Consider the following 57,671-nt stretch of genomic DNA (forward strand, 5'->3'; position numbering starts at 1 on the left):
CTGAAACTCAGCATGTTGTTTAAGAACTGCTCAACATGGGGCTGCCATGTCTTCCAACCGAATTAAGCAACAAAGCCCATACGCATTGATGCACAAGTGAAACTAATCTAATATTGTTAGCCAAATCACATTTATAATATATACAACGTTATTTGGCATATGGCTTTACCTAAATTCTTAATCCGCATTCTGCGGCCTTACCTGCTATTACTCGCAGGCTTCATGGTCTATCTGGCTTACGCTCAGTTAGTCGATTCCGAGTCGATGGTCTATCGGCAATCACAGACCAATATCATCACTGCAGAACGGCTGATACACTCCCAAATCGAAGCGGCTTTCAGCAAATTCTATCTTCTAGAAACCGCATTAAAAGCAAGTAAACAAGACCTCAATGATCCTGACTTCCGTGAACTAAGCCAAGGCATCATCGACTATTCTCCGCAATACTCCAATATCCTCTATACCAAATCCAACAACAGCATCGCTTATGGCCTATCTGGTCAAATAAAACAACCAGACACCAGCGCAATTCAATGGCACAAACTGGATACTGTCAGCGATAAATTCTCTATCTCTTCGCTGTACCAAAACCCACAGCAACGCTGGGTATTCGCCATCAAGCACGCCAACCCAAATCTGAAATACCAACTTTGGCTTGAGTTCGATCTTCTTCATACCACTCAACAATTGCGTGGTCTTAAAACATTGAATAAAGGTTATGTGTTTGTCGTAGACAGAGATACAGAACGCTTGGTATTCCATCCAGATCCAAGCCGCATCGGTGACTATTCAGTGAGTTATCATGGCGGTATCAGCGATAAAGTCGCATCGGGCTTACTGTTTGGTAAGCACGAATACTATTACCAAGATAACTTCAAAATTTCGGTCTTCGATGCAGACAACGGCTTAAACTGGGTGTTTGTCGCAGGGACAGACCGTGCCGACATCCTCAACAGCAGTTATCCGTTCACGCTAACCGCCGGTGTCATTGCCTCTCTACTCGCACTCGCCATTGGAATCAACTACCTCACTTACCAACTGCATTTGTCTTTAGCCAGCCTAAATGGCACGGAGAGCGTTGGTGAGTTCAAAACCCAGCTCAAGCATGTCTTGGATCGTTTTTGCTACCACAGAGGCATACAGTTCTGTGTCTACGACAGCTTGAATTACAGCTTCTACACGCTCGATTATCATGGCAATAAAAAACTGGTGTTAACCAACGCGGAACTCGCAGCGCGTTTTTCTCATAGCGCGCTGACTTACCGAACGAGGAAGTACAGCGACGAGCTGACGAAAAAGCTCAAGATCAACAGTAACCACTACTGCATTCCATTGTTTGATGGACGAGAGCTACTTGGCGTGACTTACGTCAGTTGCCGATTCCCAACCTACAAATGCGTACTGAGCTTGATTCAAAACTACGCCCAAGTAGCGTTGGCAAACCTGAAATTGCATGACCGTTTGCGCCATCAAGATCCAATGACGCAACTCGAAAACAAAGCGTGCTTAGCAGCAAAAGTGTCGAGAGAGCTTCATTCAGAGAACCGTTTTATCGCGATGGTCGACATTGATAATTTTAAATACATCAACGATAAATTCGGTCATCCAGTGGGCGATTTAGTCATCCAAAAGACTGCAGAAGTGATACGCGATTGCTTCCCTAAACCAAAAGGGATTTGTTTAGCGCGTTATGGTGGTGAAGAGTTTGCCATCATGTTCCAAGCAAATGACGAGTTTGATGCCAAACATCAGCTGGATAATTTCCTAACCGCGCTGCAAAGAAGCCATCTCACATTGGGTTGTGGCGATGTGCGATTTACGGCAAGTGTTGGGTTTACGCCATTAGAAACCAGCTATCACCATGTAGTGGAGCAAGCTGACAAAGCACTTTATCAAGCAAAAAGATTGGGCAAGAATCGCGTCTGCCACCTCAAAGCGGCATAACGCTTTTCTTTCCCAAAAACGACAAAGCCAGAGCAGACAGTGCTCTGGCTTTTTTATTTCTATTACAGTTAGTTAAGTCACAAAGCCTGACTCGACATTTCTCTCTTTCCTCCGTCTTTTAAGCGACTCAAATTCTGCTCCCAAATACCCTCTTGTTAATCAGTTCTGAACAGGTGTTTATTTTTCTTTGATTTAACTTAACGGCTCTCATCAATAACCTTAAATGCATCAGGGGATTGCACGAAGCCAATTGAAAATGAAAGAACTGGACGATTACGTAGAGCAGATAAATTTAGACCTGACTAGCGAGATGTTAGAAGAACTAGGTTGGGTCAGCGATAACGTCCATCAGGTTCTTTGTTGGGTTATTGCCGCCATCGTATTCGTTGTATTGATTTGGGGTATTTTCTCATGAAGGCATCCAATCCATCTTATGGTCAGGTTTATTTGGTTGGAGCAGGCACAGGCGATGCGTCGCTGCTTACCATTAAAGCATTTCGTCTGCTTAATCGCGTTGACGTCGTGCTTTATGACCATCTGGTTTCGGAAGAAGTCTTGGACGTCATCCCACGAAAAACCCTAAAAATCTGCGTGGGTAAACACTACGGTAAATGTTCGCAAACTCAGGCAGAAATCAACGAAATGATGAAGGGCTACGCAATCACAGGTCTCACGGTATGTCGCCTAAAAACGGGTGACCCGTTTGTATTTGGTCGAGGCGGTGAGGAAGCGACCTATTTAACACAGCAAGGCATCAACTATGAGGTTGTACCGGGTGTAACTGCGGCACTTGGGTGCTGCGCTTACGCGGGGATACCGGTCACTCATAGACAAGTTTCGAGGGGTGTAACCTTGGTAACGGGACGAAACTGTAATGATGCTAGCGAACCGAATTGGAGCGCACTTGCCGCCATCGACCACACCCTTATTTTCTACATGGGGCTACACAAAGCAGAAGCGATTGCAGACAACCTCATTGCTCACGGTCTCGCGCCAGATACACCTTGCGCCATCGTCAGCAATGGAACACGAGAAAATCAAAACAAGATCGTTACTACCTTAGCCGGACTATATGAAACCTGCAAAACGCAAAAACCACCACTGCCAGCAATCATAGTGGTTGGAGACGTGGTTTCCCTTTCGCAGTCACTGGAATGGTTTGAGTCCACCGCCGAGCCCTGTTTAGAACGCACGATTCATTAGTTTTTAAAAATAACGAGATAGAGCAATGCCTAAGTTTTTAACTACTCAGCGATCGAGGCGTTACGTCAGAGCTATAAGGTGATGGCGCCCGTCTATGAAGAATACGCAGGTCGTTTTGCCCATACCCCAAATTTGGATTACCAAGAATTAGAACGTTACGACCAACTGGAGTGGAAAGAGAAAAGCCACTTTTCACCCAAAGAGATCGTCTTTCCGATCACTGAAACCCTGTTTTGGTTTAACGCTGACGAATTGCGAGAATCCAGTGTCGACGCGCGTCCTGTGTTTCTGTTTCTCAGAGCTTGTGACATCAATGCGCTCAAAAGTCTTGATTACATGTTTTTAGAAAACGGCGGTCACGAAGATTTCTATTACAAACGTCTGCGCCAGAAACTCAAACTCGTGCTGATTGAGTGCAGCGAAAGTTTCGAAAACTGCTTTTGTGTCTCTATGGGCACCAACAAAACCGACAACTTTGCTGCTTCAGTTCAATTTAGCGAGCATGGCGCCATTGTCACTATTAAAGATCCAAAGCTGACACCGTATTTTTCACAAGGCAAAGACGTTGAGCACAGCGTCAGCTTCGGCTTCATCAAGTCCAATCCGGTCAAAGTCCGCACGCCAGATTCAGTTTGCGATGACCCAACGAAAGTACGTGAAGTGTTACTCAGCCATCCAGTGTGGTCAGAATACGATTCACGCTGCATTGGTTGCGGTCGCTGCACTTCTTCATGCCCGACTTGTGCCTGCTTCAACGTGTTTGATGTGGTTTACAACCAAGAAGCCAAAGTGGGTGAACGTCGCCGCCAACACGCCAGTTGTATGATTGATGGCTTCTCGGATATGGCAGGCGGTCACAGCTTCCGTCATAAAACTGGAGAGCGCTTACGCTATCGCGCCTTACACAAGCTCAACGACTTTAAGTCTCGCCAAGGCGAACACCATATGTGTGTTGGATGCGGACGCTGCGACGACCGATGCCCTCACTACATCTCATTTAGCAACATCATCAACAAGATGACATCGATTGTAGAGGAGGCGCTCTAATGTGCGATTGTGAAAACAAAATGCTGCCGCAAAGCTACCCGATTATTCATATCGAAAAGCACACCGAACTGGAATGGAATTTTCGCGTTGCCTGCGACTTTCCGGTGCACTACGGACAATTTGTCGAAGTAGGTTTATCCCTTGTGGGTGAAGCTCCTATTTCCGTCTCCGATTACGGCTTAGGTTACGTCGACTTGCTGATACGTAATGTCGGCAAGTTAACCAGCGAGCTGTTCCAATTAAACGCCAGTGATCGCGTGATGATGCGCGGCGCAATGGGCAACGGCTACCCGATGGAAGCATACCAAGATAAACACCTCATTGTGGTCGCGGGCGGCACTGGCGTTGCTCCGGTTAAAGGGCTGATTAACTACTTTCACAACAACCCAAGTGATGTGAAGAAGATGTCTTTGATCCTCGGATTCAAAAACCAAGATGCCGTGTTGTACAAAAACGACTTGCTGAATTGGTCTTACTCCAATCACGTCATCACCACCTTGGATGACGGTGGCGACGAACACTTCTATGAGAGCGGCCTGGTCACCGAGCACATCAGCAAGCTTGACCTCTCAGACAAAGAGAACATCCGCGTCATCGTAGTGGGCCCACCGATCATGATTAAGTTTGTCGTGCAGGACTTCTTATCCAGAGGCATTCAAGAAGATCAAATTTGGGTCGACTACGAACGCAGAATGGCTTGCTCAGTTGGTAAATGCGGTCACTGCCGAATTGGCGACAAATACGTGTGCTTGGATGGTCCGGTTTTCCGTTATGACCACGCTAGAACCATGATCGATTAGGAGGAAATAACAATGACGATGGACGTAGATATCATCAAAATGCGCGCCAATGGCGATTACCGCCTATCGAAAGTGCGTGGCGAATGCATGATCAGCGTGCGCATTCCGGGCGGCATTATGCCCGCTTACTTACTCGGTGTCGCGCAAGAGATCGCCGAAAAGTGGGGCAATGGTGTCATTCACCTCACAACGCGGCAAAAACTGGCGATGCCCGGCATTCGTTATGAAGACATTCCAGAGGTCAACAAAGCGCTGGAGCCCTTCATCAAAGACATCACCGTCGATACGTGCGGCATTGATGTCGAAGACACACAAGCAGGTTATCAGTCGATTGGTGGGCGTAATATCGTCGCGTGTCAGGGCAGTAGAATCTGCCAGAAAGCTAATACCGATACGACTGGCTTGGCACAGCGAATGGAGCGTCACGTTTACCCTAGCAAATACCATTTAAAAATGGTCATGGCAGGCTGTCCGAACGACTGTGCCAAAGCCAATATGGCGGATTTTGGCATCCTAGGTATCGCCAAGATTAATTTCGAAAGTCATCGCTGTATTGGTTGCGGCGAATGTGTGCTTGCTTGTCCGACACTGGCTTGGCGTCGAGATCCAAAACAATTCTACATGGTCAAACTGGGCGGTCGAACTTCGAAGAAGACCCCTCGCGTTGGCAAGATGTTCCTCAATTGGGTAACGGAAGACGTCCTACACCCTGTCATCGACAATCTGTTCGAATTTGAAAAAGAGATGTTGGGCGGTAAGCCGATTTACCTCCACATGGGACATCTGATTGATAAAGGCGGCTACTTGCGTTTTAGAGAGCGCGTCTTAGATGGCGTTAGCCTAAATCCGGAAGCCAAAGTCGCCGAACGTATGTATTGGGCAGAAGATGAATACGTAGCGAACATGCACGTGAAATAGGCATAGTATGAACAAACTAGAAGAAATGTTTAAAGAGGCGTTAGCCCCTGCAGGTATCACCATCAATGGTTCTAAACCGTGGGATATCCAAGTGTTTAACCCAAAAGTGTATGAGCTTGTGATGCAGTCAGGCTCCTTGGGTTTAGGGGAAGCGTACATGTCCAAGATGTGGGATTGCAGCCGCTTGGATCAGTTCTTTGAGCGCGTACTTTTAAACGATATTGAAGGCAAATTAGGACTGGCTGAAAAGCTCAAGTTCGCCTCTTCCGCTGCGAAGTTAAAACTGAAAAGCTGGGTTAACCCACAAAGCATTGAACGTTGTAAATTCGATGTACCGCACCACTACGACATCGGCAATAAGCTTTACCAAAAAATGCTCGACTCGCACATGACCTATACCTGTGGATACTGGAATCGAGCAGCAACGCTGGACGAAGCGCAAGAGCACAAGATGGATTTGATTTGTCGTAAGCTCGACCTACAACCGGGAATGCGTATCCTCGATATTGGCTGTGGTTGGGGCAGCTTTATGATTTACGCAGCGAAGAAGTATGGCGTGATTTGCGATGGTCTGACTCTATCCAAAGAGCAGAAAAAGCTCGGCAGTAAACTGGCGATAGAAAATGGCGTCGTCGCCAACTTCATTTTGAAGGACTACCGCGAGTTCAAGCCCACCGTGCAATACGATCGCCTAGTGTCGATTGGTATGATTGAACACGTGGGGCCAAAGAACTACGCGGAATACTTCGAGTGCGCGGAGCGCTTCATGAAAGACGATGGAGTGTTCTTGCTACACACCATTGGTTCACACCACAGCACTACCGCATCGGACCCGTGGATCTCGAAATACATCTTCCCAAATGGCGTTATTCCATCGATGAAGAACCTCGCAGAGGCGATGGAAGATCGATTCAATATCGAAGATGTGCACAACTTCGGTGAAGACTACGACAAAACCCTGATGTGCTGGTTTTCTAACTTCCAACACTCTTGGAATCAGATCAAAGGCGATTACAGTGAAGATTTCTACCGCATGTGGAAATACTACTTGCTCAGCTGTGCTGGCGCATTTCGCTCACGAGATTTGAGTTTATGGCAGCTTGCCCTAACTAAGATTGGTCGCCGCCGACCATTGACCGTACGTTCCATGTAAGCAATCTGCCTCCAGATTGTGTTTTGAGCACCTTCGTTTGGCTCCTAGCCAGAATGGGCGGTTTCATTCTGGCTTTTTTTACTGTTTTCTATTTCCTTCCAAAGCACTAAACAACCCATCTAGGGGGCATTTAGTACGACCTTACTTGCAAAACCTAATACTTAGTAACGCCCAGTATTACTTTTAGTCTTGCGCGCTATGACTTGTTTTACATTGATGGTGACGTTCGTTCGACTCAGGCAATCTTCCTCTCAACCAAGGCTCATCCCGATAACCAAAACCAGAGCCAAAATACTATTTTTGAGAGTCACCATTATGAAAACTATCAAATCAATCATCATTGCACTGCTATTTACGTCTACACTTTCTGGCTGCGTTTCCACTCCAAGCCACTATCGCTTGGCTCCCAACGTTCGCCCTACTTTGATGAATGCCAATATCAACGTTCAACCACTGCTAAACACCGCGGTCTCTGTTGGTAAAGTCGTACTGCCTTATGCGATTTCAGCGGGACACGCTTACGTTAATACGCCTTACTTCCTATTGCGATAAACCCACCGAACTCATTCAGTCACACCAAAAAAACAAAGCCGATGCTTATCAGTGCATCGGCTTTTTTCATTCTGGTATCACTTTGAAAAGTATCTCAAACGCCCTTAAATTTTGTAGTCGTAAAGCCTAAACCGCCAAATAACCACCATCTGCATTAAAATATGCACCGTTGATAAAGGTCGCTCGGTCAGAAGCTAGAAACGCGACAAGCTCGCTTATTTCTCTTGGTTGTCCAACTCTACCAACTGGATGTGATTCTATCGTTTTTCTTGCTCTTTCTTGGTCTGCATCTTTCTCTATCATTGATGTAGCAATAACCCCTGGAGCAACCATATTTATCCTGATTTTTTCTGCATAATCGACGGCATACGCCTTGGTTAATCCGACAACAGCATGCTTGGAAGTCACATAAGGTGCGCTGTTTCGCACAGCTATTTTTCCTGCTATCGATGCGGTATTTATGATAACCGGATTTGAATGATTGATACTCAAGAAATGAGCAACCTGAGCATTCATCGCTAGCGCAACCCCACGCACGTTAACTTCATAAACCTTATCAGCAATGGTCATGTCTTGCTCAGCGGCAGGGGTTGAGGTGTCTCCTATAATGCCTGCGTTGTTAAAACAGATATCAAGGCCACCAAACTCCTCTACCGCGGTCTCGATTAACAACGAGTGTGCATTTGGTTCGGTTACATCCGAAAGTTGAAAAGTACAGTTGGGGTTCGAACGGCTGATCTCCAAAATACCTTCTGATGGGGAAATATCACCAGCAACCACCTTGGCTCCCTCTTCAAGAAATAGCTTCACCGTCTCTAATCCAATACCTGATGCAGCCCCGGTGATAATAGCAATTTTATTACTCAACGACATATGCAATTCCTCTAATCCAGTAGATGTTTGAACTTGTTGCGCCCAAATAAATAACAACTCGCTAACAATAGAGTATTTACTCACACCAAAGTAAACAAAGTGGATGAGAGGCGATTTCAATATGCCAATTGAAACCAATCAGAGAGAAGAGTATGGACTCAGAGCCTATTCGCAAGGCGGCGCTAGGTGAATCAAAGCCAATCCACCCAGTGACGTTTCGCGGTATTTCTTGTTCATGTCCTTGCCCGTTTGGTACATGGTTTCAATCACCTTATCCAACGATATCAAACATTTACTATTACGCTTTAATGCCATGCGAGAAGCATTGATCGCTTTCATTGCACCCATTGCATTACGCTCAATACACGGTACTTGCACTAAGCCACCAATTGGGTCACAAGTCATGCCTAGTGAGTGCTCCATGGCGATCTCGGCCGCAATACAAATTTGCTCATTGCTACCGCCACGTAGCGCGGTCAAGCCAGCTGCTGCCATGGAAGAAGACACACCAACTTCGCCCTGACAACCCACTTCGGCCCCCGAAATAGACGCATTGGTTTTGTACAAAATGCCAATCGCACCCGATACAGCAAGGAAGTCTTTAAGCTGTTTGGTATCGAGCTCTTTGATGAAACGATGGTAGTACATCAATACCGCTGGAATCACACCCGCCGCACCATTAGTTGGCGACGTTACGACTTGTCCACCAGCCGCGTTTTCTTCACTTACAGCAAAAGCAAACAGGTTAATCCAATCCATGATTTCCATTGGATCGTTTTCGATTGCTGCATTTGCTTCAAGCTTCTTCAGCAAGTTTGGCGCACGGCGGGTCACGTTCAAGCCACCATCCAAGATACCTTCTGTCTCGAAACCGCGCTCCATGCAACGCGTCATCACACGCCAGATCTGTTCTGCGCGTTGATTGATGGCTTCCATATCCTGAAACGCTTGTTCGTTTTTCAGAATCATGCCACCGAGGCTCATGCCGTTCTTCTCAGCCTGTGCCAACATTTCGTCCGCGCTGGAGAATGGGAACTCAACTTCTACGGGTGAAGTCGCGCTGCCATTTTGCAATTCATCCGCTGTTGCGATGAAACCACCACCGATAGAGTAGTAAGTTTCAAACCCAACCTGATTGCCATGCGCATCGAGCGCAGTAATCGTCATGCCATTCTCATGCAGAGGAAGGTTCTCTTCATGGAACAACATGTCCGTTTTGTAGTTGAATTCGATTTCATGACGGCCATCGACAGACATCATGCCCTCTTCAATCGCCTTGCGCATCGCTTTGTTCGCAGAAGCGATTTTGATGGTATCTGGTTTGTTACCCAACAGACCCAAAATCGTTGCACGGTCTGTATGGTGACCAATCCCCGTTAACGAGAGTGAGCCATATAAATCGACTTGAATACGAACCACTTTTGCCAAGTTCGATTCAATCAAACGAGCGAAGTGGTAACCCGCGATCATTGGACCATTGGTGTGAGAGCTAGAAGGGCCCACACCAATCTTGTAAATATCAAAGATGGACAGCATAAACTTACCTATTACGACAATGCAGCATAAAGCCAATCAGGGAGAACCATACAAGCGGCGATGGTCGCCACAGCGAACACCAATAGCCCGTAATGGCTTGCGGTTGGCTTTGCAAAAAGATGTTTTTGATTATTGATAAAGACTTGTTGCTCGGCAGTCACAGCGCCCCAACGACGGCTCACTAACACACCAAACAAAAGGAAGACAAACGTACCAATTGGCGCGAACCACGGCCAAGCCACGTCGAGATACATCGCAGTAAACACCGCAATCACACTCATGATACTGCCAACGATCACGCCTTTCTCATTAGCTTTCGCCCAGAATAAACCAAGCACGAATGAACCCAAACGGATACCAACAAAGATAGAAGTCAGGCTAGCGATGGTTTTGAGTACCGATTCATTCGATACTGCGAGAAGAGCTGGCACTACCACCATGGCCGCCGCAAGCAAACTCATCTTTCTTGCGACTTTTTCGTAGTGCTCATCATCGGCACTTTTGCGAACGAAACGCTTGTAGATATCGAACGTTGCGACGGTCGCCATCGAGTTGTAGGTCGAATCTAAGGTCGACATTGCGGCCGCTGCCAATGCGGAAATGATCAAACCAACGACGATTGGGTTAGTGTGGTTGAAGACGAAATCCAAAATCACTTCGTTGCTGTTTTCAAACGATTGATCTTGATAGAAAACACTTAGAAGAACACCGAGTACCGCGAAGAACAAATACACAAAAAACGCACCGTAACCACACAACAGCATCGACTTCTGCGCCGTTTTTTCACATCTCGTCGCTAGTGTGCGTTGGATGATCAATTGGTTGGTGCCGTACACACTCAAATGCAAAAAGCTCACGGCAACCACGCCAGCCCAGAGTGTGGTATCCACGCCCAAATCAAAATCTAGGTTGATGATATTCAGATGATCACGAGAAAGGTAATCTGCCGCATTAATCTCTGTCAGTAGAATGGCAAAGATAGCAATGCAGCCTGCAACCAATACTGCAGATTGCAACATATCGGTCCAGATAACCGTGGAAATCCCGCCCGCATAGGTATAGCAAGCGGTGAAAATACTGATGTAGATGATGGCTTCAGAAATACTGATAGGCAGAACTTGCACTAAGATCAGCGCCACAGCATACAAAATCACACCCGCAGAGATACATTGAACCACAATGAACACAATCGAGTTGAAGGTTCTTGCATACACCCCAAAGCGGTGCTCAAGGTATTCATAAATCGAAGTCAGACCCAGCTTATAAAAGACAGGCACAAAGAAAATGACAGTGAAAAAGATAACGATGGGATAGTTAAGGTGAATACTCATCGCTTCCATGCCAGAGCTATAAACCCAACCAGGCATCCCTACAAACGTCATCGCACTAATGTAAGTCGCAAGTATCGAAACACCTGCCGTAAACCAGCCAAATTGCTTTCCTCCCGTGGAAAAGTCGCCACCTTTGCTGTAGCGCTTATTCACTAAATAGCTGATTAGTATGGTAATTGCTACATATAACGCAATCACCACAAAACTTGAGTACGTAACCATTTTAAGGTTTTCCTAATTCTGGGTAGCTAATTATTATGCCCAGATATTACTGTAAAAAGGCATTTTTAAACGACAATCCCACTGTAAGTGTGATTATTATCACCAATATAGGCGAAAATGTATTCAAAATCGCCAAAAACGCCGATTAGTGAGATCCTTGTCACTAAAACCCACAAAATGGGTACGCATTCATTTTAAAATTGATTTTGATCACGGATCTAATAACCTTAAAAAAACTATGATTCACCCCGACACGAAATCGAAGATGATCCAAATAAGATCGTGCTCATTAAGTTTGAATAGCAACAAATCCTAAGTGAAATAGAGGTTTATCGGTCATGAATGCCAAAAGACACATGAGCGAAGTTCCTATGATTCAAAGGGTAGCTGCCTATCTAGCGATACTGGTTGGTTACTTTTTCTATTGTTATAACTTTGTAATTATTGACTACGTACGCCCATACATCGTTGAGGCGTATGATGGTATTAGCCTGTCAGACACTGCCCAGTTCTATACATGGCAGTCGGTTGGTGCACTCATCGGTGCATTGAGCTGTGCTTGGTTCGCAACAAAATTTGGTAAGAAATCCACTCTTATTACCATCACAGCCCTAAACGGTGGCGCAACAATCATCAATATGATGTTCACCGACTACACAACATGGGCAGCAATGCGTTTCATCATTGGTTTGTCACTGGGTGGTTACTTCACCGTGGCAGTAAGCCTAATGATCGGCCTATTTACGCCAACGGTACGTGGTAAGTTGACGGCATTCGCGTCTTCTATGTTCTCTGTAGCACTGATGGTAATGGGTGCGTATGCAGCATTTATTGCAAGCATTGATGCACCATGGGAAAGCCTAATGCTTGTAGGTGGTATCCCACCACTGGTAGCAGCTGTTGTCATGATCTTTGTACTACCTAGCGACAGCAAAGTGATCGCTTACGGTGAAGAAGAGCAAGCAAAAGCAGAAGAATCAAATGCACCAGCGAAAAAAGGCTCTTGGGGCGAAATGCTAAGCAAGCCTTACCGTAAGATCACATTAACGTGTCTATTACTGGCTGGCCTTAACTTCTACGGTTTCCAATTCTTTGGTGGCTTCGTAACCACTTACCTACGTGATGTACGTATGTTCGACGGTGCAACCATCGGTCTCATCTTCTCTATCTCAGCATTTGGTTCACTGTTTGGTGCGTGGTTCTGGGGTTGGGTAGCGGACAAATTCGGTCGTAAGGTGAACGCATTTGGCTTCATCCTAGCGGGCATCATGGTTTCAATCTTCTTTGTTGCACCTGGCGACATGGTGATTGGCGGCCTAAACATGCTGGCTCTACTTGGTCTGATTTACAACTTCGGCCTGTCTTCTTCAGCGGTATGGGGGGGTTACTTCTCAGAACTGTTCCCAGCACACCTACGTAGCTACGGCGCGGCGCTATTCCACGGTGGTCGTATCCTCGGTATGTGGGCACCAATGGTACTTATCTTCATCCAAGAGCGTACCGACCTACAAACCGCAATGTGGGGTTCACCAATCGTATGGATCCTTGCTGGTCTTCTATGGCTATCACTGCCAGAGACACTAAAAGGCGGCGTGTTCGATAAGAACAAAAAAGCCGAAGCAGCAAAAGCGTAACTGAATTTCAAAAACTCCGGCTGGCTCCCCGGCCGGATGAAAAAACTTAATTTCGAGTCCTGTTCCCAAAGCCGACTCGACAGCAAATAAGAGAGTTTATTATGTCTAAATATCAAGAAGCGAAACGCGTTGTACGTGAATACTTCAGCGCAATCGAAAACGCAACTCACGAGAACGTGGCAGAAGTACTAAAAGCACACACTTCAGAAGATTACCTATGGCGTGGTGTTTACCCATTCCGTGAGCAACAAGGCGCTCAAGCAGCGGCTGACGTTTTCTGGGCTCCTTTGATGAAATCAATGACTCGCATGCAGCGTCGTCAAGACATCTTCATCGGTGGTGAGAACGAAGTAACATCAGGTGAAATCTGGGTAATGAGCATGGGTCACTTCATGGGTCTATTCGACGCTGAATACCTAGGCATGCGCCCAACTGGCAAAATCATGAACATCCGTTACGCAGAATTTAACTGTGTTGAAAACGGCAAGATCACTAAGACTGGCCTATTCCTAGACCTTCTAGGCGCGATGGACCAAGCGGGTTGTTACCCACTACCACCATCAACAGGTAAGCACTTCGTATACCCTGGCCCTCGTAACCACGACGGTCTACTGTTCGAAGACGCAGCACCAGAAGAAGGCGTAGCAACACTAGCACTAGTGAACAAGATGGTTGATGACCTATCTGCACTAAACGACAGCGGCGCTATGGGTTGCCCACCAGAAGTTCTTGAGAAGAGCTGGTCTAAAGACATGATCTGGTACGGTCCATGTGGTATCGGTGCGTCTTACACAATTCCTCGTTACCAACAGCAGCACCAATTGCCGTTCCGTAACAACCTGAAAGACAAGAAGTTTAACGGCCACGTATGTCGTTTCGCAGAAGGTAACTTCTCTTGTTTCTTCGGCTGGCCAAACCTATCTAACACGCCAATCGGTGGTTTCCTAGGTATGACAGGTGGTGAAGTACGCGCAGACATGCAAGTGGTTGACGTTTACTACCGTGACGGCGACAAGCTATCTGAGAACTGGGTACTGATCGACCTTCCTTACTGGCTAAAACAGCAAGGTCTAGACGTGTTCGAGCGTACTCAACAGATCCTAAACCCTTCTCTATAAGAAGTCCTAGGGGCGGATTGTCAACCCGCCTTTATGTTGCCTGAATCCCCTCTCGGTTCAGGCGACATGCTCCCAACTCGTGCCTCAAGGATGGGGCACAACCTCAAGATTGAACCCTTATTCAAAACGGGCATGAACGCACGGTGGCTTTCTGCGCCCTGAATAATGAGATTGATGATGAAAAAGTCGACCCTTTCTGCAGTGATTTTAGCAGCGCTTACTTCTAGCTCAGCCTTTGCTGCACACACTTTTGTTAATGACGCTGGCGACAGCCTAACCATCGATGGCCGTTTCGATCTTCGCTACCAAGACCGTGGCGGTGATGACAACGGCGAATGGAACAGCGGCAGCTCACGTTTCGGTTTGAAAGGCCAAATGGGTCTGGATAACGGCTGGACTGGTTTCGGTCACGCGGAATGGGGCTACAACTCTGGCGCGAACGGCGACAACATTTACGACCGCTTGCTATACGCAGGTGTTGATCACGAAAAATACGGCAAGATTGCTGCGGGTACTAAGCAGTGGTCTACCTTCTACGACGTAGCATGGTACACCGATTTAGGTCGTGTATTCGGTACTCGTGGCTCAGGTGTTTACAACCTAGCTGACTGGGGTATCGCATCCGGTGCTGGTCGTGCAGAAAACTCAATCACGTACCGTAATTCAATCAATGAAAAAGTGAGCTACGGCTTTACTTACCAAACCACGCGTGAAGATGTTGCTCTAGCAAGCAATGCGACAGCCTCATTGAAAAACGGCATGGGTGCGTCGATCACTTACAAACCGGTTGATGGCGTAACACTTGGTGCGGCTTACCATCAAAATGAAGTTGCGGATCTAGACGCAAGCGTAGTTGGCGTAGAAAACGGCGACAACATGCGCATCATGCTATTGGGCGCAAACTACAGCAACGGTGGCTTCTACGCAGGTGCGACTTTCCACGTTGGCGAAAACTGGGAAGCAGTGAGCCAAGGCGGTACGGACGTAATGTTCGATACCCTAGGTGGCGAAATCTACACTTACTACCACTTCGACAACGGCCTACGCCCAACGTTGAACTACAACTACATGGAAGATCGCGGTGACGAGACACAAGGCTATGAGCGTAACTTGCTGATCCCTGGTCTTGAATACCACTTCCAGAAGAACAAATTCCTAGTTTGGACTGAATACCAGTTCGACCTAGGTAAAGATCAGTACGATGGCAGCAAATTCGAAAACCGTGATGATCAATTCGCGGCAGGTATTCGCTACTACTTCTGATAACCACGAGATAAGTTATTCCGGTTACGTAACTTATTCGATTTAGTGGAAATGGGAAATAAGAGCAAGCCTTACCTTTTTTGGGTAAGGCTTTTTTCATATGCAAAACATGAAATGTGACTTGGGTACTACCCAAATTGCGCCACCAAAGACAATCTAACCCTTTATTTACTTAAATCTTGCTTATTTCTCTTTATGACTACGTACCTATTTGTGTTAACCTAGTCACAGTTAAACTGACTTATGAATCAACTCACATGAATCCTGCAAAACAAACCGTAACATCGAAGGACGTTGCCAAACTGGCTGGCGTTTCTCAATCTACTGTATCGCGTGTGTTTGTTCTGGGCAGCTCAGTATCTGAAAAGACCAAGCAAAAGGTCTTCGAAGCCGCGAAAGCCCTAAACTACCGTCCAAATGCTTTTGCACGTAGCTTGACCACCAACGAATCTAAGTTGATCGGTTTGGTATTCCCAGATGCGGACTACCCTATCCACATGAAAACACTTCAATTGATTTCAAGTGAATTGCAGAAGCAAGGCTACTCAGCGGTGTTGATTCCATGGCAAGTGGATGATGAAGACAACCACTCAATCCCGAACATCTTCCAATACCGCGTAGATGGTGTTATTGCCGCTTCCGCTACCTTCAACAAATCACTGTATGAAGAGTGTGAAGAGTTCAATATCCCTATCGTTCAGTATGCGCGCGTCGTAGAAGGCACTAAGAGCAGTTACGTTATCAGTGACAACTACGAAGCTGGTCAACAAGCGGCACAACTGCTGCACGAAAGTGGGGTGAAAAACGCGGTTTACCTGACGGGTGAAGTACCAACCTTTACCAACGACGAGCGTCAAAGTGGCTTCAGCGCTGAGTTTGAAGACTTGACGGGTAAAACACCACGCATCATTGAAGCGAGCTACGACTACGCAAGTTCACTGGATAAAGTACGTGCTATGCTGGCCGATAAGGATCGTCCAGAAGCCGTGTTCTGTGCAACCGACAACCTTGCAATGGCGGTAATGGATATTGCACGTATTGAGTGTGGTATTCGCATCCCTCAAGATCTGAAAGTCATCGGCTTCGACAACATTCCACAAACGGAATGGTTGAGCTACCAACTGACCACTTTCCGCCAAGACTTCCGTCGCCTGGCGCGTGAGTGTGTGAAAATTATCGTTGATCAAATCAACAATAAAAACAGCAGCTTGGTGAAGATGATGGTGCCAGTCAAATTGATAGAGCGCAGCACCACCAAAGCCTAGTTCCAGAGAAGCCAACCCAAGCGGTTGGCTTTTTTATTTCCTCATTTCTTCTTTCTCTTACCTCTCATCTTTTACTTATACTTCTAAGATTTCGAGCCAATGGTTCATTTGGTGTTGTGGTTATTAATGAACCCCTGTATATTTATGGACCATTACAGTATATGAACCAATTTCAAGAGACGCATTGCACCCATGGCTACCTTTCTCTATACGCGGCACTCCCCCAAAAACCGGGCTTACCCTGAGCAGCTCAACGCTTTGAAAGCCTTTGCTCCAGAAGCAGTTCACCTTGAGGACAAGGTACGCGGCTGCACGCCACCAGCCGAGCGACAAGCTTTTCAACAACTCTTAGCTACGGTGCAATCTGGAGACACCGTTGTACTTTGGTGGCTAACCGCCTTTGGCCGAGACTTCAGCCAAGCCCTAAGCACTATTCAAACTCTGCTTAATAAAGGTGTCACCCTAAAAACCGTTTGTGAGCCACTGATTTTTGAACCTGGTTCCGTACAAACGCAAACCTTGCTTTCGCTGCTTTCTGGCTACGGGCAAGTACAAACGCAACATCGCTTGTTCGCCGCAGAACAAGGCCGAAAAGCACTAAAAGACGACCCACAGATGTGGAAGCAAAAATTCCGAGGTCGCCCTGCAGACAAAGCGAAGCATCAGCACATTGCGACTTTGCTTCTGGAAGGCAATACGCTACAAAGCGTCGCAGAACAATGCGAAGTCAGCTTATCAACCGTCAAACGTGTGAAAGCCAAACTGAATGAATTTGATGAAGAAGGAAGCCTGCGCCGCCGTGGCGATGGTGAAAAATCATGAGCCGACCGATTGAATTTAAAACCATCTTGCTGGCGTGTCTAATCATCAGTGTTGGTCAGCTCAGCATGGGCTTGGTGTTCCCATCCCTGCCTTGGATCGCCAAAGATTTCGATATTTCCCTCGACCAAGCTCAGCTACTAGTCAGTGTTTACTTACTTGGTTTTGGCCCGTCTCAGTTTATCTATGGCCCGGTATCCGATGCATTAGGCCGCAAAAAGGTGCTGTTAGCTGGCTTGTTGATTGCCATGCTCGGCCTATTGATGATCATCTTCCTAAGCCACACTTTCACTGGCATGGTAGCAGGTCGTTTTCTGCAAGGTTTAGGCACAGGTTGTTGCGCGGTGTTAGCCCGAGCGTCTACTCGCGACCGCTTTAATGGCCCTGAGCTCCCTGTCGCTTTGTCCTACATTGCGATGGCGGCCTCTATCACACCGTTAGTTGCTCCTGTTATTGGTGGTTTCATTAACGCCCACTTCGGCTGGACTATGGTGTTTATCTCGTTGTTGGGTTATGTATTGTTGGCTTGGACTGTGATCGTATTTCGCTTCCAAGAAACCATCACACAAACCTCTGCGTTGCCATCACCGAAGAAGATGCTGCTGCAATATCGTGACCTACTGACTTCTCGTTACTTTATGAGCTTTGCCAGTATCGGTTGGCTTAACTTCAGCTTGATGATCACGACCGTTTCGGTGATGCCTTTCATCATGCAAAACCAAATCGGCATGACATCCGATCAATACGCGATGTGGGCACTGATTCCGGCGTTCGGCATGATTTGCGGCACCAGTATCTGTAACCGTGTGCGCCCAATCATCGGCACGAAGAAGATGCTATTAGTCACGCCAATCCTGCATGTAAGTTCCGCAGCGTGGCTGTTCTTCTGCCCTGTAGAGCCGCTGTATTTAATGCTTGGCCAACTGCTGATGATTTTAGGCAATGCCATCGCTCTACCTTGTGCTCAAGCCATGGTAATGCAACCCTATAAGAAACAAGCAGGTGCAGCTGCGGCGATGTCGGGCGGTGGCCAAATGGTGGTGTCATCGATTGTGAGTATGGCATTGGTGCAACTCGGATTAAGCCAAGCGTGGCATCTGTCATTGGTGATTGTGGTCTTTGCGACCATCACACTGACCAACGTTCTGCGAGGCTTTGCCACTGAGCAACCTTCCGAGCAATAGAGTCCGGGCAAAATAAAGTAACAAGGAATACAAATAACGACATGAAATCACTCAATCTTGCTCAAGCACAAAAATTGGCTCTGCTCTCTCAAGGGTTGCCGCTAACAAGCAACAAAGGCAGCGCCAAAGCGAAGACCTTAGCCGTCTTTGAACAACTGGGCTATGTGCAGATTGATACGATTTCTGTCGTTCAGCGCGCTCACCATCATACTTTGTGGAGCCGAAACCCAAGCTACCAACTTGAGCACCTAGACCAACTGGTGGCAGAAAAGAAAGTCTTCGAATACTGGTCTCACGCGGCAGCGTATTTACCTATGTCGCAATACCGTCATAGCTTACCTCGCAAAGCGGCGATCAAATCCGATCAGCAAAAGCATTGGTACAAAAAAGACCACGACTTGATGGCGTCTATCTTGAAGAGAATTGAGCAAGAAGGCCCATTGATGGCAAAGGATTTCGAATCCGCCAACCATAAGACCGATGGCTGGAATACTAAGCCAACCAAACGTGCCCTAGAGAACTTATACATGCAGGGCGATTTGATGATAAGCGAACGTCGTGGGTTCCAGAAAGTGTACGACCTAACCTCACATGTTCTGCCTCAAGACGTTGATACATCGATGCCAACCGAGCAAGAACACGCGCGATTCTTAGTCCTCAACTATCTGAAATCTCATGGGTTCGGTACTTTGCCTGAAATGGTTTACCTACTGAAAGGGGTTAAAAAGCCTGTACAACAAGCTCTGTCCGAATTGGTCGATTTGGGTGAGATTGAAGCCATTAGCATCAACAATTCAGCTTACTATGCCTGTAGCGATGCGCTGAGCTTGCTCGACAAACGGCTCAACCGCAAACGCGCTAAAATCCTTTCCCCATTTGATAACCTGCTTATCCAACGAAAACGCGCCAACGCAATTTTCAACTTTGATTACTTGTTAGAGTGTTATGTTCCAGAGCCAAAACGCCAGTTTGGTTACTTTTGTTTGCCAATTTTGTGGGATGGGAAGCTGGTCGCGCGCGCCGACTGCAAAGTGGATAAAACCAGTTCAACGCTGAACGTTCTTAACCTAGTCACCGAGCCTTCGCTAAAAGACAGAGAAGCGTTTTTCGTCGCCTTAGAAGAGGAGTTATACGCTTTCGCTCAGTTTAATCAGTGCCAAGCGTTTGTGATTCAGAAAGTAGCGCAAAGGGCGTAATGAAAAGAACAGTGCTCGAAGAATCGAAGAGCAAAGTGCTGAGAAACCAAACTGTTCTCTTGAACCCCGTGCACTCTGCATATCGATTCTGAATTACATCCGTCTCTCGCTATTCCAAGAGACAAGATATTTAGGTGACAATGATCTTTAAGAACTTTGTAGGCTCACCAAAATCACGCCAACGGTGATCAAGCCAATCCCCATCCAGTTGACCATGCTGAGCTTCTCTCCCAGTAAAACTACACTGAATATGGCCACCAGCACCACGCTTAGTTTGTCGATCGGCGCAACTTGAGAGGCTTGCCCCAATGACATTGCACGGAAGTAACACAGCCACGATGCACCTGTCGCCAAACCCGAAAGCACCAAGAACACCATGCCTTTGGTCGAGATCTCTCCAATGGCACTGAACTGCTTGGTCGCGTAAGCAATCAAACCAACCAAAACAAGAATCACGCAAGTGCGAATAAAGGTCGCCAAGTCAGAGTTGATGTTCGCCACACCAAGTTTGGTCAACACTGCGGTCATCGCCGCAAATACCGCCGACATGAGCGCCCAAAATAACCAAGAAGTTTGAAGCATTGTCTTTTCCTATTCATCCCTAAAAGCAAAAAAGGCGTTACAGAGTGTACTGCAACGCCATGTCTTGCTTCGATTAAATTCGACTTAAATCCAATCGAATCAGTCTGTAACTAGAGCTTAAAAGTCTGCTGTCATACCAACATAGTAAGTACGCGGTGCTTCAACATAACCGATGTTTTCTAGCTCTCTTGATACACTTTCATCGGTTAGGTTGGTGATACCAGCACGAATACGTAGTGCGTCATTCACATGGTAAACCGTACCTAAATCCATCGTGGTGTAAGCGTCTTGCGTTAGCTGAGAGTCAATCTTACGGTCACCACGGTAGCGTGCGCTCGCAAACAGGTTCAAATCTTGAGTTGGGTACCAGTTTAGGCGTGCAAATGCAGAGTGCTTGTAACGCTCGTTCAGCTCTTCACCTGTCGACTTATCTTCGGTGTCTAAGTAAGTGTAGTTACCAGACATCGCCCATTGCTCATTGAACTGAATGCTACCGGTTAGCTCCACACCTTGGATAACGGCTTTCGATACGTTTTGGTAAGACTTGTACGGGTTAGACAGTTCACGATCGATTGGGTCGCCATTGTCATCAATACAGCTCATCACTGCACTCGACCACGTACCGACTTCACAGAAGATGTCCGTCTGTTCGATTAGGTTTTCGATTTCGTTACGGAATACCGCGCCTTCAAGGTTCCAGTTACGACCGCTGTATAGCGCCGAGAACTCGTAGTTCACGCTGGTTTCCGCTTCCAGATCTTCGTTACCTACGATGTTACAGTTACCTTTACAGCTGCTCATCGAGAAATCTGGGTGGTTTTGCGTCATGGTTGGTGCCTTAAACGCTTTACCCACACCACCTTTCAGTACCAAGTCGTCCGTTGTTTGGTGTACTAGGTACACACGCGGGCTGAACTCTTCACCGTAGTGCTCGTGCTTATCTAAACGACCACCAATGGTTGCCATCAGCGTATCGGTCATTTCCCATTGGTCTTGGATAAATACCGCACCTTGGTAAGCTTCTGCTTTGTTACCCACGATGTGCTCTGGGTTGGTCAGCTCGCTAGTTTGGTAGTCCACACCAAACGTCACAGTGTGGCTTTCACCTAGGTAAGTCGTAGCTGATGCTTCAAAAATTTGTGTTAGTTCTTCAATTGAATCAGCACCATCGTTTGCCGCTTCAATGTTCTCTACGTTTTCACGTGAGTAACGAACTTGCGTATCACCCCAAGACCAAAAACCAGTATGCGATAGCGCTTGGCTATTACGTTTAACGCGAGACTCCGAGAACAGAACCGTAGTACCACTTTCGGCAGCGGTATCACGCTCGTCGTCGCTGTAACCAAGGTCAAGATCGATAAATTGATTGTCCGCTAAATGCCATGAAAGCGTACCGAACATCGCTAAACTATCGCGATCTTCAAGTGCAGTGACCTCTTCACGATCAATGCTGCCTTTCTCGCCAGAGTATGGCTGCCACGCATTACGACTCGTTTGAGAAACAGAGAAGCGAGCAAAGAGTGTGTCTTCAATCAAAGCGCCCGACGTCGTTAGACCCACTGTGTACTCTTGACCACCATTGCCATCGTTTGGCGTGGTGTTGTCTAAGCTGAGCTGAGAGCTCCAATCGTTACTTGGTGACTTAGTGATGATGTTGATCGTACCGCCCATACCGTCAGAGCCGTAAAGCGCCGACATAGGACCACGGATGATCTCTACTCGCTCAATTGAATCCATTGGGATCGCAGAAAGATCGAAGTCGTTACCACGTACGATCGCACTTGCCGAACTCATGCGACGGCCATTTACCATGATCAGTGTGTATTTCGAATCCATACCACGAATCGAGATTTGCTGACGACCTGCACGTGTGCTGTCGAAATCTGACTCCACGCTGGTTGCGTTAGACACGATGTCCGCCAGCGTGATGCCTGGATCGTTTTCGATGTCTTCAGCGGTGATCACCGACATAGAAGCTGGAGCGTCTTTCAGCTCCATCTGGGTACGAGTTGCTGTTACAACAAGCTGCTCATCGGTTTCGATTGGCGTTGTATCAGCAAAGACGGAAAAAGAGGTACATAGCGCACCGATCACCACTGCTAATGGTTTTGGCGCAAACGGAGTCGTCTTCGACATGGTAAAAACCTATAAATTTTAATGGAACTTATAATGATAATGGTTCGCATTAAATAACCTTTATTTGACGAAGACAAGCAACCGAGCATTTGTAGGATTAATTACCACTATGTCGAAAATGAATAATAATATTCTTTACCATTCAGCCTCAGTTGAGCCATATATTTCCTTGAACAATGACTTAACCCAATTACACATCGGGTCGTTATGATAGCGCTTATGCCAGTATAAATAGACCGATTCACTGTCCATTCGAATCGCTTTTGGTACGGTTTTGGTGATCAATTTTCTGCCCTGACAAGCGTCTTGTGCAAACGGCGTTGGCAAGTGGAAAATCACATCCGTTTGCTCGGCAATCGCTGGCGCAGCGTTGAAGTTTGAAAGCTGAACAGGAATCGATAATTGGCGCTTTTTATCCACCACACCAAGCTCAACAAAACGGTGATAAATCGACAGGGTTTTGCCACCTTGAAGTGAGATTTGACCGAAGTTGCAATCGAGCAGCATCTCCACCGTCAGTTCCTCAACATGGGCAAGTGGATGAGTTTCGCTCATTAGGAATCGGTAGTCGCGATTGGCGATTTTCATGCGATACAAATTTTGCTCAGAGCTAGGTGGCTCGGCGGTTGAGAGCACAAAATGCACATCCCCTGCGATCAGCGAATCGAAATGGCGTTTCGGGATGGAATCGATATCGACAATCATGTTCGGCGCTTCTTCGCGGATACGCGAAACAATCGGTGGCAGTAAGAAAATCACCTGCGGAACCAAGCCGTAAAAACGGATCGTACCGTTGCTCTTTTCTGGCACAAATGACTGGCCGTACATCAGCTTTTCTAGCCCAGTTAACACCGTGTTCAAATCTTGCTTGATCACTTCCGCTTTTGGGGTCAATTCATAGCCGTGTGCAGTACGTACTAACAGCTCATCGTTGAACAAGTTTCTGAGTTTCTGTAAAGAGCGGCTCACCGATGGTTGGCTCATATTGAGCGATACCGCGGTGTTGGAAACATGCTTCTCTTCAAGTAGGTGTTTGAGAATAAACAATAAGTTCAAGTCGACTTGAGCTAAATTCATTTTTTGAATACTCACTATTCCGCTAATTCTGTTGCTGCATATAGACTATCTGCTAATGTGTCTGCAATCAATAATCATTCTTATTTGATTTTAATCAAATAAGTTATACCGCTTTACGACTAATCTCGCGCTCTATTTTTTAAAGCATTATTTGTTTTTAAGGCACTCTTGCGAGATTGCATCGCACCTTTTGGAAATCATTATGTTTGGTAAAACTTCTCTTCGCGTAGCAACGGGAGCTTTGCTGCTTGCATTGGCTCCTATGGGGGCAATGGCTAAAACCTACCAACACAGCTTGGGCACTGTAGACATTGATGGCGTACCACAACGCGTCGTTGTATTGGGCTACGGCAGTTTAGACTACATTGATGCTTTGGGCGTAACACCCGTCGGCATGCCAAAGACGCTGCTGCCAAAGTCACTAGAAAAATTCCAAATCGACTCGTTCGCAAACACGGGCAGCGTGAAAGAAGTGAACTTCGAGACGCTGTTTATGCTTAAACCAGACTTAATCATCGCGGAAGGTCGCATGGCAGATATCTACAAGGATCTGAGCGACATCGCGCCAACTTACATGTTCCGTATCGACACTACCGACTACTGGAAAACAACCCAAGAACACTGGCGTACGCTGGGTGACATCTTCGACAAAGAAGAGCAGGCAGAGCTGTTGATTGAAGGCGTTCAAGAACAAATTAATCATCTGCACGCAAAAGTAGAAGCTCAGCCACCACGCACACTGACCGTCTCAAACAGCGGTAACAGCTTGGCGATGTTTGGCACTAACAGCCGTTTCTCATTCGTGTATGAAGAAGCAGGTTTTGCAACGTCGACTTCTGAGAACGTGAAATCTGTACCACGCACTCACGGTAACCTGATTTCATTCGAATACATTGCTGATGCGCAACCTGAGGTACTGCTTATCCTTGACCGCGAACAAGCTATCGGTCAGAGCAGTGGTAAAGCAAAACAGCTGTTCGACAACGATCTTGTCAAGTCCACACCGGCGGCGAAAAACAACCGCGTGCTGTTTATGGACCCAGCAGCTTGGTACTTAACCGCAGGTGGCTACCAATCGACGCAAACCATGATTAAAGAGCTGAACCAAGTCATTGCAAACTAACAGACTCGGTTCAGTCTCACTCTAAAAGATGACCTTTCCCACTTCACGGTGCGAAAGGGCATTGTTGTTTTTATCACCCTATAAATACACCATGAAATTACATCATATCTTGGCTTTTTTATTACTCGTCGTACTCGCCTGCGCCTCTTTGCTGGTTGGGGTGGCGAACGTTTCTCTCTCGCAGATTTTGGCCGGTGACAGCCACAGTTTGAACATCTTGCTGGTTAGCCGATTACCCCGCTTGTTGGCCATCGTCTTAGCTGGCGCAGGCTTAAGTATCGCAGGTTTGATCATGCAGCAGATCGTACTAAACCGCTTTGCTGCCCCGTCCACCACGGGTACGGTCGATTGGGCAATGTTCGGCTATATCGTCGCGCTGATTCTGTTTGCAGACATGAGCAGTTGGGTACACCTGATCACCATCTTCGCGTTCTCTGTGATTGGTACGGTGATCTTCGTGCGCTTCTTGCAACGATTGAAGTTTAAGAACACCGTGCTCGTCCCACTGATAGGCATCATGTACGGCAACGTGGTTTCGTCCATGACCACCTTTATTGCCTACAAATACGATCTAGTACAGACCCTTGGTTCTTGGACGGTGGCTAACTTCGCATCGGTATTGCGCGGTAACTACGAGTTCTTGTATCTCGCTCTGCCAGTCTCGGTTCTGGCTTACGCTTACGCCAACCGCTTTAGTGCGGCGAGTGTGGGCGAGAGCTTCGCAAAAAACATTGGTTTGAACTACCAACGCATCGTATTGGTCGGTGTCATTCTTGTGGCTGTGCTGTCGTCATCGGTGGTGATGATCGTTGGTATGATTCCGTTTCTTGGGCTTATCGTACCAAACCTAGTATCGCTGTTCATTGGTGACAACATGCGTCGCAACTTACCTTGGACGGCATATGCAGGTGTGATTTTGGTGCTTACTTGCGACATCCTCGGTCGCCTCATTATCTTCCCTTACGAGATTCCAATTTCGATGATCATCAGCATCTTGGGTGGCTCAATCTTCATTTACCTAGTTCTGAGAGACAAATCAAATGCGTGATTCAATGAAAGTAACGCTGCTGGCAATCGCGGCGGTTTTGATTTGTGCGGTGTTCATCGGTAAAGGCTTAACGCCAGATAACTACCAGTTCTTCTTGTCACGCCGCATCCCGAAAGTACTGGCGATTGTCTTGGCAGCAATGGCGATTGCATCTTCGTCATTGATTTTCCAGACCATCACCAACAACCGAATCCTCACCCCTTCGATTCTGGGTTTTGACTCTTTGTACGTGATGATTCAAGTGCTGCTTGTGGTGATGTTTGGTGGCTTGAGTGCTTTGGTTATCAACAGCAAACTCAACTTCGTACTGTCGACCGGCATCATGATTGTGTGTGCGATGACTTTGTTCAGCTTCTATTTCCGTGGTCGTCAGCGCAACATCTTCACCTTGTTGTTGATTGGTATCGTACTGAGCAGCTTGTTCAATAGCGTCACCGGCTTCTTCACCATGATCACCGACCCAGATGAGTTCACCTTCATCCAAAGTTCGATGTTCGCGAGCTTCAACAACATCAACAGTGAATTGGTGTACTGGTGTGTGGTTCCGATGCTGCTGTGTGGTGCGTACCTAATGCGTATTGCCCATAAATTAGACGTAATGTGGCTTGGTGTCGATAACGCGAAAAGCCTAGGTGTGGATACCCACAAACTGACCATGCAAGTCATGTTCATCATCACTTTGATGGTGTCTATCTCGACCGCTTTGATTGGTCCAATTCTGTTCTTTGGTCTGATTGTTGTGGCTCTGGCTCGCCAAATTTTCACTGGCTATCAGCATCGCTTATTGATTGTGGCGAGCTCAGTCTTGTCGGTTGTGCTGCTGTCCGGCGGTCAATGGGTGGTCGAAAACCTGTTCGATTTCGACACCACCATCAGCGTTATTATCAACTTTATCGGCGGGGGCTACTTCTTGCTTCTGCTTATGAAAAACAAATTCGATTAAGGGTTTATCACATGATCCGTATTCAAGGTCTTAGCAAAAAATACAACGAAAAATACGTGGTAAAAAACGCCGATGCCCTTTTTCCACTTGGCAAAGTAACCAGCATTATTGGTCCGAACGGCGCGGGTAAAAGTACCTTGCTATCTATGGCGAGCCGACTAACAGAAAGCGATGCTGGTAGCGTCGTGATTGGTGATAAGCCGCTTGACCAATGGAACACCGAAGACTTGGCAAAGCGCCTATCAGTGCTGCGTCAGTCAAACAACATCAACATGCGCTTTACGGTACGTGATTTAGTGGCGTTTGGTCGCTTCCCTTACTCGCAAGGTCGTCTGACAGAAGAAGATCACCGCATCATTGATGAATCGATGCAGCATCTGGAAATCGACCATTTGAAAGATCGCTTTATCGACCAACTATCGGGCGGTCAGCGTCAAATGGCGTTTATTGCTATGGTGGTAGCGCAAGATACCGACTACATCTTCTTGGACGAGCCGCTGAATAACCTCGACATCAAACACTCCGTCGACATCATGAGTACGCTTCGCAAGCTAGCGGAAATGAAGAACAAAGCCGTAGTAATCGTAATTCACGACATCAACTTTGCGTCTTGTTACTCTGACCACATCGTAGCGATGAAACTTGGTGAAGTCATCAAAGCAGGCTTGGTTGAAGAAGTGATTGATGCCGAAGTGCTGAGCGATATTTACGAGATTCCATTTATCGTGCAAGAGATTAACGGCAACCGCATTTCGTTGTACTACCGACGTTAACGTAACCCAATCTGATTCCAAAGGCGGCCTCGTGTCGCCTTTTTTAATTTTGGTCAATGAAGAAGCGGTAAACACGGAAAATCGGTGTGTCTCGACGGCAATAATGATACTGTACTGAACAGTTTTATTTAGGCTGATTTAGTTATGCGCGCATCTACTGAAAAGAAAAGAACTCGAATCATCGAAGTGGCAACCGAGCTGTTTATTGAACAGGGTTACAAGGACACGTCACTCGATCAAATCGTTGCAATTTGTGGTGGTTCAAAACAGACCCTGTATCGTTACTTTTCCAACAAAGAAGGGTTGTTTGTTGAAGTGCTCGCGCATAACACCAAGATCAGCCTAGAGTCCGTTTTCCAGCTTGCTGATAAACAGAATGAACCACTCAGAGAAACCTTAGAAGACTTCGCGAAGAAGTATCTACGCGGCATTTGCTCTAACCCAATCCTATCGCTTTATCGCATCATCTCTGCCGACTTCAACAAACATGACTCGGTTCCAAATCAGTTTTGGCAAACCGGGCCTCAGCGCATTCATCAATACTTAATTGAGTTTTTAAAAACCGACACCATCAGCCAGCAGCTTAACATCGACGATGCCGATTTAGCTTGTGGTCAGCTACTCGCGCTGATCAAAATGGATCACCAGAACATGGCACTGATGGGCTTTGATTTCTTAAGCGATGAAGAATTGGATTCGCACACACAAAAAGCGGTGGCGGCGTTCCTTAAACTTTATCAGCGATAAGAACCTCAAAACTAAAAAACAAAGGGAGCACATTGGCTCCCTTTGTTCTTTTACGGCTTAGTTACCGGGTTGCTTGGCTAGCTATTTGTTCTATTTACATAACCTCAGTGCGCTTCTTGTTTTGCGGCTAGCTTCTTACCAATCAATAAGATTGGCGCAAGCGCAAAAATAGAGACAATAAACATCACCAACGAATTACTCAGAGCTAATGTCGTCGCTTGCTCTTTCACAACCGCACTAATCTGGCTCATGCCGAGTGCCGGATTAGGTAAGCGGCCATGAGTCAGAATCGCGCTGCTCAATGCTTGTTCGTAAGCCGCAAATACATGGTTTGAACCGTCCAGAGTGCGACCGATTTCGCCCGATGCTTGCGCGCTGTGGCTTTGAATCACACGAGAGAAAAACGCCCCGCCAATCACCCCGCCCATGGTTCGGAACAGATAGAAGTTAGCAATGCCTTCTAAACGCTGTCCTACTTGGAAGTACATCAACACCGCAATCGTCACCGACACATTCAACAAGCCAACACCAAAACCACGTAACAGCATTGGGATGGGTAGTGACTCTGTACCAACAAAGCTTGGTAATTGGCTGAACTCGTGCACCGACAATAAGATCATCAGCACGCCAAAAGGTACCACTGCATCCGCCAGCGGACGGCGGAAGTAATACACCAACACACTGACCAGCATGCCAACCAACATGGCGTAAAACGATGGCAACTGTGCATAGCCCGCATTGAGGCTGTTATAGTGCATCGCCATTTTTAGGAAGTTGGCAAACAGCACCGTACTTGCCATCACGGCAAAGCCCGCAAGAAAGGCGTTATACATAAACACGTTGGTCTTTAACTTACCGTGCAATTGCATCGACGCAGTATCCAATTGGCGCGTTTTCACCAACTGATACACCGCCAACAAAACCAGTGCCGCAGCGACAGAAGAAGCCTGTACAAACCAGTTTGAATCCAACCAGTTGTAGTAGCTGCCGCGCATTAGTAGGAACACCACCAAACTCATCGTTAACGCGAGTACGAGGTACACCGAACCTGAAGACTTTGGCTTGGTTTCAATCTCAATCGCCTGAAGTTTGTATACGCCGATCATCACTAGAGCCGAAAAGTACAACCAAGCCGAGGCAACATTCAGAAACGACCAGTCAAACACTTCGACAATCTCAGCCACCAACCACGGATAAGCGCCCATTGGTAACAGTGTTGAGAAGATCAGTGTCAGCGCAATAATTGCAGGCAACCAGCGCTGCTCAAAGGTATTGAGTAGATAAAGGTTCACCACCACCAACAACATGCTCATGAAAAAGCCGCTTACTAACCAAGTTAGCGTGAATAGCAGCGCATGCTGACCAGTCCAATAGAGCGCAAGGTTCGTTCCCAAACCCACCAGCAATGCAGAGTGTAATGGCAGTGACGTACCAAGCTTACGCACCAAGATAGGGGTAAACATAAACCCCAACACTTGAGTGATCATAAAGCCGATTTTCACTAGCTCGACTTCATCTACGGATAAACCGGTTGCGGCTGCCATCTCGTGGGACAACTCAGTAAACATCACCGAATTGATCCCAAAAGCCGCAATGGCAAACAGCGCGAAAATCAGCAATGGTGAACGTGTTTTCATGACGATTAACCTTGCGTTGCGGTCTCAATCGACACTTCAGCCGACAAGCCAGGGTAGATGCGCTGTTTCAGCTCTTGTGGGATATCCAACTCAATACGCACTGGCACGCGCTGTACTACTTTCACAAAATTACCGGTCGCATTTTGCGGTGGCAACAGACTAAACTGCGCGCCTGTTGCAGGGGTAATTGAAGATACACGACCATGCAACGGATGATCAGGGAACATGTCTAACACCACTTCTACATCTTGCCCTTGTGCAACGTTTTCCAATTGAGTCTCTTTGAAGTTTGCCTCTATCCAAACGTAATCCGGCACCATCACGATCAACCCCATACCCGGTTGAACAAACTTACCTACTTGCACTTGTCTGTCTGCCACATAACCATCAAATGGCGCTCGAACGATGGTTCGCTCAAGGGCGATATTTACCAGTCTCAAGTTCGCTTCTGCTTGCTTGCGTTGCGCGGTTAACTGCATCTTTTCTGTTACTAGCGCATCGAGCTGCTTCTGTTCAGCGGCTAGTGCTAGCTTGGCAGTTTCAAGATTGCTGCTTGCTTCAATAGAACGCGTTCTTTGCGCTTCAAATTGGTTCTTACTCACCGACTGTTTTTGTACCAAGCGTGAAAGACGTTTGAACTCCGCCGCTTGATGTTCCGCGTTAGCATTTGCGCTGTGAATGCCCTGTTTCGCCTGCTCGATCTTTACCAGCTGCATTTCGGTTTTGGTTTGGTTTGCCGTCAGTGCAGCCTTTGCGACATCTAACGCTGACTTCGCGATTTCTTGGTTGGCAATGAAATCTTCATCATCAATCGAAAACAGTGGCGCACCTTTGCTGACCCACTGGTTATCTTCGACAAAAAGTTGGCTTACCTGCCCACCGACTTCCGGAGAAATCGCCGTCACATCCGAGTGAACATAAGCGTTATCGGTGGTCACCGTATTAGGTTGGTATAACGCACAACCTGCAGCGACTAACGAACCAATAACAAGCGACAACGCAATGACTTTCTTCTTCATTTTTGAAACCCAACTTAATGATTTTTACAAACTGTACTGTACCGTACAGTTTTAGTAAAGATACATTTGATCATTGATAAGAAGAAAAGATCCATCCCACTGATTTTTTTAGATCTTATTTGAAGGTTACTTTTGAATGAAAGAGAAGACATTGAAGGGCTGTCGCGAGAAAAACAAAAAAGGCGACACTGAAGTCGCCTTTTGATTATGAAGAAATGCTTCGAGATTGAAGCCGGTGAGTCACGCTTATTGCTGCGCTACCTTCACTTGTGGCTTGGTTGAGCTTGTGTAATCGAAGTCAAACGCAATGCCATCTTTGGTTACGTCCAAAGCCATACCACCGATAAGCTCACCTTGTAGGCTCATCTTCACGTCTTCTGGTACTGGCTCACCAGACACTTCCGATGCTGTTTCAATCACTTCCAGTACGCGGTCCGAATCCATAGTGAAGCTCAATAGACCATTTGCCGTTAGCGGCTGAGCCATGACTTTCTCACTCGCTGCTGCTGATGCATCACCGCTGTAAAGCGTCAGGTGGCTACCGTTTAGACGAGCAAACACGTCCATCGGCTTACCTGCGTATGGTTCAATCAGACCACCGATGTTCACCGGTTGGTTGTCCGGTTGGATCTGAATCTGTGCCAACTCAGGAATAAACATTTGTGCCGTTTGCAGCAACATGTTTGGATCATCTGCTGAGATAGAGAAGATCGCATCCAACTGACCTAGCTCAGGTCCGTACTGGCCATTCATGTTCACATCAAGACCGAACATTTCCATGCTTAAACCTTTTAAGCCATTTGCCATACCCGCGCCCATGCTGATCGCCGGAGCTGGGTTTTGGCCACGCATGTCATTTTGCGCTTGCGCTAGGATTGAACATTGGTATTCTGGCGTGGTTAAATCTGTCCAGATCTTACCAATCGCAGGCGCCAACGTAGCAACGTCTAGGCCTAATGCCACACTAAACATGCTTTTTTCACCGTTGGATTCTGCCAGTACGCCACGCATAGATTTCAGCGCCTCAAGGATCACTTGGTTCTTCGATTCAACAACAAAACTACCGTTGAGGCGAGCTTTGTCGTCACCCGCACTGTACTCGGCAAACGCGACCATTTGTGGCCAGTTTTCAGCGATTTGAGTGAACTCAGTGTGACACGCCGGAGAACGCAGTTGCTCTAAAGTCGTGTCAGAATCGACATTCTTAAGTTGGCGTGCCATTCTGTTGCCATCAAGTGTCGTTAGACCTTTAATGATTTCTCGAATGTCGAAAATCCCAAACGAGTTGTTGTTCATTCCGTACTTAGTTTGCACTGCCTCTAGACGGCCAGAATCGACAATGCTGCTCTTTGGAGATTCAAGACCAAAAGCCAATTTAAGTGGGTTCTCAACACCCAGCTCTGGAATGTCGAAAGTCACGGTAAGTACGTTATTAACCACTCCCACCGCAAGACCAATGCCCAGTTGTGGATCTTGCGAATCTGTCAACTCGTAGCGGCGGAACTCCACCGTATCTAGCTTCACAAGTTCATGTTGGATGCCAGCAAGTTGCTCTTGCTCATCCAGTGTTTTCCAAAGCGCTGCAGGGTTCTCCAACTGCACTTTATAAACAGGTACAAGACCTAGGGTGTACATGATTGGGTTGACCATATCACCGGTACCTAAGAAGGCTTTTAAATTCTCAGGGGAAGAGGCTGCTGCCATGTACGCATCTAAGAAATTGACGGCAAACTTGAGACCAGACGTCAGCTCTTCTTCCGCGAACAACTCCGACATAGGTGGCTGCTGTGATGTACCGAAAGCGTTCATGTACTCGAAGTGATTGAAAGGTTCTGTTTGGTAAGTGATCAACAAGGTATCAGCTGGAACTTGAGCAAGTAGCGAGCTTGAAGATTCACCTTGGGCAAGATTGTTTTGGTACACATATGCGGCACCACCGGCTGCTGCGACCACTGCAGTAGCTAATAATAATTTTTTCACGACCAACTCCGTTGTCTTGGTTTTATTTCCTCAAACCAATCAGTAGGTTTGAGTGAGCATTAAGCCTTTAATGAACGCCATAAAGGATGAGAATCACCATTCGGGAACTCAGACGTTAATTTGCGTGCAACGCCATCATAAACCCCCAAACAAAGTTATCAATTTGCTGAATGCCAATTTCTTAAGATATCCAACATTTATAAGATGAACCGTGAAGTCGGTTAAACTGCGAAACCACACTATTAGCAACTTACTCAATAAAATTTCATAAATGCTATACCCTACCGGCCAAAATCCACGCAATATTAAATCCAATTGCCGATTTTTCTCTATTGTCTGAAAACAGCTCACGACCTGACATTTTCGTCGATTCCTCCTCTAGAAGACGGTCGTACTTTTACTTACAGTCAGAGCTATCAATAACGAATGTTGAACATCTATCGCGCCATTAATCACCATGAAAGATCAGCTGACTATCTCTATCTCCAACATCAATGGTTCTAAGCATTGGTACTTCAGCAAAACCATGCAGCGCAACTTTAAAACGGGCTTGGTGGCATTTATTTTGGGATTAACCGCAACCGCTATCTTGATCAATCATCTTTATTCTCAGGTCGATGACGCCGCACTTGAGCAAGCAAAGTTAACCGAGCAATCGCGTAGTATGGGTCAGGAATTAAGTGAGCTAAAGGCTCTGAAATCAGAGCTAGAGAATGACCTCTCGGAGCGAGAAGAGCGCGTTCAATTGGTCTCGGAGCGTTTGGGCGAATTGGAGAAAGTGCTCGGTGTCGCCAACGAATCCAACACTGAGAGTTTGGATGCGCGCTTTGATACCGCCGCTATCACATCCAATGTTCGAATGGTGATGCTCAACCAAATCCCCAACGGCTCTCCAGTCGGTAAAGCACGGCTTTCATCGGGGTTTGGCAAGCGCGTTCATCCGGTTACCAAAAAAACAAAAATGCACCGAGGATTAGATTTTGCGGTTAACACTGGTACCAAAGTGTATGCCTCTGCTGATGGCGTAATAGAGACCACACGCCGAAGTAGTAAAGGGTATGGAAACTTACTGCGTATACAGCATTCCTTTGGCTTTTCGAGCGCTTATGCCCACTTGAAAGAGTTCAAAGTCAAAACCGGTGAGTTCGTCAAAAAAGGCCAGCTCATCGCCATATCTGGTAACACCGGGCTCTCTTCTGGTCCTCACCTTCATTATGAAGTGAGATTTATTGGAAGAGCCGTAAACCCAAGGCCATTCGTGGATTGGAACCTCAATAATTTTGAAGACATCTTTACCAAGGAGCGAAGAATACGATGGGAATCTTTAATCAAAACCGTGGAACAGCGAGTGGCTCATCAGCTTCAACTCTCATCGCCAAAGGCTGTTCTGTTAGCGGAGAACTCAAAGTAGAAAGCGATATTCAGGTTGATGGCATTATCGAAGGCCAATTGCACGTCGAGGGCACATTGGTCGTCGCAGAAAGCGGCCGTGTTAAAGGCGACATCTACGCTAAACAACTGATCGTCAATGGCCTACTTGATGGTAACTGCCATGCAGAACACATCCAGGTGCTAGCAAAAGGCCGTGTCAGTGGCAAAATCTGGAGCAACAACTTGAGTATCGAAGCGGGTGGTAAGTTCTTCGGAGAGGCCGCAGAACTCCCAGAAAAAGAAGTGGTGACGCTGAAAGAAAAGTCCACTGAAACCAATAAAACCGATAAGTCACAAGCTCGCAAAAGCGCATGATTGCAGCAAAATGAAAGGGCACAAATTGGTGCTCTTTAAAACAGGTTCTTTTTTGATCCGACTAAGTTGCGAGGGAAATTAGCCCTTTCCTTAACACAGTTGTTGCTTTCTTCGCCTAAAGTCAGCGAATTGTGAAACTTCATCCACATCAGAAAATATTGCTAGCTGTTTTTCATTCCTCTCGACTATGATTCGCGCTCCTGTGTTTTGGTGATTTTTTAAATGAGAATTTATACCGCTATTATCACGGCAGCATTGGCTGCAACAACACTTATCGCTCCTGCACACGCAGACGATAAATTCACTTTAGGTCGTACTATCTTGCTTGAGCACGGTAACCTAGCTGCAAAAATCCCAATGGTGATTTGCCGCAACACCAACGCGATCAAAGTGAAAGCAGAGAAAGACCTAGAACTAAGAAAGGTCGTTGTGCGATTCCAAAACGGTGACGAGAAAACCATTCGCTTCCACCGTGATCTAAAGAAAGACAAGATGACCGACTGGCGTTACTTCGGTTACCGTCGCTGTGTGAAAAACATCGAAGTGTACGGTAACTCAGAAGGCTCTAAAGCGGGCGTACGCGTTTACGGTAAAGAGAAGAACGATTAATCGTTACTGATCTCGACATTCAAAAGGGATGAGAATTAACCTCCTCTCTACGAATACAAAAATCCCTCGTCGATTGGCGAGGGATTTTTATTTTTGGTCAGAAACGAAGAAAGCTCTTATTCTGGCTCCACCAATTCGGTTCCATTGACCGTAATTTCCACTTTACGCGCGGCTTGCTCGCGATGTTCTTGTTCGATGACTGACGTCTCAAGACGAATGTTGTCCGCTTTCACGCCATGTAAAATCAAGAAATCCGCCACGACTTTTGCTCGCTCTCTCGCTAAGTGATTGTTGTATTCCAGATAAGCTGGCTTACTATCGGCCCCTCCTGTTACCACCACTTCATAGCTTTCCAACTCAGTAATTCGACTGGCCAATTGCATCAATTGAGCTTCCATCTGTGGGTTGAGCGCTGCATCGTCGTAGCTATAAACCGGACTGTTCTCCGCTAGAATCACGGTTTGCTCTTCTGGCGCATCTTCTATGTACTCAATAGGTTGCGGATCGTAACTGCTGCTCGACCACGGATGAAGCACCAAAGACAAGTTAACCTGACGCAACTGTTTGGTGTCTTTTTTGTCGTAGTACTGATCGAGCACACTGACATTAAACAGATTGTCAAATTGCAACGAGACGTCGATGTACTCACTTAAGGCATAGTAGCCACCCAACGACAGATACGGTGCCACGCCGCTAGTTTCTGTCGGTGAATCCAACTGTGGCTTGTCCATGTCGGCGTTGTAGATGTACCCACCCACACCAGCAAACAAACCACCATCGCGCCACAGTGACCATTTGTGTTTGGCGAGAATGTCCAAACCTTTCATGTCAAAACCATTGCCGTCCGATAAGCTGCGATAACCTAACTCATAATCAAAAGGCTGCGTCGAGATACCTAAGCTGTACTTCAAACTGGTAATGTCGTTATCGTGCTTGTAAGGATCGTCTTTAAATTGAGCGAGTCCCCCTCCCACTTGAAAATACAATCCATTGGATACCAAAGTATCGATAACGCCTTTCTCGGGTTCGTCGACTTGCTGAGCCTCTTGTGCCAAAACTGGGGAGAGAGCAAAAACAGAAATCGCGAACAAAATCATTTGTTTGTAATTCACAAGCCTTCTCCTATAAGTAAGAAACGGTGTACACCACCATTCCCTCGAACTTCCCTTTCTTAATGTTGGCAGGGTCGAAAGGCACCAGTTTGGCGAAGTAACGGTCATAGCCGACTTGCTCTACTTCGTAACCATCACCGACAGGCTCATTAAGTTGCACTTCTTCACCACTCGGAGTGTAAAGCTTGATGCCGTAGGATTTGATTTCCGTACCGCTTTCGTCAAAAACAGGGACGTAAGATCGGTTGTTCAGGTCTCGAACATTATCAAAATAGCCACGTAGCTTAACGGATGGACAATCGGCACCGTACTTTAAGTTGCGAACGATAATAGTGAGAGGGCGAGGCTCGGTTTGCACAATATCGTCCACACCAATGCGCCCGTAGTCGATGTTGTTGTTCTTGATCTCCAGCTCAACCAAACATTTAGAAGGCTTAAGAATATCCATGTTCTGAATCACACTGCGATAGTTCGCATACGCCCCGTTGTAGCCCAACTCCCCATCTAACTGGAAAATGTTGACCGGCGCGCTATATCCAGAGAAGTCCCCCGGCCCCGTAACAATGATGGGCTGGTATGTAATGGTTTTGGATGTTTTAGTGCGTGACTCACAAGCGTTGTTGTCTTCACTAGCACTACACTGAGGAACCCTGAAGCCATCAACTGCGGTTTTTACGCCATAAATATCTCGGCCTTCATATCGAAACCCCACCTTAATACCGGGAATATTCGGGACGACGGTATCACCCGTTTTACCGGGCCAAAAGAACACTTGTTCGGGGAAATCCTTCAAGTGAGGGAAATTCGTCGCATCTTTATAGCAAGTAACATTCACCGTTTGAGAGGGACCACGCCATACCACTTGCCCATCAGGCGCATCAATGGGTACCGATGCAGAAGGGTCAATGTAGAAACTGCTTACACCGCCAGGACCACTGCCACCAAAACTACCACCAGCTTCTGTGCTGTAGCAGGCTAATGCCCACGCATTGGGAGCAATTGAAAGCCCCGTAACGAGCAAACAAAGAGTTAGAAATAACGCTCTCATCATTACCCCTCACTTTCGTCTTTGGCAGTGCAAATGTTTTTTGAATTGCAGAAATAGGTGTTGCTCACCGTGGCACCATAATCATTGATGTGGCTTAACGTGTATCGGTCGCTTTTTTCTACTTTCAACGTTCTGCTGGTGAACGGCGCAAGCATCACAGGGGTGAAACCCGTCGCGTCTTTCTTCGCTTTCCCCACCATCAACTCAGAGTAAGTCACGTAAAATGGCGAACCGTTTTCTACCAAGATCTTATTGCTGCCCGTGCGCTTAATTTTGGTCGCACTCGCCACCGCTTTATCGACACGCTTAATCTTGTCCAAACTGGAAGGTCGATAGAAAAATTTGATCACCGATTCAATTGCGATTTGGATAGAACCACTGGCGGTCTCTGCAACAGCATCATCATGCTTGTCATGCTCCGAAGGCGGCACTTCGCGAACATGTAAGAAGTAAGCTGTTTCCCTGTCTTGCGGCAGTTGGGAAGCCGTTGGCAGAGATTTGATGCGCAACATGGCGTAATCTTTACTCTCGATTCTCAACACAGGTGGAACAACGATGAATTTGTCTTCTACATCCTTTCCGTCCATGTCCGTCAACCAAGATTGCGCCAAGAATGGAATGTCAGCGGGATTCTTGATTTTGACGGTCTCTACCTTTGAGTTACCTTCATAAACCACACGAGTTCGGTCTAAAGCCAATGCCGCATTCGCCGATGCCGAGACCATCAAACAACACATGACGGCTAGAATTGATTTTTTCATAACTTCTCAACTACTGATTAATTATCACAATGAACGGAACGGATGACTTCTTTACTGTTTAGAATTGAGTCATCGATGATTAAGTGGCAGCTTTGGTTATCCCCCCAGCTCACACTGATTTTTGAATCGAGATTGACGCCGACCAGATAAGCCGTTGAGTCTTGCCCAACAATGCCAATCTCTTGATTGAGTTCGTCGTCAAACACCAATGCGCCAAACGGAATGTCTTGTTCGCCTTGCAAGCGCGCCATAAAGTTGCTGCCTTGGCGGGCCTTAATTTTTTGATAGCCGATCGCACCTTCGGTCAGCACCATGCTCTTAACGCTGCCGAGCACCTCAACATCATCAGGTAGTGATTTGTAATCGATGGTGTTGTAGCTCTTTTGATAAGGCGTCACGCCATTGATCAGCGCCAAGCCAAACGCATTGGTCTCTTCGTTGTTGCTGCCGTTAATGGTGACGTCTGGTACATTCGAGTCGATAAGAATGCGCGACGTACCCGAGTTAAGTGCGCTGTATGCCAAGCCATGTTTTGAAAGCAGCACTGTCCCCATCGCATTGGCGTTTACTTGGCTGTACGAGTTGGTTTTGTAACTGCCACCCACAGACGTCGACATGAATGAGAAATCACGATTGTAGTTGCCACTTACGCCGTTGGATTCCCCTTCGTAAACATCGTAAGCAACGCGATAGTTAGAACCGTCATCATTGTTGTATCCCGAGTAGGCAAGGTTTTGAGAGTAGTCGCCACTGCGTGAATTAGTTTGAACTGAGACAGTGTTGCTGCCACCGATAGGAATAGAGATCCCCAATGACCAGCCTTTTTCGTCAATGCTTGGCGAGTATTCATTAATGCCCGACTCGTAGTCGTAACTAATGTATGAATCGTTCGACTTGTACAGGTTCATCGTTAAGTAGAGATCGATCCCGTTGATCTTCAACGGATGCGAAATATTGACGTCGTAACGAGAACTGTCGCGGCGATTGTCCCAATAGTTGTTTGAGGTGTAAGACAAATACGCACTGGTCGAGCCAAAGCTCTGGGTTAGTGCAATATATTTTTCATCTTTGCGGTTGTTGTTCGCGGCATAGACGATGGAAGAAGTGCGGTCATCATAAGACTTCAAATACTCATCAAATTCGTAATATTGCTCTTCCGAAAAACGGTAGCCTGCCACACGTAAGCCCAAGCCAAAGTCGGTCAGCGTGTTGTTGTAAGTAAAGCCATAAGACAAGCCAGAGGCATCCGTGTCGTCGCCTAATTTCGCCTGTGCAGAAGAAATATCGAATGAAGCCGCCCCGAAGTAATTCAGGTTAATACCACTACCGAAAGTGTAAGATTGGTAATCTTCAGAGAGCAGCGTTGCAGAGAACAACGACAGGTAGTTGTTGACACCATAGGACGCTTCGGCGGAGAAAAACTCTGGCGTGTGCTCATAAGCATCACTGTCCGGTATGCCCGCTGAAACGCTATAACGCACGTGATTAGGTCGCGTTAGGTACAGCACATCTGCACCGTTCACTTGGTAACGTTGAATCGTCCCGTCAGCTTGTTTGACCTCAACATCCAACGTACCTTGAGACGCTTGTGACAGGTCATCAATCAGATACGGCCCCGCATTCACATTCACTACTTTAAGTACGTTGCCTTGCTGGCGAATGGTGATCACCGCATTGGTATTGACCGTGCCAGAGACCACTGGCGAGTAACCGCGCAAGTTCGATGGCAGCATTTGGTCATCGCTTTGCAGGCGAACACCCGTCATTTGGAACGAATCGTACACGTCCGAGCCAAACTGGGTATTACCGAACGTCAATTTCGATTTAATGCTGCGGATCGGCGCGTAGCCATACAATGAAGTAAAGTCACCCGAGTAGTTGTTAGATGCTTGGTAATTTGCTCGAAAGCGAAACGCTCCGGCATTTAGCCCAACAATGCCATAGGTGGATAGATCGTCATTCCAACCGTTTTCATCGTCTTGTTGGCTAGAAAAATAGTTAACGTTGTAATCCAGATAGAGCGCGGCGATGCCATCGTCCCATAAACGATCAGGCACAAAGCCATATTTGTACTCATTGGCGATGTATTCTTGCGGCGTCGTGATGTCTAAACGTGCTTTACCGAGATCGGACGTGACTTTGGTGTAGCCAACATCGTCAAACTGATAACACACGCCACCATCAACTGAGATCGCGTTTTCTTTGTAGACTTTATAACCACGCTCGCTAAGAGGAAGGCTGTCCATTAATGCATCAGAAATGCAGGGTTTATTGTTATTAAATACAATATTTTCTTTGGTTAAGAACTCCCCATTAATATAAACCTCTAGCTCATATTTACCGTCTTCCACAAAGTTCGCATTCGAGAATTTGCTTAAATCGACACTATTTTTACTTCTTATAAAATAATCATTGAAGCTGGTCGCGTAAGAAAAAGAAGGAAAGGAAAGTACAATTATTAAACCGAGTAAATGACGACGCATTTTATCAACCAGTGTTTTTTATTAGAACGAGAGCTTTGGCTAAATAGCCAAAGCTCTCTCGGCAACTGCTTATGGGTACGTTACGCGTAGTAGCGCCCAAGATTCTGCAACACCCGCTGTAACAGGTGTTGCTGTTACGTCTACGTTTGCTTCATACGCTGCAGAGAAAGACGCGATGTTTGTGCCGTCTACGATTACGTTGCTTGCTGCTACGTCACCGTTGTCGATTGGGTTACCATCGTGAAGGATACGTACGCCAACGCCCGTTGCACCGCCTTCAACGCTGAATAGGTCGCCAGTAGTGTCTGGGTTAGAATCGAATGTGAATTCCGCTTTTGTTGCTACAGTCGTATCACAGTCCGTCAGTTTCACTTGGAAAGGCACTGGTGTAGAGCGGTCACCTTTTGCTTTAAAGATATGCGTTGGCTGTTGACCAAGTTGGATTGTCTGATCGATGCTGTCTGGTGATAGACCACATGCTGATTCTACGATTTCACCTTTGAAGTAAACGTTGGTCGTGTTTTCTGCCAAAGCAGGGGTTGCAGACATCAGTCCAAAAAGAAAAGTAGCTGCGATTGATGAGCGAATGTATTTAGCTTTCATTTTTAAATCCCGTGTATTTTTAGCGAATAAATGCAGACAAGAAGTGATAGCTTCTTATCGTTGCAATTTAGTTTTTAATAAATGCGTGGATGGAATAGTTATATTTCCAACTCGATGTGTTTGTATCGTTTAACAAACGTTGTGATTTTTGGTTAGCGTGAATGTTATTAAGTTCTAAACCATTAATTCTCCCTAAATTATTCGCTCCTTTTCATCAAGAAATAATGCATTCTTGTTATGAGCCTATATATTTGATTACCTGTTCCAATTTACATTCATCCAATTAAACGTTTTTCCGAAGATAACGATGACTCGACGTACAATTCGTGAAAATTAAGTGTTATTTGAGGAGCTCCAAGAGCGAATAGTCAACAACTCGCCTAATACATAATCTGACGTTCCAGAATATATATTCGAACACAAGCCAACCTCTTCAAGCTGAAGGACTCGAGCTTTCTTTGCCGCTTTTCTTTCAGCCGCGACGATCCAAAAAAATTTTGCCTTACTTTCGTACAATAGCTCAATCAAACGCTCAATCGTCGACAGCAACGCACTGTAAGTTAAGCTTTCAGAGTGGAGAAGAATGAAAGTATCGCCTTCGATTCGATATGTGACTGATGCTAAATAGCACCCAGTGACAGACCACTGCTCCGTTCGCTCCCTACCTGTCACAAACGGCTCATACTCCTCAACGGAACAGAGACTTCTAAGAAACTTATAACCACTGCCTTTTTCTTTTAAACGCCGCCACCTCCCCTGCCTTTGGGGAAGTTCAATCAGTCCAAAATTTCCTCTTCGAAAGCGCTCAAATCTCTTCATCAGTTGAGGTTTTTTCGGAAAGCCACAAACCTTAAGTTCATCTACACTGATTCTGAGAGCTCTAAATATTTGAACCATTCGTTCAGGTGTCGGTTGTATCTTCTCGCTTTCCCAACGAGAAAGTGCATTCACATCAAGCCCAGAAAACAAAGAGAAGGAAAGATCGTGCAAGCGCTCAACTAACTCTCTTTGAGACCAACCTCTTCTCTTTCGTGTCATTCGAAGGTGATGAGAAAAGTTCGATTTCATCTTCTGTTCTCCTGCACTGCTTAATTGACTTATGAATCAAGAGGTTAAATAGGCATAAAAAAGTTAAGCAATACGGACATGCTCTGTATGTTTGAGGAGGATAGGTTGTAGAATTTGTCTCGAGTTATTTGATGCTATGCCATTAAAAAATAAAGAGAAATGTACAAAAACGGCATTTTGATTCAATGGTAAAGAACAACTACGTTGATATCGATAGATTCAGCCTTTACCTGAGCAACCCTATCAAGAAACCGATGACTCACCGTGCGTTTCAGCCACAAATGGATGCAGAAAAAAGACGCAAATAATCAGCGCTAGGAATTCAAGACATTAGAAAACATGAGGTCGCGGTCGCTTCCTCAGTCATTGAGAATATGAACTGTGTTGTTATTGGCTATGCGAAAAAGTAGTCAAACAGCCGCAATTGCGCCCTTCTTGTATCTTCATCAGATATGCCAATGTACCTCAATGTTGTCGCAACAGATTGATGACCGATGATAGTAGCAACAAGGCCAATATCCATATCACTTGAATGATAAAGGTGACGTGCAAAGATTTTACGCAGGCTGTGACAACCAATCTTGTGTTGGCGAAGCTCATCGATACAACAAGATAAGCATGAGAATACCCGCCAGCACGCTTGTCGAGAAATGACACCTCGCTGCCTTTTTGCACGATTACTGCCCAGTGTCGCTCTTGAAAAGATGAATCCGCTGTCTCGACCTTGCCATACTCTTTGTCGCTTTTTTAATGCCGTTAATGTTCGCGGACTGAGATAAGCCACTCTTTTTTTCACTGGCGCACTTTTGGTTGCTTCTTCTAATCGTGTTTGGACGCTATCTTTCCAGCAGCGAGGAACAAGATCAGTGATGTGTCGATAGTCACATACGTAAACAGAAAGCAGTTTTGTGTGATCACGCTTGTAGTAGTTAAGTAACTCATTTTTGACACTTTTTAAGACTTTATGCCTCGCTCTGGCTTGTCGGGCTAGCGTGCCTTTACTCTCAATCACAACCACTTCTCCGGATTCGAAATTGATATTATCGTAACCCAACTTGGTGATATCGGTAATTCGTAGCCCTGTTTCAATACCTATTCTCCAAATTAGCCAATACACTTCATCATGATGACTCTTGAGGTATTTCTCTGCTTTTTTTACAAGGCGCTTGTCACTGATTGCCTGTACGGTACTCATAAACATACCTTCCATTGCGTTATAATTATTAATAATTAAAATATAGTTCAAACAACCATGAGTAATAAGGATGAGTGTTCGTCAGTTATTACCCAATGCTTATTAACCCGTGTTTGAGCGTATTTTTCTCATGCTATGGTGCAGGGCAGGCAATGATTGGTTGAGCCCAATCCCCTGCACAAAATCCTCTGGACTATATCAAGCTGAATTGGCCTTCCGACAGTGCTGATCTGTTCGGTAAATACATCTCTTAACTTGATAATTTATCTAGACTTATAGCTATATTGACTTTTTACTCAGAAAGATGGCGGTTTGCTTGGTGATAAGAACGGTGCTCACCCGTTAGATAAGCCTTCGTTTTGTGATCTAGTTATCATTAGGATTTTTTACTGAACCAAGATCACAATAAGTCTCATTAAATTTGTTACGTTTTGATGACCTTAAAGCACCGCTCATAACCGTTAATTTAAGGAATGGGAAAGGTCCCTTTCATTTTTGAATGACAAGAAAAAAGACACCTATTAATCAGGTGTCTTTTTAATCAATTAGACAATTAAAATCGTTCGATTACTGAGCTTGCTGCTTCATCGATTCAAACTTTTTAATTTGTTCTTGTTGGCGCTTTTCTAACGTCGACTTCTGCTCATCAGTCAGAACGTTGTAAATGTCGTTTTGTGCTTTTAGTTTTGCAAGCTGGACATCGATTTGTGTCTTGTTAGCTCGTTCAAGCAGCGCTTTTGCTTTTGCTTCGTCAAACGATGACGCTTTTACTAACTTCTCAAACTGCTTCGCACTTTCTTGGATATCTTGTGGCGATTGCTCCTGAGTCAGCGTACTGCTTAAGTTAAGCTGAATTTCTTCAATCTTAGCTTGCTGATCAGCAGTAATGCTTTCTAAACCAAATGGTTTTGGCGCTACAGGTTGAGTGGGTGCCGCTTCTGCAAATACATTGGCACTGCTTAGGAGTAAAATTGTCGACAATAAGTAGCGTTTCATTGGGGGAACCTTTATTTACTTCAATCAGGAGTAAGGTCAGACTCAAGCGATACCATATGGTTTCCTGCCTATTATTAATGTGCGACTTTCCTTCACAAAAACAGCATTAGAAGTGCATCGCAAGGAACCGAACAAAAAATAAGGAAATGCGTCGTCTTTTTTCGGCCTCTGTCGTCTTAGTTATTGTTTTACTGAATTTTAAGAGATTATGTTTACCTTCAAACCTGCAATCATAGAGATTGATAACCATCAAATCGCGATTTCACCAGATGATCAGAACTTGGTAGAAACAGCCCGCAAGGTCAAAGTGAATATCGCTGCGCCCTGCCTAAAGAACAAGCGTAAACACGGTTGCTGCCATGCTTGCAAAGTAGAAGTTAATGGCACACCTCTTTACGCGTGTAAGGTAAAGCCTCAATCAGGCATGAAAGTGATTGTGCGCCGCGCAGATTTAGACGAAGAACGTAAACAAGCGATAAAAACTTACAAACAACAAATAAAGAAGGGCGAAACAAAACCCTGCCAATGTGGCTAAATCGAGCAAGGAATTGGCAAAGCGAGATAGAAAAAGGGCGACTCACACGTCGCCCTTGTAGATGATTACGATTTTGGATTTAGAATAATCGTTGTTCGCTTAGCTTTGATGCCAAATGCCTCTTTCGCTTTGGCTTTTACTTCTTCTAACGTCACACTCTGAGCCGCTTTATCTACATCAAGCAATGTGTTTAAACCATATCCATGAACAAGATAGCGTGTGTAAGCCCAGCTACGTTGGCCCGGATTATCATCCAAATCCTTCATTGCAACCGCAAGTTGTTTAGCTGCGGTATCAACCTCTTTTTGAGTGATATTTTTAGCCAGTTCATCAAAAACCTTATCTAACTGCGCATCCATTTTGCTAACGTCTTTAGGATCGATTTGAGATTCCAAGAACCAGTCGGACACCATTTCACGATCTTGTGTGATTGGATAAATACTCGGGCTGTAATCCAAGCTTGCATCTTCACGTAATTGCTCTGTAACACGCGCAGCCGCAATACGTTGAAGCATGTCTTCCACAATCATGTCATGCCCAGTTCTTGGCGACTCGTGCTGATTGGTTAGACGTAATAAATACATCGATGACGGTTCGTTACCTTCTTCCATCACCGTTCGGCTTAATGCATTCGGGTTGAACTCAATCGAGTAATCCACCGGTTCCCCTACCTGCATATCAATAGAGGCGACGTATTTACGCAACAATGGGGTAATTTGTTCTGGTTCAACATCCGCCACAATGACCATTTTAAAACCGCGATTGTAGTTGAACAAAGCATCATGTACCGCTTGAACCTGCTCAGGTGTCACATCCTTTACACCATCACTTGGTAACAAACGATGGCGACTGTTTGGTAAGTACGAGTTTTCGTTCGCCGCTTTAATCCATTTCCCCATCGACGACTCAAAAAAGGCACGGCGCTGCTGAAGAAACTCTCGTTTCACCGCTTCTAGTTGGCGTTCATCCACTTTGATATCAGTGGCAATGTTGTACAAACCATTTAACGCACTCGCCAAATGCGCTTTCGGAGTAATGACCTCTATGCCATGGTTAGTTGGTCCTAAAATAGGGAACAACGAGATATCGTTTTTACGTAAATAACTGTCGAGTTCAGAACCAGAAAAATCACCCAAACCACTACGAGCTGCTGCCATCGTTGCCACGTCAAACGCAGGATACAGTGGCTTATCTAACGCGGCTTTACCACCTTGGCTGACGAAGTAAACATAAGCTCGATTGGCCGCTTTATCATCCTTTTGGAACCAAACATCCACACCGTTTGACAAGGTATACACTTGGAAACCACCCGCATCTTCACGAGTACTTACAATAGTGCCTTCTTTCTTTGGCTGAACAAAACCATCGGCTTTCGCGTACATGTTCAAAGGCTTTTCCCCCGCTTGTGCGTAAGCGGCACTCAACAGGGCAAATTCTCCAGCGAACTGAGCTTTATTTTCTGTTTTACCTAAGCCGACAACAAAACTTGCTGGCTGAGAAAGAAGAGCCTCCAACGCTTCATTAGCATGGGTTAGCGTATTGCTCTTAACAAACGTCGACAAGCTCAATTCATAGCCTGCTTTGGATTGGCTCACTGAATCTTGTTCTAGTTGGAATACACGCGCTTCTGCATAGCCTGCAGGTTTGCGTTTCGACCAATCAGAATCGAGATTAGCCAGCTCCCCATACCAACCCGACATGATCCCGTCGAGTTCTTGTTGAGTAACACCATAGTCACGCAAGGACGTCAATGTGTTCATGAAGATTTGCTGGATTTTCTCTCGGCGCTCTGGTGCAAATGAAACACCAGCAGACATCATGCGGTGATAGTTTGAAGAGTATGGTTGTGCGTACGCGTATTGAAATGACTCCGCAGCATCATTCAAAACACTAAGTAGGCGTTGTTGAATAAGTTGAGCACTGATTTCATCTTGCCATGCTTTATGTTGATCTTGCATGGTTTGACGACTCACCGAATCTCGGTCGATAATCAAATGCAAACTCGGCGACTCCATCTGACTACTTGGCAAAATACGGTCTGCATTTTTTGCTCGGATGTCACGACGTTTTTCAACAACAGCATCGGATGTACTATCCCAGTTAGAAAACTTACTCTCAATAATCTTAGTCAGTGATTCTGCATCCACATTACCCGTCACGATAAGCTCTGCGTATTGTGGTTGATACCATTTGTCATAAAACGTTTTGAGTGCAGGCGAAGTTGTGTTTTCTATAGAACTACGTGTACCAATAGGGTCGTGCTCTGCGTAAGGCGTGCCTTCAATTGAAGCTTGGTACGCGTTAAAAGATAGGGATTTATCATCGGGACGAGAACGTCGCCACTCACCTAAAATGACGCCTTTCTCTTTCTCCACTTGTGTTGGAGCAAACTGAATACCATCACTGATGTCGCGCATCCAAGTTAGCGCATCATCAAGCTTGTCAGGGTTCGCCAAATCCAACTTATAGGTCGTCTGTTGATAGGTCGTTGTGGCATTGATATCTGCACCAAAACTGCCACCAGAAGCTTCAAACAACTTCACTACATCATTACCAGAAAAATGGGTACTGCCGTTGAACGCCATGTGCTCAATAAAGTGTGCATAGCCTTTTTGATTGGCTTCTTCTTGGAATGAGCCAACGTTCATCATCAAACGTACCGAAACTTCTTCATCTTGAGTTGGGTAAATGTGGTATTTCATCCCATTGGGAAGTTGGTCAACAACCCAATTAGGGTCAGTTTGAAGAGGTGTAGATTGGGGCGTCAGAGCGCACCCTGACAGCAATAATGCGGGAATTAACAACGTGCTACGCATAACTATCGTCCCTAACAATGATTAATTGAGGCAATATATCGATCACGTCATATGCTTGATATTTAATATGAAATATACGCCCGAATAGTAAGACTTCGATCACACTTTATAAAAATAAGAATCATTTACAAAGACTTAGATAACGCTTTGCTAATTTAAAATTAGGTTTCTTCAGTATGGATGAAGCTGATCGTCATGCACCGATTAAATTCTTGCGCTAGCGCACAAATAAACCGACTCGTTTAGCCCTATTCTATTTTCTCCTTCCTCTACTTTTGTCTTCATTTGACCCGAAAGGGCGAAGAAACCGTACAAAAAGGCATAACAATCATCACCATCACCTGTCAGCGAAAGCAAACTCCACAGAGAGTACGGCAGACTTTTATCTAGGGAAACGGCTCAACATCACCAGTTAAAAACGTTTGAAGGGGTGCGCTTATGAACCTAATGGATCTTCCCAAAAAACGCGGAAAATGGAGTCTCGAACTGTGCAAACAGAGTGCGGCTCATTATCAAACACGAACCCAATGGTGCGAAGGGTGCAAGGCAGCCTACAGCGCCGCTTATCGTAATGGATGGCTAGATCAGTGTTGCGCGCACATGCAGCGAGTCGGCATCAAATGGACATTTGAGAAATGCAAACAAAGCGCTGCGCGATACAACACACGGTCACAATGGAACCGGGGCTGTAAAAGCGCTTATCACGCCGCCCGTAAAAACGGCTGGGTGGAGGACTGCTGCGCACATATGCTCCCTTCTCGAACCGGTAAAAAATGGACCTTCGAAACTTGCGGAGACAACGCCAAACAGTACCAAACACGCTCCGATTGGCAGCGCGGTTGCAGCGGTGCTTATAACGCGGCTAACCGAAACGGCTGGCTAGAAGACTGCTGCCAGCACATGAAACAAATAGAGTTGAAGTGGAATCGAGAGGCCTGTGTCAAAAGCGCAAGCGCCTTCCAGACCCGCACTGAGTGGATTGCCGCTTGCAAAAGCGCTTACCAAGCAGCGAGAAATCGCGGATGGTTAGACGAATGCTGTGAGCACATGGGGGCGCCAAGAACACAGAAAAAATGGACGTTCGAAACATGTAAAGCCAGTGCAGCTAATTATCGAACGCGAACTGCATGGCAAGAAGGGTGCAGTGGCGCGTATTTCGCAGCACACCGCAATGGCTGGACACAAAAGTGCTGTGAACACATGCGTTCTGCTCGCTCAAAGTGGACGCTCAAAATTTGCAAAGGCAGCGCGTCCTACTTCGCAAACAAGCGAGATTGGTTACGCTGCTGTCGCGGGGCATACAACGCCGCTCATCGCAATGGGTGGCTTCCAGAATGCTGCTCACACATGGAAAGACCAAGACCTCAGGCGGCATAATGATCAAGCTCTCAAGGACGTCGAAAGTCTACTTAGCAGCCACCCTTGTGAGCTTACTCAGTACACCACTGACTTTGGTTAACACCTCGTCACACCCTTCAATCTTGTGGCGCTCTTTTAAATACATTGGGTTGTTGTAAGCGAGCCAAGTTTTGCCTTCTGCATCTTCATAAACCAACACTTTTTGCGGCAAATCGATCGCGACTTCTTGTGCGCATTGCATCAGCGGCGTGCCCACTTTGGGATTACCAAACACAATCACTTCGGTTGGACGTAGCGCCATATCGACCTTAGCCGCATTCTCTTGGTGATTAACACGCGCAAACACCTTTAAGCCCTTACTTTGCGCGATTTCAACAAACTTATTCGCAGTATCTTGCACCGAATATTGACTCGCAACTCGTACCACACTTTCTTCTGCCAAAGAGGAAAACGACGCCAACACTGCGACCAATCCTACCGTTATTGCTTTTACCATCTGCTGATTCCTTATGCTTCGATTTCACTACCCAAAAACTATAGAAGCCAAGACCCATACTCGCGACTTGTACGTGTTTGATTTTCGGCTTTCCTTATCAACAATAGACCGACTCAGAGTGAAAATTGATTCAGATTAATAAAGCGTTAATCAGTCCAACATTAAAACCGTGAAGCACATAAAATACGTAACCTATTTTACTGAGTAAGAGATAACTAGTGACACGCGATCAATTTGAGTTATTAGCCCCGGGCGGCGATCTGGATTCCATCAAAGCAGCCATTGCTGCGGGTGCCGATGCTATCTACTGCGGACTAGACCGTTTTAATGCCCGCAATCGAGCGACCAACCTCACTTTAGATAACTTGAATGGCGTGCTGACGCTAGCTCATCAGCACAACTGTAAGATCTTCCTGACTCTGAACGTATTGATTCTGGAAAGCGAAATCCCAGCCATCGTGCGTTTGCTCAGCCAATTAAACACCACCGCAATTGATGGTGTGATCGTGCAAGATCTTGGTTTGGCTTACATTCTCAAGAATCATTTCCCAGATCTAGACTTACACGCTTCAACTCAGCTCAACACGCACAACGAAGGACAGATCTTGTTCCTTAATCAGTTGACGGCGAGCCGTGTGAACCTCTCTCGTGAACTGAACATCAATGAGATCAAACATCTGGCTCAGTTTGGTCGTGAGCATGATGTGATGATGGAAGTGTTTGTGCACGGCTCTTACTGCATTGGTTTCTCTGGCATTTGCTACATCAGTTCTGCGCGAAACGGTGCTTCGGGCAACCGTGGTCGCTGCAGCCAGCCTTGTCGTGAGCAATACGAAACCACCAAAACAGGCAACAGCTACCCTCTCAACATGAAGGACAACTCGGCATTTGGCGATTTAGAAGCGCTTGCCGATGCGGGGGTGTATTCGTTGAAAGTGGAAGGCCGCATTAAGAAATCTCACTACGTGTACACCGTAGTTGATAACTGGCGCAAACAGATTGACCGCTTGTGTGATGGCGTAGAACTGTCAAACGACACCAAAGAGTTGTACACCGTATTTAACCGTGATTTCTCTAACGCGTTTTTGCAAGGCGATTTCGGTAAAGCGATGTACATAGATAACCCTCGCGATCACGCCGTAAAACACTTCTCGAAGATCTACAAATGCGAATCCACCGATGATGTGCAAGGCGTGAAGAAGAAGCTCTACGACGACAAAACCGCAATCATTGAGAAGGTTGCAGAGAAGACTCAAGATTTTGATGTGACTTCAGAGCAAGCCTCTGGCAGCAGCCTAAAAGGCGCGATTGATGTACCGACTTTACCGACGCTGCCTCAACCAGATATGCGCGAAGGCGCTCCGAAGCTATCTGTCTTGATTTCATCAATAGAAGACACCGCACTATGCGAAGACAGCAATGTCGATGTGTATTTCCAGCTACCAATGGGATTGGCGGGTGAACTGAATGCGATGATCGAGTTGTTCCAAGCAACCCCAAGATTGAAACCTTGGTTCCCTGCGATTTTGATTGGTGACGATTACCAAGCCGCACGAGCATTCTTAGAAGCAGTGAAGCCAGAATTGTCGATCACCAATAACTCTGGCGTGGGCATTTTGGCTCAAGAGCTAGGATTAGGTTGGGTTGCAGGCCCGCAAATGAACACGGTGAACTCCTACTCGTTCAAATGTTTGCAAGAAGAGTTCGCCGCAAGCGGTGCGTTTATCTCTAACGAGCTGAACATGAAGCAGATGCGCCACATTAAGCGCCCGCACAACATGCGCAGCTACTACAGTATTTACCACCCAAACACTCTGCTGACCAGTCGCCAGTGTTTGTTCCAACAGACCGAAGGTTGCCGCAAAATTAAGGTTAACAAAGGCTGTTTGAAGCGTTGTGACAAGCGCACATCGATCATCAACCTAAAAGACAACCCGTATGTGGTGCAAAAACAAAAAGGCAGTCACAACTCGATCTACAGCGAGCACAACGTATTGAACCTGCAAGTACTGCAGGATTTGCCGCAGCTTTTCACTGACGTGTTGATCGACCTACGTGGCATCCAGACAGAAACTAAAGTCACGATGACCAAACCTGAATTGATCGATGCCTTTACCGCTCTGTTGAATGAACACAATGAGCAGCATGTTGGGGCACTTAATACCGCGATTCACCCGACGGCAAACGCTCAATACTTGAAAGGCTTGTAACGGAATCTCATCAGATTCAACTGCACAATTTATGGAAGACTTATGCACCCAATGAAGCAAGAAACACTAAGCTACTTTGATGATTTGAACTACAGCGTGATGGCTCAAACGGAAGCGGTTTATGAACTCAAACAAAACCGTACGGGTTTAACCGTTGAGCTTAACTTTTCAGTGCTTGGTAAAGGCGAATTACCCGCAGAAAGCGAACAAAGAACCGATAAGAAGCTGTATTTCATTGATATTGAAGACATCGAACGCATTGGGTTTGAAGCACTCGAACCCTTCGTGGCTGGGCTTGGTGAGCATTGTTCTATGGTGGTGTTTGAAGAAGAGTTCTTTGAACAAAGCATGAAAGAGATTTGGATGTTCCTATCGAACGATCCGCGTGACCGTGACGTCTTCAACGACAGTAAGTTTTATCGCGCTTAGCGGCCGTATCATTCATGAGGGTTTAATTAGAGGCTATTTATTCCCCTCTGTTTTGTGCAGTACAAAACAAGGGCAAAATAGCCTCTACGTTATACTAGTAACTCTTTCAATTAGTGTTTAATGTCAAGTTGATAGAAGCTAACCTGAGTATAATCTCCTGCTTCAATTCCTTCATTTTTACAGCGCACGACTCCCGTATTACATTGGTTGTATGCGCCCGCTTTAAAGAAGAACCATTCGTTTTGATATCCAGCATCGTACTTGTTGCCGAGGTAATGCCCCTTCGCTAGGTCAATCGCAAAAGAACGAGTAATAGGCGCTTTGCTCTCTAAGTTTTTTGTGAACTCAAGATACATGACATCACCATCGACTTGGATGTCGTACGCGAACTTCTCTCCAAGTTTGATGCCATCCATAGGTTCTGGCTCACCAAATCGAATCTTCGCTTTACCAAAGACATTGTGAGAAATATCCAAACGGCGGTGATAATCATCCCCTAATGCGTTATTTTCATAGTTCCAATAAACCGAACCATATTCTTGATCTGGTAATTTTCGGTAAAAGATTTTAAGAGGTTCATTGGTTCCAGCGTGAATCTGTCCAATCACAACAGAGAAAGAGTCATTATGGCGGTGGTCACCACTTTGGCTGACATGGTCGACAGCAAGTGTCGCACTCATTTTTCCACCAATTGCGCCAAACTTGTCAGCATTAGGGTGTGAAGCAAGAACAAAGTTATTCTCAGGTTCATAAGGTCCTATCGATGCCTTATCTGAAATTAAAGCATGAAGTTCTGACCGAGCATTACTCGAATTCGGTGTCGTCATCGCTTTGTTCGGAGCTGCAAACACCATAGCACCGCTCTCTTTATCAGTATAAAACCAAGGTGCATGCTGATAACCTTTATTCAACTCGGCTTTAGAGATTTCCATCACTTTACCTTTACGCTCAGGTTTTGTGTCTTCCATCGGTATCACGATTTTCCATTTGGACAAATCAAAGTTTTCGGATGGCGCTTTGCTTGGATCAAGCTGTGCCATCGCATGAGAAGATATTGCCGAAATGGTCAATGCTAGTAGGGTTTTAGAAGTAATATGCATTTTTGTTTCTCTTTATCGTTATATTAAAAGTCCGCTGCGATAAAAGTGCAGTGGACTTGAGGTATTACTGCGGCTGGAGAATGTGCTCCTTGGTTCCAAGACGAAGAAAAGAGTCATCCCACTGAACAATGGCTCCCTCGTCATCAAGGCGACAACACAACTCGGACTCCTTTGCACAACTCATCACAACACGATGAGTCAAGCGAGCCGGTAACTGCCATTCCAGATGATGAATTTGCTTCTGAGCATCCGATTCCACATCACCATAAAAACCATCAGCGTCATTGATTTCAGGCACTAGCTGAGGGCTGCTCAATGCCTCTCCAGTAAGCTTAAGTTTGTATTCAATGTTCTCCTGAAAAAGGTGAATACTATCTGTACCAAACTCAACTTGGCTCGGAGTATGCAGGCGCCATTGGATCTCTTTCGCTTCAGTTAACTCAATATCATCAAAAACCACTATTCCTTTGTCTGCACATTGAACAAGCGTGCGCCAATAGTGTTTGCAGCCCGTGTAAGCCTCTGTTAGATCAAGAACAACGTAACTTAAGCCCGGGCCATTTTTCTGTTTAATCAGATGAGCAACCCCAGAAGGGCAATCCAGTTTTTGTCCGCCCCCTGCAATTAAAGGTAAGTTGTGCGCTTGAGTGGTTCGTGTCCACAAACTGTGATGTTGGCTACCAAATCGATAACCATAGCTACCACTTGGCGTTAAAATATTTTGTCCATGATCGACGAAAGCAAAGTTGCCTTGATCAGCATGACGGTGTGAGCTATTGCCAAATTGACTCGCTCGGTAATACAAAGCCATCTTGCTTTTCGACAACTTGCCAAGGCCTGCATAGGAATAGTAGATATGGTTTAAGTCACTGGAAGACTCGATGACGCAACTAGTCATCTCTCGATGCTTTAACTGAGGGATGGTCGGCACAACATCTAACAAATGCAGTTTGTAAGATTCAATGTCACTCTCTAGCACGCGGTCCAAATGACGAGCGGTCTGGTCGCCGAACCTTTGCGCATAAATACGTAATGGATTTTGAGCGAAGAATCCTGGCCACTCTTTACCTTCTCGCTGGCACCAAAAGCCGTCACCAAACGGGTGAATACGTTCTTGAGTCGCCACAAAGTCCACCGCAAACTTGACGTAGTTCTTGTAGAACGGATGATTGTAGAAAGAGAATCCGCTTAAACGTTCTACCGCCAGAAAAAATGGATGGTGCCACTTGGTGTATGACGAAGAATAAAAAGGCCCTTCCACCCAACTACCGTCTGCTCCTCCATAAAATGGCAAGACCCCACGATAAATCATCAATGCATAGTTCAACCAACGTTCACATGTCGTGACATCAAACTCTTTGTGCAAAGCAAGAGCGGCAATCCCTAAGTAAGCCGGAAGCCTTGATGTATGAGAATGGCCAGGGAACTGCTTAAACTGATCTTGCTCTAGCCTTTCTTCCATCTGAAACGCTAAACGAACCAGTAACGGTCGAACAAAATCACATTCTTCAGCCGTTAATAAAGGCGACAACCAGTGGTAAGCAAGATATAAATTCCTCGCTAGAGACAAGCCAACCTCATCTCCCCAAGTGCATGGACGAAGTAAAGAGGCTGGTCCCTCTGGGCTCCATTCAGCTAAACGCAATAACAACTGACAAGCTTGGTGACCCGCAGTTTCATCTCCCCAAACTCGGTAGAGCAGAGTTAAGGCCATCAAATCACGGTCAATCCAGTTGCGCACATTCGCAATGGCAGTGCGCTTTCCTTCTTCCAAACCTCTGCGATAGTGATTTGGGTATTGAATGGCTTCAATATCAATACCTTCAACACTCGCAACAAACTTCGGGCGTAACTCTGAAGAAGCATTTTTTACCGCTGAGATATCCTCATCAAAATAGAGCAGGAACTGGTCATGCCCATCACACAAAGCAAACAGTTCTTTAGCCGTAGGAGCTAAATATGCCTCTGTTTCAGCATCAATAGAAAACTCATTCCAGAGAGACAACTCGCCACTTTGTTCACATTTCACTCGCCAACGGTAGCTTCCTGATTCAAGAGAGAAATCCAACTGCATCGGTGATTGAACATGCTCCCAATGCCATGATTGCTTTCCGCCTATAGCCTCTAATTCAATACTATATAAGGCTTCATAACGCTCATGTGGCCAGTTGAAACTTGGCGGATTCACCACGGCCGAGTGCTTTGTTGGTGAAGTAAATAACTGAAAGTCATGCTTTCTTGTTAGAGATAACATTGATTACTTACTCCTTATTAAACCAATGATATTGGCCTGACTCAGGATCAATACGACCAACCTGTTTAGCTGGTGTGCCCGCGACTATCGCATAAGCGGGAACATCTGACGTAACAACTGAATTTGCACAGACAAGCGCACACTCTCCGACTGTCGTTCCAGGAGTAATAACAACACCAGTGGTAAGCCAAACTCCTCTTTGAATAACCACTTTCCCTTCTTCCCAACAACTGCGTCCACTGAAGCAATTTGTAACGGGGTCAAAAACATGGTTGCCCGCAACGATAGAGACATGAGGGCCAATTGCGACATCTTCACCGATGGCGACGTCACCATTGATGTAGCTATACAGGCCAACATAGCTCCGTGGGCCGATCTGATTCTCGCCAATACGCACAATGGCTCCTGGCGCAATACGCACGTTTTCATTCGTGAAACCAAGAATCTGAGCGCGAGCTTCATCATCCTGTTTGTTGTTACTTTGAGTGGTATATAAGGTGAATTTGCGAAACTCTTCATCACTGAGTTCGCCGCCAAACTTTTTTTGTACTGACATAGGAGTTCCTTGGGCTGAACGAATCAGCCCATATTGATTAAGCATTATTCATTGCGGAGACTTGAGTTACTGAGCGGTTAGCTCTTTTAGAAGCGAAGAGAAGTAGCCCCCCAATCCCGCCAATGATTAGAGCAACAATCAAGAACAACATTCGTCCCCACATAGGGTTTGGAATAAGGACTAATAGAGAGAGGAATACAGCAGCAATCAGAAGCATTTTTCCTAACATGTCGCGCTGTTTATTGTCCATTGCGATACTTGTTGCGCTGTCTTCAACCACCACTTCAGTATCAACATTGGTAAAGAAACGATTCACTTCCTCTTCTCGTTCTGGAGCATGTCCTTTATAGAAGAACTGAGAAAGGACAAAGAACGGTAAAGTAATCGACATATGACCAACCACCCCCAGCGTCACTGACTTCATTTCTGCAAACTCACGTGCCGACAGAGGTTGGTCAAGTCCAAGAATGCTTTGCATCATCTCTGGCGTAATAACAAACGCAATAATCGCGGAAACTACCATCCCCACTAAAATCGTTCCCCAACCGGCCCAATCAGGTGTTTTTCTGATGAAGAAACACATGATAGAGGGGATAAGAACCGGGAACCCGACCAAGGTACCAACAAGCATCATGAGATCAAAAAGGCCAAACTGCTTTAAGGAAGTAAGGAACAAAGCAGAAATAATAATGATGATTCCAAATGCGGCAGTAAGCACTCGGCTCGCATTCATCAGCTTCGCTTCTGTTGCGTCTTTACATAAGTAAGGTTCGTACACACTTTTTAAAATGATCCCTGCGTTACGGTTTAATGCAGAATCCATCGATGACATCGTTGCGGCAAACATAGCAGCAAGCATCAACCCAACCATACCTACAGGCATCTCATTCTTAACGAACATGTAGTAAGTTGCATCTGCGACTTTGCTGCCGAGGCCTTCAAGTCCCCAAGTGCTGGTATCAGGATAATTCCCCGCGACAAACCAAGCAGGTAGGAACCACATCAAAGGACCAATGATCATCAAACTGCAAGCTAACAACGCCGCTTTTCGCGCATTCTTAGTATCTTTAGATGCAATAAATCGATAAGAGTCCACCATATTGTTGGTGCTGAAAAACTGCTTAACAAAAATACAGATAAACCAACCAACAAATAGGTAAGAGTAGCTATAT

General features: G+C 46.0%; 49 protein-coding genes and 1 pseudogene (1 of these 50 running past the window's edge). 27 read left to right on the plus strand and 23 right to left on the minus strand.

Translation table 11 applies throughout. From position 1 onward, the window contains the following. The first annotated feature begins 222 nt into the window (after positions 1 to 222). From OQJ86_RS15720 to OQJ86_RS15755, 8 genes and pseudogenes are all read left to right on the plus strand, one after another. Positions 223 to 1,944, plus strand: coding sequence for a diguanylate cyclase domain-containing protein (locus tag OQJ86_RS15720; RefSeq protein ID WP_265988367.1), 1,722 nt, complete (start codon positions 223 to 225; stop codon positions 1,942 to 1,944). A gap of 256 nt (positions 1,945 to 2,200) precedes the next feature. After that, complete coding sequence (locus tag OQJ86_RS15725) at positions 2,201 to 2,359, plus strand: hypothetical protein (RefSeq protein ID WP_265988329.1); 159 nt, start codon at positions 2,201 to 2,203, stop codon at positions 2,357 to 2,359. Beyond that, positions 2,356 to 3,147 carry a uroporphyrinogen-III C-methyltransferase gene (cobA, locus tag OQJ86_RS15730; RefSeq protein ID WP_265988330.1) on the plus strand — a complete coding sequence of 264 codons (792 nt, stop codon included), beginning with the start codon at positions 2,356 to 2,358 and terminating at the stop codon, positions 3,145 to 3,147. Before OQJ86_RS15725 ends, cobA begins: the two co-directional genes overlap by 4 nt. A 25-nt stretch (positions 3,148 to 3,172) precedes the next feature. Further along, positions 3,173 to 4,194 (plus strand): annotated as a pseudogene (gene asrA, locus OQJ86_RS15735) (anaerobic sulfite reductase subunit AsrA). Continuing rightward, positions 4,194 to 4,994, plus strand: coding sequence for an anaerobic sulfite reductase subunit AsrB (gene asrB / locus OQJ86_RS15740; protein WP_265988332.1), 801 nt, complete (start codon positions 4,194 to 4,196; stop codon positions 4,992 to 4,994). The pseudogene asrA and the gene asrB overlap by 1 nt, the downstream one beginning before the upstream one ends. Before the next feature lie 12 nt (positions 4,995 to 5,006). Then, positions 5,007 to 5,912, plus strand: a complete 906-nt coding sequence (locus tag OQJ86_RS15745; protein WP_265988333.1) for a 4Fe-4S binding protein — start codon at positions 5,007 to 5,009, stop codon at positions 5,910 to 5,912. Between the two features lie 7 nt (positions 5,913 to 5,919). Further along, complete coding sequence (gene cfa, locus OQJ86_RS15750; RefSeq protein ID WP_039974041.1) at positions 5,920 to 7,065, plus strand: cyclopropane fatty acyl phospholipid synthase; 1,146 nt, start codon at positions 5,920 to 5,922, stop codon at positions 7,063 to 7,065. A 315-nt stretch (positions 7,066 to 7,380) separates the two neighbouring features. Then, positions 7,381 to 7,617: a hypothetical protein gene (locus tag OQJ86_RS15755; RefSeq protein ID WP_265988334.1), complete on the plus strand. Its 237-nt coding sequence runs from the start codon at positions 7,381 to 7,383 to the stop codon at positions 7,615 to 7,617. A gap of 126 nt (positions 7,618 to 7,743) precedes the next feature. Here the strand turns inward: OQJ86_RS15755 and OQJ86_RS15760 are convergent, their stop codons facing one another. The 3 genes from OQJ86_RS15760 to OQJ86_RS15770 all read right to left on the minus strand — a co-directional run bounded on the left by OQJ86_RS15760 (position 7,744) and on the right by OQJ86_RS15770 (position 11,579). Then, entirely contained in the window at positions 7,744 to 8,574 is an 831-nt protein-coding gene (locus OQJ86_RS15760; protein ID WP_265988335.1) for an SDR family NAD(P)-dependent oxidoreductase, read from the minus strand. A gap of 81 nt (positions 8,575 to 8,655) precedes the next feature. Further along, complete coding sequence (locus OQJ86_RS15765; protein WP_265988336.1) at positions 8,656 to 10,026, minus strand: L-serine ammonia-lyase; 1,371 nt, start codon at positions 10,024 to 10,026, stop codon at positions 8,656 to 8,658. Positions 10,027 to 10,037: 11 nt separating this feature from the next. Continuing rightward, positions 10,038 to 11,579 carry a sodium:solute symporter gene (locus tag OQJ86_RS15770; protein WP_265988337.1) on the minus strand — a complete coding sequence of 514 codons (1,542 nt, stop codon included), beginning with the start codon at positions 11,577 to 11,579 and terminating at the stop codon, positions 10,038 to 10,040. Between the two features lie 338 nt (positions 11,580 to 11,917). Here OQJ86_RS15770 and OQJ86_RS15775 point away from each other — a divergent pair, with 338 nt between their 5' ends. From OQJ86_RS15775 to OQJ86_RS15805, 7 genes are all read left to right on the plus strand, one after another. Continuing rightward, positions 11,918 to 13,213: an MFS transporter gene (locus tag OQJ86_RS15775; RefSeq protein WP_265988338.1), complete on the plus strand. Its 1,296-nt coding sequence runs from the start codon at positions 11,918 to 11,920 to the stop codon at positions 13,211 to 13,213. A gap of 101 nt (positions 13,214 to 13,314) precedes the next feature. Further along, the gene (locus OQJ86_RS15780; RefSeq protein ID WP_038894599.1) at positions 13,315 to 14,331 is read left to right on the plus strand and encodes a nuclear transport factor 2 family protein; all 1,017 of its coding nucleotides are present in this window, start codon (positions 13,315 to 13,317) and stop codon (positions 14,329 to 14,331) included. A 177-nt stretch (positions 14,332 to 14,508) separates the two neighbouring features. Then, on the plus strand, positions 14,509 to 15,594 hold the full coding sequence (locus OQJ86_RS15785; protein ID WP_017634480.1) for a porin: 1,086 nt from the start codon (positions 14,509 to 14,511) through the stop codon (positions 15,592 to 15,594). 257 nt (positions 15,595 to 15,851) lie between these two features. After that, positions 15,852 to 16,859: a LacI family DNA-binding transcriptional regulator gene (locus tag OQJ86_RS15790; RefSeq protein ID WP_265988339.1), complete on the plus strand. Its 1,008-nt coding sequence runs from the start codon at positions 15,852 to 15,854 to the stop codon at positions 16,857 to 16,859. Positions 16,860 to 17,051: 192 nt separating this feature from the next. Continuing rightward, positions 17,052 to 17,681 (plus strand): recombinase family protein, encoded by a 630-nt coding sequence (locus tag OQJ86_RS15795; RefSeq protein WP_265988340.1) that lies wholly within the window; start codon positions 17,052 to 17,054, stop codon positions 17,679 to 17,681. After that, positions 17,678 to 18,862, plus strand: coding sequence for a multidrug effflux MFS transporter (locus tag OQJ86_RS15800; RefSeq protein ID WP_009706552.1), 1,185 nt, complete (start codon positions 17,678 to 17,680; stop codon positions 18,860 to 18,862). The genes OQJ86_RS15795 and OQJ86_RS15800 overlap by 4 nt, the downstream gene beginning before the upstream one ends. 41 nt (positions 18,863 to 18,903) lie before the next feature. Further along, positions 18,904 to 20,058: a winged helix-turn-helix domain-containing protein gene (locus OQJ86_RS15805; protein ID WP_265988341.1), complete on the plus strand. Its 1,155-nt coding sequence runs from the start codon at positions 18,904 to 18,906 to the stop codon at positions 20,056 to 20,058. Between the two features lie 147 nt (positions 20,059 to 20,205). Here the strand turns inward: OQJ86_RS15805 and OQJ86_RS15810 are convergent, their stop codons facing one another. The 3 genes from OQJ86_RS15810 to OQJ86_RS15820 all read right to left on the minus strand — a co-directional run bounded on the left by OQJ86_RS15810 (position 20,206) and on the right by OQJ86_RS15820 (position 23,853). After that, positions 20,206 to 20,640, minus strand: coding sequence for an EamA family transporter (locus tag OQJ86_RS15810; protein WP_033004842.1), 435 nt, complete (start codon positions 20,638 to 20,640; stop codon positions 20,206 to 20,208). Between the two features lie 117 nt (positions 20,641 to 20,757). Beyond that, positions 20,758 to 22,776: a TonB-dependent receptor domain-containing protein gene (locus tag OQJ86_RS15815; protein WP_265988342.1), complete on the minus strand. Its 2,019-nt coding sequence runs from the start codon at positions 22,774 to 22,776 to the stop codon at positions 20,758 to 20,760. A 135-nt stretch (positions 22,777 to 22,911) separates the two neighbouring features. Continuing rightward, positions 22,912 to 23,853, minus strand: a complete 942-nt coding sequence (locus OQJ86_RS15820; RefSeq protein ID WP_038868905.1) for a LysR family transcriptional regulator — start codon at positions 23,851 to 23,853, stop codon at positions 22,912 to 22,914. A 202-nt stretch (positions 23,854 to 24,055) separates the two neighbouring features. Here OQJ86_RS15820 and OQJ86_RS15825 point away from each other — a divergent pair, with 202 nt between their 5' ends. The 5 genes from OQJ86_RS15825 (at position 24,056) to OQJ86_RS15845 (ending at position 28,487) form a co-directional block, all read left to right on the plus strand. Continuing rightward, positions 24,056 to 24,976 (plus strand): siderophore ABC transporter substrate-binding protein, encoded by a 921-nt coding sequence (locus OQJ86_RS15825; RefSeq protein WP_104034842.1) that lies wholly within the window; start codon positions 24,056 to 24,058, stop codon positions 24,974 to 24,976. A 91-nt stretch (positions 24,977 to 25,067) separates the two neighbouring features. Beyond that, complete coding sequence (locus OQJ86_RS15830; protein ID WP_265988343.1) at positions 25,068 to 26,024, plus strand: ABC transporter permease; 957 nt, start codon at positions 25,068 to 25,070, stop codon at positions 26,022 to 26,024. After that, positions 26,017 to 26,967 carry an iron chelate uptake ABC transporter family permease subunit gene (locus OQJ86_RS15835; RefSeq protein ID WP_104037048.1) on the plus strand — a complete coding sequence of 317 codons (951 nt, stop codon included), beginning with the start codon at positions 26,017 to 26,019 and terminating at the stop codon, positions 26,965 to 26,967. Before OQJ86_RS15830 ends, OQJ86_RS15835 begins: the two co-directional genes overlap by 8 nt. Before the next feature lie 11 nt (positions 26,968 to 26,978). Then, positions 26,979 to 27,740, plus strand: coding sequence for an ABC transporter ATP-binding protein (locus OQJ86_RS15840; protein ID WP_005449633.1), 762 nt, complete (start codon positions 26,979 to 26,981; stop codon positions 27,738 to 27,740). Positions 27,741 to 27,884: 144 nt separating this feature from the next. Further along, the gene (locus tag OQJ86_RS15845) at positions 27,885 to 28,487 is read left to right on the plus strand and encodes a TetR/AcrR family transcriptional regulator (protein WP_265988344.1); all 603 of its coding nucleotides are present in this window, start codon (positions 27,885 to 27,887) and stop codon (positions 28,485 to 28,487) included. Positions 28,488 to 28,591: 104 nt separating this feature from the next. On the opposite strand, the gene OQJ86_RS15850 is transcribed toward OQJ86_RS15845, so the two are convergent. From OQJ86_RS15850 to OQJ86_RS15860, 3 genes are all read right to left on the minus strand, one after another. Beyond that, positions 28,592 to 30,124: an MFS transporter gene (locus OQJ86_RS15850; RefSeq protein ID WP_265988345.1), complete on the minus strand. Its 1,533-nt coding sequence runs from the start codon at positions 30,122 to 30,124 to the stop codon at positions 28,592 to 28,594. Between the two features lie 5 nt (positions 30,125 to 30,129). Next, positions 30,130 to 31,143, minus strand: coding sequence for an HlyD family secretion protein (locus OQJ86_RS15855; RefSeq protein ID WP_265988346.1), 1,014 nt, complete (start codon positions 31,141 to 31,143; stop codon positions 30,130 to 30,132). 246 nt (positions 31,144 to 31,389) lie between these two features. Next, positions 31,390 to 33,123, minus strand: a complete 1,734-nt coding sequence (locus OQJ86_RS15860) for a hypothetical protein (RefSeq protein ID WP_265988347.1) — start codon at positions 33,121 to 33,123, stop codon at positions 31,390 to 31,392. A gap of 457 nt (positions 33,124 to 33,580) precedes the next feature. On the opposite strand from OQJ86_RS15860, the gene OQJ86_RS15865 reads away from it, so the two are divergent. From OQJ86_RS15865 to OQJ86_RS15875, 3 genes are all read left to right on the plus strand, one after another. Continuing rightward, on the plus strand, positions 33,581 to 34,534 hold the full coding sequence (locus OQJ86_RS15865) for a M23 family metallopeptidase (protein WP_104034846.1): 954 nt from the start codon (positions 33,581 to 33,583) through the stop codon (positions 34,532 to 34,534). Then, on the plus strand, positions 34,438 to 34,869 hold the full coding sequence (locus OQJ86_RS15870; RefSeq protein ID WP_104034847.1) for a bactofilin family protein: 432 nt from the start codon (positions 34,438 to 34,440) through the stop codon (positions 34,867 to 34,869). Before OQJ86_RS15865 ends, OQJ86_RS15870 begins: the two co-directional genes overlap by 97 nt. Positions 34,870 to 35,091: 222 nt before the next feature. Next, positions 35,092 to 35,478: a DUF2541 family protein gene (locus OQJ86_RS15875; RefSeq protein ID WP_005434277.1), complete on the plus strand. Its 387-nt coding sequence runs from the start codon at positions 35,092 to 35,094 to the stop codon at positions 35,476 to 35,478. Positions 35,479 to 35,594: 116 nt separating this feature from the next. Here the strand turns inward: OQJ86_RS15875 and OQJ86_RS15880 are convergent, their stop codons facing one another. The 8 genes from OQJ86_RS15880 to OQJ86_RS15915 all read right to left on the minus strand — a co-directional run bounded on the left by OQJ86_RS15880 (position 35,595) and on the right by OQJ86_RS15915 (position 44,744). Further along, positions 35,595 to 36,590, minus strand: coding sequence for an OmpA family protein (locus OQJ86_RS15880; RefSeq protein WP_265988348.1), 996 nt, complete (start codon positions 36,588 to 36,590; stop codon positions 35,595 to 35,597). A 10-nt stretch (positions 36,591 to 36,600) separates the two neighbouring features. Next, complete coding sequence (locus OQJ86_RS15885; protein WP_045410782.1) at positions 36,601 to 37,641, minus strand: adhesin; 1,041 nt, start codon at positions 37,639 to 37,641, stop codon at positions 36,601 to 36,603. Continuing rightward, positions 37,641 to 38,399: a molecular chaperone gene (locus OQJ86_RS15890; protein WP_045410784.1), complete on the minus strand. Its 759-nt coding sequence runs from the start codon at positions 38,397 to 38,399 to the stop codon at positions 37,641 to 37,643. Before OQJ86_RS15890 ends, OQJ86_RS15885 begins: the two co-directional genes overlap by 1 nt. Before the next feature lie 17 nt (positions 38,400 to 38,416). Next, complete coding sequence (locus tag OQJ86_RS15895; protein WP_265988350.1) at positions 38,417 to 40,882, minus strand: fimbria/pilus outer membrane usher protein; 2,466 nt, start codon at positions 40,880 to 40,882, stop codon at positions 38,417 to 38,419. Positions 40,883 to 40,951: 69 nt separating this feature from the next. After that, positions 40,952 to 41,485: a fimbrial protein gene (locus tag OQJ86_RS15900; RefSeq protein WP_265988351.1), complete on the minus strand. Its 534-nt coding sequence runs from the start codon at positions 41,483 to 41,485 to the stop codon at positions 40,952 to 40,954. Positions 41,486 to 41,818: 333 nt separating this feature from the next. Then, positions 41,819 to 42,553, minus strand: coding sequence for a helix-turn-helix domain-containing protein (locus OQJ86_RS15905; protein WP_265988352.1), 735 nt, complete (start codon positions 42,551 to 42,553; stop codon positions 41,819 to 41,821). 394 nt (positions 42,554 to 42,947) lie between these two features. Then, complete coding sequence (locus tag OQJ86_RS15910; RefSeq protein ID WP_038868874.1) at positions 42,948 to 43,748, minus strand: tyrosine-type recombinase/integrase; 801 nt, start codon at positions 43,746 to 43,748, stop codon at positions 42,948 to 42,950. Between the two features lie 567 nt (positions 43,749 to 44,315). Continuing rightward, positions 44,316 to 44,744 carry a Spy/CpxP family protein refolding chaperone gene (locus OQJ86_RS15915; RefSeq protein ID WP_038868873.1) on the minus strand — a complete coding sequence of 143 codons (429 nt, stop codon included), beginning with the start codon at positions 44,742 to 44,744 and terminating at the stop codon, positions 44,316 to 44,318. Between the two features lie 208 nt (positions 44,745 to 44,952). Here OQJ86_RS15915 and OQJ86_RS15920 point away from each other — a divergent pair, with 208 nt between their 5' ends. Further along, positions 44,953 to 45,279: a 2Fe-2S iron-sulfur cluster-binding protein gene (locus tag OQJ86_RS15920; RefSeq protein WP_042600617.1), complete on the plus strand. Its 327-nt coding sequence runs from the start codon at positions 44,953 to 44,955 to the stop codon at positions 45,277 to 45,279. A 65-nt stretch (positions 45,280 to 45,344) separates the two neighbouring features. Here the strand turns inward: OQJ86_RS15920 and OQJ86_RS15925 are convergent, their stop codons facing one another. Continuing rightward, positions 45,345 to 48,095 carry a M16 family metallopeptidase gene (locus OQJ86_RS15925; RefSeq protein ID WP_104036051.1) on the minus strand — a complete coding sequence of 917 codons (2,751 nt, stop codon included), beginning with the start codon at positions 48,093 to 48,095 and terminating at the stop codon, positions 45,345 to 45,347. A gap of 438 nt (positions 48,096 to 48,533) precedes the next feature. Here OQJ86_RS15925 and OQJ86_RS15930 point away from each other — a divergent pair, with 438 nt between their 5' ends. Next, positions 48,534 to 49,472 (plus strand): hypothetical protein, encoded by a 939-nt coding sequence (locus tag OQJ86_RS15930; protein ID WP_323054540.1) that lies wholly within the window; start codon positions 48,534 to 48,536, stop codon positions 49,470 to 49,472. A 28-nt stretch (positions 49,473 to 49,500) separates the two neighbouring features. Here the strand turns inward: OQJ86_RS15930 and OQJ86_RS15935 are convergent, their stop codons facing one another. Then, complete coding sequence (locus tag OQJ86_RS15935; RefSeq protein WP_265988354.1) at positions 49,501 to 49,950, minus strand: DUF302 domain-containing protein; 450 nt, start codon at positions 49,948 to 49,950, stop codon at positions 49,501 to 49,503. Between the two features lie 218 nt (positions 49,951 to 50,168). Here OQJ86_RS15935 and OQJ86_RS15940 point away from each other — a divergent pair, with 218 nt between their 5' ends. Both OQJ86_RS15940 and OQJ86_RS15945 read left to right on the plus strand, forming a co-directional pair. After that, the gene (locus OQJ86_RS15940) at positions 50,169 to 52,160 is read left to right on the plus strand and encodes a peptidase U32 family protein (protein WP_265988355.1); all 1,992 of its coding nucleotides are present in this window, start codon (positions 50,169 to 50,171) and stop codon (positions 52,158 to 52,160) included. 42 nt (positions 52,161 to 52,202) lie between these two features. After that, on the plus strand, positions 52,203 to 52,589 hold the full coding sequence (locus OQJ86_RS15945) for a hypothetical protein (protein ID WP_038868864.1): 387 nt from the start codon (positions 52,203 to 52,205) through the stop codon (positions 52,587 to 52,589). Positions 52,590 to 52,699: 110 nt separating this feature from the next. Here the strand turns inward: OQJ86_RS15945 and OQJ86_RS15950 are convergent, their stop codons facing one another. The 4 genes from OQJ86_RS15950 to OQJ86_RS15965 form a co-directional block, all read right to left on the minus strand. Further along, entirely contained in the window at positions 52,700 to 53,689 is a 990-nt protein-coding gene (locus tag OQJ86_RS15950) for a polysaccharide lyase family 7 protein (protein ID WP_248874329.1), read from the minus strand. A gap of 64 nt (positions 53,690 to 53,753) precedes the next feature. Then, entirely contained in the window at positions 53,754 to 55,943 is a 2,190-nt protein-coding gene (locus OQJ86_RS15955) for a heparinase II/III domain-containing protein (RefSeq protein WP_265988356.1), read from the minus strand. 7 nt (positions 55,944 to 55,950) lie between these two features. Next, a complete protein-coding gene (locus OQJ86_RS15960; protein WP_039973989.1) occupies positions 55,951 to 56,499 on the minus strand; it encodes an acyltransferase in 549 nt (182 codons plus the stop codon). A gap of 37 nt (positions 56,500 to 56,536) precedes the next feature. Beyond that, positions 56,537 to 57,671, minus strand: partial view of a sodium:solute symporter family transporter gene (locus OQJ86_RS15965; protein ID WP_265988357.1) — the 3' portion only. The gene runs 653 nt beyond the window's last position; the window shows 1,135 of its 1,788 coding nt (coding positions 654–1,788); its start codon lies off the right edge, out of view — the gene reads right to left on this strand; the stop codon is at positions 56,537 to 56,539.

Origin of the sequence: Vibrio sp. Sgm 5 (assembly GCF_026241575.1) — a bacterium.
GTDB lineage: Bacteria > Pseudomonadota > Gammaproteobacteria > Enterobacterales > Vibrionaceae > Vibrio > Vibrio jasicida.

What these genes read in the sequence shown, in the direction of transcription:
- OQJ86_RS15770 (WP_265988337.1), bottom strand. Translation starts at nt 11,579, where the DNA reads ATGGTTACGTACTCAAGTTTTGTGGTGATTGCGTTATATGTAGCAATT.
- OQJ86_RS15900 (WP_265988351.1), bottom strand. Translation starts at nt 41,485, where the DNA reads ATGAAAGCTAAATACATTCGCTCATCAATCGCAGCTACTTTTCTTTTT.
- OQJ86_RS15960 (WP_039973989.1), bottom strand. Translation starts at nt 56,499, where the DNA reads ATGTCAGTACAAAAAAAGTTTGGCGGCGAACTCAGTGATGAAGAGTTT.
- OQJ86_RS15795 (WP_265988340.1), top strand. Translation starts at nt 17,052, where the DNA reads ATGGCTACCTTTCTCTATACGCGGCACTCCCCCAAAAACCGGGCTTAC.
- OQJ86_RS15745 (WP_265988333.1), top strand. Translation starts at nt 5,007, where the DNA reads ATGACGATGGACGTAGATATCATCAAAATGCGCGCCAATGGCGATTAC.
- OQJ86_RS15855 (WP_265988346.1), bottom strand. Translation starts at nt 31,143, where the DNA reads ATGAAGAAGAAAGTCATTGCGTTGTCGCTTGTTATTGGTTCGTTAGTC.
- OQJ86_RS15835 (WP_104037048.1), top strand. Translation starts at nt 26,017, where the DNA reads ATGCGTGATTCAATGAAAGTAACGCTGCTGGCAATCGCGGCGGTTTTG.
- OQJ86_RS15955 (WP_265988356.1), bottom strand. Translation starts at nt 55,943, where the DNA reads ATGTTATCTCTAACAAGAAAGCATGACTTTCAGTTATTTACTTCACCA.
- OQJ86_RS15720 (WP_265988367.1), top strand. Translation starts at nt 223, where the DNA reads ATGGTCTATCTGGCTTACGCTCAGTTAGTCGATTCCGAGTCGATGGTC.
- OQJ86_RS15905 (WP_265988352.1), bottom strand. Translation starts at nt 42,553, where the DNA reads ATGAAATCGAACTTTTCTCATCACCTTCGAATGACACGAAAGAGAAGA.
- OQJ86_RS15950 (WP_248874329.1), bottom strand. Translation starts at nt 53,689, where the DNA reads ATGCATATTACTTCTAAAACCCTACTAGCATTGACCATTTCGGCAATA.
- OQJ86_RS15895 (WP_265988350.1), bottom strand. Translation starts at nt 40,882, where the DNA reads ATGCGTCGTCATTTACTCGGTTTAATAATTGTACTTTCCTTTCCTTCT.
- cobA (WP_265988330.1), top strand. Translation starts at nt 2,356, where the DNA reads ATGAAGGCATCCAATCCATCTTATGGTCAGGTTTATTTGGTTGGAGCA.
- OQJ86_RS15845 (WP_265988344.1), top strand. Translation starts at nt 27,885, where the DNA reads ATGCGCGCATCTACTGAAAAGAAAAGAACTCGAATCATCGAAGTGGCA.
- OQJ86_RS15780 (WP_038894599.1), top strand. Translation starts at nt 13,315, where the DNA reads ATGTCTAAATATCAAGAAGCGAAACGCGTTGTACGTGAATACTTCAGC.
- OQJ86_RS15915 (WP_038868873.1), bottom strand. Translation starts at nt 44,744, where the DNA reads ATGAAACGCTACTTATTGTCGACAATTTTACTCCTAAGCAGTGCCAAT.
- OQJ86_RS15885 (WP_045410782.1), bottom strand. Translation starts at nt 37,641, where the DNA reads ATGATGAGAGCGTTATTTCTAACTCTTTGTTTGCTCGTTACGGGGCTT.
- OQJ86_RS15925 (WP_104036051.1), bottom strand. Translation starts at nt 48,095, where the DNA reads ATGCGTAGCACGTTGTTAATTCCCGCATTATTGCTGTCAGGGTGCGCT.
- OQJ86_RS15810 (WP_033004842.1), bottom strand. Translation starts at nt 20,640, where the DNA reads ATGCTTCAAACTTCTTGGTTATTTTGGGCGCTCATGTCGGCGGTATTT.
- OQJ86_RS15840 (WP_005449633.1), top strand. Translation starts at nt 26,979, where the DNA reads ATGATCCGTATTCAAGGTCTTAGCAAAAAATACAACGAAAAATACGTG.
- OQJ86_RS15910 (WP_038868874.1), bottom strand. Translation starts at nt 43,748, where the DNA reads ATGAGTACCGTACAGGCAATCAGTGACAAGCGCCTTGTAAAAAAAGCA.
- OQJ86_RS15765 (WP_265988336.1), bottom strand. Translation starts at nt 10,026, where the DNA reads ATGCTGTCCATCTTTGATATTTACAAGATTGGTGTGGGCCCTTCTAGC.
- OQJ86_RS15825 (WP_104034842.1), top strand. Translation starts at nt 24,056, where the DNA reads ATGTTTGGTAAAACTTCTCTTCGCGTAGCAACGGGAGCTTTGCTGCTT.
- OQJ86_RS15935 (WP_265988354.1), bottom strand. Translation starts at nt 49,950, where the DNA reads ATGGTAAAAGCAATAACGGTAGGATTGGTCGCAGTGTTGGCGTCGTTT.
- OQJ86_RS15850 (WP_265988345.1), bottom strand. Translation starts at nt 30,124, where the DNA reads ATGAAAACACGTTCACCATTGCTGATTTTCGCGCTGTTTGCCATTGCG.
- OQJ86_RS15790 (WP_265988339.1), top strand. Translation starts at nt 15,852, where the DNA reads ATGAATCCTGCAAAACAAACCGTAACATCGAAGGACGTTGCCAAACTG.
- OQJ86_RS15820 (WP_038868905.1), bottom strand. Translation starts at nt 23,853, where the DNA reads ATGAATTTAGCTCAAGTCGACTTGAACTTATTGTTTATTCTCAAACAC.
- OQJ86_RS15800 (WP_009706552.1), top strand. Translation starts at nt 17,678, where the DNA reads ATGAGCCGACCGATTGAATTTAAAACCATCTTGCTGGCGTGTCTAATC.
- OQJ86_RS15775 (WP_265988338.1), top strand. Translation starts at nt 11,918, where the DNA reads ATGAATGCCAAAAGACACATGAGCGAAGTTCCTATGATTCAAAGGGTA.
- OQJ86_RS15815 (WP_265988342.1), bottom strand. Translation starts at nt 22,776, where the DNA reads ATGTCGAAGACGACTCCGTTTGCGCCAAAACCATTAGCAGTGGTGATC.
- OQJ86_RS15875 (WP_005434277.1), top strand. Translation starts at nt 35,092, where the DNA reads ATGAGAATTTATACCGCTATTATCACGGCAGCATTGGCTGCAACAACA.
- asrB (WP_265988332.1), top strand. Translation starts at nt 4,194, where the DNA reads ATGTGCGATTGTGAAAACAAAATGCTGCCGCAAAGCTACCCGATTATT.
- OQJ86_RS15890 (WP_045410784.1), bottom strand. Translation starts at nt 38,399, where the DNA reads ATGAAAAAATCAATTCTAGCCGTCATGTGTTGTTTGATGGTCTCGGCA.
- OQJ86_RS15785 (WP_017634480.1), top strand. Translation starts at nt 14,509, where the DNA reads ATGAAAAAGTCGACCCTTTCTGCAGTGATTTTAGCAGCGCTTACTTCT.
- OQJ86_RS15830 (WP_265988343.1), top strand. Translation starts at nt 25,068, where the DNA reads ATGAAATTACATCATATCTTGGCTTTTTTATTACTCGTCGTACTCGCC.
- OQJ86_RS15805 (WP_265988341.1), top strand. Translation starts at nt 18,904, where the DNA reads ATGAAATCACTCAATCTTGCTCAAGCACAAAAATTGGCTCTGCTCTCT.
- OQJ86_RS15725 (WP_265988329.1), top strand. Translation starts at nt 2,201, where the DNA reads ATGAAAGAACTGGACGATTACGTAGAGCAGATAAATTTAGACCTGACT.
- OQJ86_RS15865 (WP_104034846.1), top strand. Translation starts at nt 33,581, where the DNA reads ATGAAAGATCAGCTGACTATCTCTATCTCCAACATCAATGGTTCTAAG.
- OQJ86_RS15945 (WP_038868864.1), top strand. Translation starts at nt 52,203, where the DNA reads ATGCACCCAATGAAGCAAGAAACACTAAGCTACTTTGATGATTTGAAC.
- OQJ86_RS15930 (WP_323054540.1), top strand. Translation starts at nt 48,534, where the DNA reads ATGAACCTAATGGATCTTCCCAAAAAACGCGGAAAATGGAGTCTCGAA.
- OQJ86_RS15920 (WP_042600617.1), top strand. Translation starts at nt 44,953, where the DNA reads ATGTTTACCTTCAAACCTGCAATCATAGAGATTGATAACCATCAAATC.
- OQJ86_RS15755 (WP_265988334.1), top strand. Translation starts at nt 7,381, where the DNA reads ATGAAAACTATCAAATCAATCATCATTGCACTGCTATTTACGTCTACA.
- OQJ86_RS15870 (WP_104034847.1), top strand. Translation starts at nt 34,438, where the DNA reads ATGGGAATCTTTAATCAAAACCGTGGAACAGCGAGTGGCTCATCAGCT.
- cfa (WP_039974041.1), top strand. Translation starts at nt 5,920, where the DNA reads ATGAACAAACTAGAAGAAATGTTTAAAGAGGCGTTAGCCCCTGCAGGT.